Annotated in this window: 51 protein-coding genes and 1 pseudogene (1 of these 52 running past the window's edge); 32 read left to right on the forward strand and 20 right to left on the reverse strand. The window is 65.3% G+C overall.

The window, feature by feature from the left end; genetic code table 11:
• Positions 1-77: 77 nt before the first annotated feature.
• The gene (locus tag QW845_RS16110) at positions 78-1,907 is read right to left on the reverse strand and encodes an HsdR family type I site-specific deoxyribonuclease (protein ID WP_315802557.1); all 1,830 of its coding nucleotides are present in this window, start codon (positions 1,905-1,907) and stop codon (positions 78-80) included.
• Between the two features lie 68 nt (positions 1,908-1,975).
• Here QW845_RS16110 and QW845_RS16115 point away from each other — a divergent pair, with 68 nt between their 5' ends.
• On the forward strand, positions 1,976-2,377 hold the full coding sequence (locus tag QW845_RS16115) for a transposase (RefSeq protein ID WP_315802558.1): 402 nt from the start codon (positions 1,976-1,978) through the stop codon (positions 2,375-2,377).
• Positions 2,374-3,231 carry an IS3 family transposase gene (locus QW845_RS16120; RefSeq protein WP_315802559.1) on the forward strand — a complete coding sequence of 286 codons (858 nt, stop codon included), beginning with the start codon at positions 2,374-2,376 and terminating at the stop codon, positions 3,229-3,231. Before QW845_RS16115 ends, QW845_RS16120 begins: the two co-directional genes overlap by 4 nt.
• A 22-nt stretch (positions 3,232-3,253) precedes the next feature.
• Here the strand turns inward: QW845_RS16120 and QW845_RS16125 are convergent, their stop codons facing one another.
• The 7 genes and pseudogenes from QW845_RS16125 to QW845_RS16155 all read right to left on the reverse strand — a co-directional run bounded on the left by QW845_RS16125 (position 3,254) and on the right by QW845_RS16155 (position 14,357).
• On the reverse strand, positions 3,254-3,391 hold the full coding sequence (locus QW845_RS16125) for a hypothetical protein (protein WP_315802560.1): 138 nt from the start codon (positions 3,389-3,391) through the stop codon (positions 3,254-3,256).
• Between the two features lie 14 nt (positions 3,392-3,405).
• Positions 3,406-4,647, reverse strand: a complete 1,242-nt coding sequence (locus tag QW845_RS16130) for a hypothetical protein (RefSeq protein WP_315802561.1) — start codon at positions 4,645-4,647, stop codon at positions 3,406-3,408.
• Between the two features lie 46 nt (positions 4,648-4,693).
• Positions 4,694-5,872 carry an N-6 DNA methylase gene (locus QW845_RS16135; protein WP_409997928.1) on the reverse strand — a complete coding sequence of 393 codons (1,179 nt, stop codon included), beginning with the start codon at positions 5,870-5,872 and terminating at the stop codon, positions 4,694-4,696.
• Between the two features lie 41 nt (positions 5,873-5,913).
• Positions 5,914-6,849: pseudogene (locus QW845_RS16140) on the reverse strand (N-6 DNA methylase); the annotation flags it as partial.
• Between the two features lie 291 nt (positions 6,850-7,140).
• Complete coding sequence (locus tag QW845_RS16145) at positions 7,141-8,337, reverse strand: cytochrome P450 (RefSeq protein ID WP_315802564.1); 1,197 nt, start codon at positions 8,335-8,337, stop codon at positions 7,141-7,143.
• A gap of 445 nt (positions 8,338-8,782) precedes the next feature.
• The gene (locus QW845_RS16150) at positions 8,783-13,618 is read right to left on the reverse strand and encodes a DUF3320 domain-containing protein (protein WP_315802565.1); all 4,836 of its coding nucleotides are present in this window, start codon (positions 13,616-13,618) and stop codon (positions 8,783-8,785) included.
• Positions 13,619-13,712: 94 nt separating this feature from the next.
• Positions 13,713-14,357, reverse strand: a complete 645-nt coding sequence (locus QW845_RS16155; protein ID WP_315802566.1) for a glutathione binding-like protein — start codon at positions 14,355-14,357, stop codon at positions 13,713-13,715.
• Positions 14,358-14,447: 90 nt separating this feature from the next.
• Between QW845_RS16155 and QW845_RS16160 the strand changes: the two genes are divergently transcribed.
• Positions 14,448-15,110, forward strand: a complete 663-nt coding sequence (locus QW845_RS16160) for a TetR/AcrR family transcriptional regulator (RefSeq protein ID WP_315802567.1) — start codon at positions 14,448-14,450, stop codon at positions 15,108-15,110.
• 4 nt (positions 15,111-15,114) lie between these two features.
• Here the strand turns inward: QW845_RS16160 and QW845_RS16165 are convergent, their stop codons facing one another.
• The gene (locus tag QW845_RS16165; protein WP_315802568.1) at positions 15,115-16,080 is read right to left on the reverse strand and encodes a glyoxylate/hydroxypyruvate reductase A; all 966 of its coding nucleotides are present in this window, start codon (positions 16,078-16,080) and stop codon (positions 15,115-15,117) included.
• 88 nt (positions 16,081-16,168) lie between these two features.
• Between QW845_RS16165 and QW845_RS16170 the strand changes: the two genes are divergently transcribed.
• The 5 genes from QW845_RS16170 to QW845_RS16190 all read left to right on the forward strand — a co-directional run bounded on the left by QW845_RS16170 (position 16,169) and on the right by QW845_RS16190 (position 19,201).
• Positions 16,169-16,504, forward strand: a complete 336-nt coding sequence (locus tag QW845_RS16170; protein WP_315802569.1) for a hypothetical protein — start codon at positions 16,169-16,171, stop codon at positions 16,502-16,504.
• A gap of 99 nt (positions 16,505-16,603) precedes the next feature.
• The gene (locus QW845_RS16175; protein WP_315802570.1) at positions 16,604-16,972 is read left to right on the forward strand and encodes a YciI family protein; all 369 of its coding nucleotides are present in this window, start codon (positions 16,604-16,606) and stop codon (positions 16,970-16,972) included.
• Complete coding sequence (locus QW845_RS16180) at positions 16,969-18,240, forward strand: RNA polymerase sigma factor (RefSeq protein ID WP_315802571.1); 1,272 nt, start codon at positions 16,969-16,971, stop codon at positions 18,238-18,240. Before QW845_RS16175 ends, QW845_RS16180 begins: the two co-directional genes overlap by 4 nt.
• A 97-nt stretch (positions 18,241-18,337) precedes the next feature.
• The gene (locus QW845_RS16185) at positions 18,338-18,751 is read left to right on the forward strand and encodes a DoxX family protein (RefSeq protein WP_315802572.1); all 414 of its coding nucleotides are present in this window, start codon (positions 18,338-18,340) and stop codon (positions 18,749-18,751) included.
• Between the two features lie 30 nt (positions 18,752-18,781).
• Complete coding sequence (locus tag QW845_RS16190; protein WP_315802573.1) at positions 18,782-19,201, forward strand: VOC family protein; 420 nt, start codon at positions 18,782-18,784, stop codon at positions 19,199-19,201.
• Between the two features lie 5 nt (positions 19,202-19,206).
• Here QW845_RS16190 and QW845_RS16195 read toward each other — a convergent pair whose 3' ends face one another.
• Together QW845_RS16195 and QW845_RS16200 are read right to left on the reverse strand one after the other, a co-directional pair.
• On the reverse strand, positions 19,207-19,653 hold the full coding sequence (locus tag QW845_RS16195; RefSeq protein ID WP_315802574.1) for a hypothetical protein: 447 nt from the start codon (positions 19,651-19,653) through the stop codon (positions 19,207-19,209).
• 4 nt (positions 19,654-19,657) lie between these two features.
• Positions 19,658-20,458, reverse strand: a complete 801-nt coding sequence (locus tag QW845_RS16200; RefSeq protein WP_315717595.1) for an SDR family oxidoreductase — start codon at positions 20,456-20,458, stop codon at positions 19,658-19,660.
• 941 nt (positions 20,459-21,399) lie between these two features.
• Here QW845_RS16200 and QW845_RS16205 point away from each other — a divergent pair.
• Positions 21,400-22,596: a hypothetical protein gene (locus tag QW845_RS16205; protein WP_315802575.1), complete on the forward strand. Its 1,197-nt coding sequence runs from the start codon at positions 21,400-21,402 to the stop codon at positions 22,594-22,596.
• A 77-nt stretch (positions 22,597-22,673) separates the two neighbouring features.
• Here QW845_RS16205 and QW845_RS16210 read toward each other — a convergent pair whose 3' ends face one another.
• Positions 22,674-23,192, reverse strand: a complete 519-nt coding sequence (locus QW845_RS16210) for a helix-turn-helix domain-containing protein (RefSeq protein ID WP_315802576.1) — start codon at positions 23,190-23,192, stop codon at positions 22,674-22,676.
• Between the two features lie 105 nt (positions 23,193-23,297).
• On the opposite strand from QW845_RS16210, the gene QW845_RS16215 reads away from it, so the two are divergent.
• From QW845_RS16215 to QW845_RS16235, 5 genes are all read left to right on the forward strand, one after another.
• Positions 23,298-23,849 carry a dihydrofolate reductase family protein gene (locus tag QW845_RS16215; RefSeq protein WP_315802577.1) on the forward strand — a complete coding sequence of 184 codons (552 nt, stop codon included), beginning with the start codon at positions 23,298-23,300 and terminating at the stop codon, positions 23,847-23,849.
• A 180-nt stretch (positions 23,850-24,029) separates the two neighbouring features.
• Positions 24,030-24,680, forward strand: coding sequence for a glutathione S-transferase family protein (locus tag QW845_RS16220; RefSeq protein ID WP_315802578.1), 651 nt, complete (start codon positions 24,030-24,032; stop codon positions 24,678-24,680).
• A 110-nt stretch (positions 24,681-24,790) separates the two neighbouring features.
• Complete coding sequence (locus tag QW845_RS16225) at positions 24,791-25,204, forward strand: YciI family protein (RefSeq protein WP_315802579.1); 414 nt, start codon at positions 24,791-24,793, stop codon at positions 25,202-25,204.
• Between the two features lie 32 nt (positions 25,205-25,236).
• A complete protein-coding gene (locus tag QW845_RS16230; protein ID WP_315802580.1) occupies positions 25,237-25,653 on the forward strand; it encodes a YciI family protein in 417 nt (138 codons plus the stop codon).
• Positions 25,654-25,686: 33 nt separating this feature from the next.
• On the forward strand, positions 25,687-26,058 hold the full coding sequence (locus QW845_RS16235; protein ID WP_315802581.1) for a hypothetical protein: 372 nt from the start codon (positions 25,687-25,689) through the stop codon (positions 26,056-26,058).
• A gap of 43 nt (positions 26,059-26,101) precedes the next feature.
• Here QW845_RS16235 and QW845_RS16240 read toward each other — a convergent pair whose 3' ends face one another.
• Positions 26,102-26,503, reverse strand: a complete 402-nt coding sequence (locus QW845_RS16240; protein ID WP_315802582.1) for a DUF1398 domain-containing protein — start codon at positions 26,501-26,503, stop codon at positions 26,102-26,104.
• A 29-nt stretch (positions 26,504-26,532) separates the two neighbouring features.
• On the reverse strand, positions 26,533-26,985 hold the full coding sequence (locus tag QW845_RS16245) for a MarR family transcriptional regulator (RefSeq protein ID WP_315802583.1): 453 nt from the start codon (positions 26,983-26,985) through the stop codon (positions 26,533-26,535).
• Positions 26,986-27,241: 256 nt separating this feature from the next.
• Between QW845_RS16245 and QW845_RS16250 the strand changes: the two genes are divergently transcribed.
• The 12 genes from QW845_RS16250 (at position 27,242) to ftsH (ending at position 41,599) form a co-directional block, all read left to right on the forward strand.
• Positions 27,242-27,967: a TetR/AcrR family transcriptional regulator gene (locus tag QW845_RS16250; protein ID WP_315802584.1), complete on the forward strand. Its 726-nt coding sequence runs from the start codon at positions 27,242-27,244 to the stop codon at positions 27,965-27,967.
• A 129-nt stretch (positions 27,968-28,096) separates the two neighbouring features.
• Positions 28,097-28,585, forward strand: a complete 489-nt coding sequence (locus QW845_RS16255; RefSeq protein WP_315802585.1) for a DUF2852 domain-containing protein — start codon at positions 28,097-28,099, stop codon at positions 28,583-28,585.
• A 455-nt stretch (positions 28,586-29,040) separates the two neighbouring features.
• Positions 29,041-29,724 (forward strand): protein TolQ, encoded by a 684-nt coding sequence (gene tolQ, locus QW845_RS16260; RefSeq protein WP_315717584.1) that lies wholly within the window; start codon positions 29,041-29,043, stop codon positions 29,722-29,724.
• A 39-nt stretch (positions 29,725-29,763) separates the two neighbouring features.
• Positions 29,764-30,243, forward strand: coding sequence for a biopolymer transporter ExbD (locus QW845_RS16265; protein ID WP_315802586.1), 480 nt, complete (start codon positions 29,764-29,766; stop codon positions 30,241-30,243).
• Positions 30,240-31,274: a cell envelope integrity protein TolA gene (locus QW845_RS16270; RefSeq protein WP_315802587.1), complete on the forward strand. Its 1,035-nt coding sequence runs from the start codon at positions 30,240-30,242 to the stop codon at positions 31,272-31,274. The genes QW845_RS16265 and QW845_RS16270 overlap by 4 nt, the downstream gene beginning before the upstream one ends.
• Before the next feature lie 68 nt (positions 31,275-31,342).
• Positions 31,343-32,617: a Tol-Pal system beta propeller repeat protein TolB gene (gene tolB, locus QW845_RS16275; RefSeq protein ID WP_315802857.1), complete on the forward strand. Its 1,275-nt coding sequence runs from the start codon at positions 31,343-31,345 to the stop codon at positions 32,615-32,617.
• 247 nt (positions 32,618-32,864) lie between these two features.
• Positions 32,865-35,204, forward strand: a complete 2,340-nt coding sequence (locus QW845_RS16280) for a putative bifunctional diguanylate cyclase/phosphodiesterase (protein ID WP_315802588.1) — start codon at positions 32,865-32,867, stop codon at positions 35,202-35,204.
• A gap of 352 nt (positions 35,205-35,556) precedes the next feature.
• Entirely contained in the window at positions 35,557-36,279 is a 723-nt protein-coding gene (locus QW845_RS16285; RefSeq protein WP_315802589.1) for an N-acyl amino acid synthase FeeM domain-containing protein, read from the forward strand.
• A 279-nt stretch (positions 36,280-36,558) separates the two neighbouring features.
• Positions 36,559-37,053 (forward strand): peptidoglycan-associated lipoprotein Pal, encoded by a 495-nt coding sequence (pal, locus tag QW845_RS16290; RefSeq protein WP_172133860.1) that lies wholly within the window; start codon positions 36,559-36,561, stop codon positions 37,051-37,053.
• A 202-nt stretch (positions 37,054-37,255) separates the two neighbouring features.
• Entirely contained in the window at positions 37,256-38,311 is a 1,056-nt protein-coding gene (gene ybgF, locus QW845_RS16295) for a tol-pal system protein YbgF (RefSeq protein ID WP_315802590.1), read from the forward strand.
• 62 nt (positions 38,312-38,373) lie between these two features.
• Positions 38,374-39,447 (forward strand): tRNA lysidine(34) synthetase TilS, encoded by a 1,074-nt coding sequence (tilS, locus tag QW845_RS16300; RefSeq protein WP_315802591.1) that lies wholly within the window; start codon positions 38,374-38,376, stop codon positions 39,445-39,447.
• A 235-nt stretch (positions 39,448-39,682) separates the two neighbouring features.
• Positions 39,683-41,599, forward strand: coding sequence for an ATP-dependent zinc metalloprotease FtsH (gene ftsH, locus QW845_RS16305; protein WP_315802592.1), 1,917 nt, complete (start codon positions 39,683-39,685; stop codon positions 41,597-41,599).
• A gap of 207 nt (positions 41,600-41,806) precedes the next feature.
• Here the strand turns inward: ftsH and QW845_RS16310 are convergent, their stop codons facing one another.
• The gene (locus QW845_RS16310) at positions 41,807-43,012 is read right to left on the reverse strand and encodes an alpha/beta hydrolase family protein (RefSeq protein ID WP_315802593.1); all 1,206 of its coding nucleotides are present in this window, start codon (positions 43,010-43,012) and stop codon (positions 41,807-41,809) included.
• A 179-nt stretch (positions 43,013-43,191) separates the two neighbouring features.
• Between QW845_RS16310 and QW845_RS16315 the strand changes: the two genes are divergently transcribed.
• The 3 genes from QW845_RS16315 (at position 43,192) to QW845_RS16325 (ending at position 46,960) form a co-directional block, all read left to right on the forward strand.
• Positions 43,192-44,418: a glycosyltransferase family 87 protein gene (locus QW845_RS16315; RefSeq protein ID WP_315802594.1), complete on the forward strand. Its 1,227-nt coding sequence runs from the start codon at positions 43,192-43,194 to the stop codon at positions 44,416-44,418.
• Positions 44,419-44,575: 157 nt separating this feature from the next.
• Positions 44,576-45,250 (forward strand): helix-turn-helix domain-containing protein, encoded by a 675-nt coding sequence (locus QW845_RS16320; RefSeq protein ID WP_315802595.1) that lies wholly within the window; start codon positions 44,576-44,578, stop codon positions 45,248-45,250.
• Between the two features lie 96 nt (positions 45,251-45,346).
• Entirely contained in the window at positions 45,347-46,960 is a 1,614-nt protein-coding gene (locus QW845_RS16325) for a glycosyltransferase family 87 protein (protein ID WP_315802596.1), read from the forward strand.
• A 7-nt stretch (positions 46,961-46,967) separates the two neighbouring features.
• Here QW845_RS16325 and pyk read toward each other — a convergent pair whose 3' ends face one another.
• Together pyk and QW845_RS16335 are read right to left on the reverse strand one after the other, a co-directional pair.
• Positions 46,968-48,404: a pyruvate kinase gene (gene pyk, locus QW845_RS16330; RefSeq protein WP_315802597.1), complete on the reverse strand. Its 1,437-nt coding sequence runs from the start codon at positions 48,402-48,404 to the stop codon at positions 46,968-46,970.
• The gene (locus QW845_RS16335; RefSeq protein WP_315802598.1) at positions 48,401-48,997 is read right to left on the reverse strand and encodes a DUF1036 domain-containing protein; all 597 of its coding nucleotides are present in this window, start codon (positions 48,995-48,997) and stop codon (positions 48,401-48,403) included. The genes pyk and QW845_RS16335 overlap by 4 nt, the downstream gene beginning before the upstream one ends.
• 200 nt (positions 48,998-49,197) lie before the next feature.
• On the opposite strand from QW845_RS16335, the gene QW845_RS16340 reads away from it, so the two are divergent.
• Positions 49,198-49,494, forward strand: coding sequence for a DUF1244 domain-containing protein (locus tag QW845_RS16340; protein WP_315802599.1), 297 nt, complete (start codon positions 49,198-49,200; stop codon positions 49,492-49,494).
• A 252-nt stretch (positions 49,495-49,746) separates the two neighbouring features.
• Positions 49,747-50,022, forward strand: coding sequence for a DUF2312 domain-containing protein (locus QW845_RS16345; protein WP_008961835.1), 276 nt, complete (start codon positions 49,747-49,749; stop codon positions 50,020-50,022).
• Between the two features lie 166 nt (positions 50,023-50,188).
• Here QW845_RS16345 and QW845_RS16350 read toward each other — a convergent pair whose 3' ends face one another.
• From QW845_RS16350 to QW845_RS16360, 3 genes are all read right to left on the reverse strand, one after another.
• Positions 50,189-51,829, reverse strand: a complete 1,641-nt coding sequence (locus QW845_RS16350) for a DUF882 domain-containing protein (protein ID WP_315802600.1) — start codon at positions 51,827-51,829, stop codon at positions 50,189-50,191.
• Between the two features lie 269 nt (positions 51,830-52,098).
• Positions 52,099-54,171, reverse strand: a complete 2,073-nt coding sequence (locus QW845_RS16355) for a murein L,D-transpeptidase (protein WP_315802858.1) — start codon at positions 54,169-54,171, stop codon at positions 52,099-52,101.
• Between the two features lie 386 nt (positions 54,172-54,557).
• On the reverse strand, positions 54,558-56,051 hold the full coding sequence (locus tag QW845_RS16360; RefSeq protein WP_315802601.1) for a sigma-54 dependent transcriptional regulator: 1,494 nt from the start codon (positions 56,049-56,051) through the stop codon (positions 54,558-54,560).
• Positions 56,052-56,171: 120 nt separating this feature from the next.
• Between QW845_RS16360 and QW845_RS16365 the strand changes: the two genes are divergently transcribed.
• Positions 56,172-56,606, forward strand: the 5' end (the start) of a protein-coding gene (locus QW845_RS16365) for a M3 family oligoendopeptidase (RefSeq protein ID WP_315802602.1). It continues 1,548 nt past the right edge of the window; the window shows 435 of its 1,983 coding nt (coding positions 1-435); it begins with the start codon at positions 56,172-56,174; the stop codon falls past the right edge of the window.

A 56,606-nucleotide genomic window follows, 5' to 3' on the forward strand; every position in this document is an offset into this window, starting at 1 on the left:
GTTCAAGCAAAACACGATGCGATGACTTTACCCATTGTCACTGAGATTATCGTGTCTCACTTGAGGGGTGCAGTCCACTAATCTTCCCACTGCTTAGGTGTGAGCTTGAAATAGTCAATCAACTCATCCTGCTTTTGCTTGCCATAATGGAAGCGCGCTAGATCGGGGTCGTCGTTCTGACCTTCGGAGATGATAACGTCGCACCAATCTGGCGGAAGGCCGCGTTCCTTAAGCTTAATGTCTAGCGCATCCTTGAATCGCGCGCAGGCTGTGCGATCCACGCCCACCAATTGCGCCTTGAACCCGTCGGGGTCGGGGTAGGCGAGGAAGTGCTCCAACATCTTGCCAACCACCAATTCCACGCGGTCGGGATGGCGGGCTAGCTCCTTCCATTGCGAACGCTGGCGCTGAATCAAGTCCTTGGCCTCTTCGTCCTCGACCTCCATCTCCTCGCACATCTTCTCGAATTCGACATTCAGCGTTTTTTCGTCCACGAGGAAGGGTACGGGGTCGCGCTGGTAATGCACCTCTAGTGTAGCGCCGTCCTTGATGGCGCGCTTAATGCCGTAATAGCTGAGGTAACGCTCCTGCTGGCCGTTCACGATCGGGCCGAAATCGCGGTGCGTGTTGACCATCGCGCGGTCGATGGGTGTTCCCGTCAAGCCGAATCGGAAGGCATTTGGCAGCTTCACCCGCATCGTCATCGCATAGCTTTCGGCGCTAGCCCCCTTCTGCGAGCGGTGGGCCTCGTCCACCAGCATGACGATGTTGTCCTCGTCCAGAGGCTTCAGGTCGCCCATCTTTTGGAACGACTGGACGGTCGTCACCAGCGTGCCGCGCCACAGATTGCGCAGCTTGGTCTTAAGGTCTTCGACGCCCAGTGCCTTTTCCACGTTGGGGTAGTCGCAGGCATCGAAGTCGTCGGAAATCTGCGTTTTCAGGTCGCGCCTGTCCACCACGATCAGGACCGTTGGGTTCTTCAGCGCTGCCTGTCGCCGCAGCTTGTACGCGGCGAATACCATGGTCAGCGATTTGCCTGAGCCTTGCGTGTGCCAGATGAGCCCCGTGCGGTCCTGCGCATTCACTGGCTTGCCAATCAGTCCTATCGCCCGATCGACGATGTCGTTCACCGCCTCGAACTGTTGATAGCGCGCCACCTTCTTAATGGTTTTGCCCTTCTTGGTCTCGAACACGGTGAAGTGCTGCAAAAAGTCCAGCACATGTGCAGGTGCCAGGCGCAGTAGGCCCTTGACCGGTATCTCCAGCGTATCGTCCGGGTTGTCGGCCTCGGGTTCGTTCCACCAGCCTTTGACATCGGGATAGCGCGACAGCCACGGCCCCCAGGTGTCGAGGTGACGCTCGACGTCATCCTTCGTTGCGTCGTGGAACAGCACCGTGCCGAAGCGGAATGCATCCTCATCCGCCGCCACGCAGAACACATTGGGCGTGAGCATCAGCGGGGCCTGACGCTGGTAGCGGTGCAGTTGGTGCACGGCCTCCGTCCAGTCCTTACCGCTGGTGAGGTAGCTCTTGTATTCAGCGATCACCAGCGGAATGCCGTTGACCAACAGTACGGTGTCATCGCGGCATTGCTTGACACCTTGCACGCGGTACTGATTTGTCGCGGTATAGTCGTTAAGATGCTGACGTTCCGGCTCGAAGGCAATGAAGAAGACCGTGCGCGCGTCTTCGCCAGCCTTGAGCTGCACCTTAACGCCGTCGCGCAGGCGATCGAGCGTTTCGCGGTTGGCGGTGAGCTTGTCCGGCGCGTCGATCGTGGTACGCAGTGCCTTGATGGCAAGCTTTGCCTTTTCCGGCGTCTCAACATGAGTATTGATGCGCAGGATCGCTTCAACCAACAGCTTCTCCACCAGCGGGTCTTCGAGCGGGCGGTCGAACGCGGCCATTGCGGCTTTGGACTGCACCCCTCAAGTGAGACACGATAATTTCAGTGACAGGCATTCGAGGATGACCTGTGGCAGTACGAGGAAAGATCCGTCAGTTTCCGACGGCTTACAAATTGAAGGCAATCAAGCGTGTCGAGCGGGGCGAAGGCGTTCTGCCCGTCGCCCGTGATCTCGGCATTGCGCGGAAGCTTCTGCACGAGTGGATCAAGGCCTGGAAGGCGGAGGGGCCGGAGGGGTTGAACCGCAAGCGCGGCCCCAAGCCTGGCCCCCGCAAGCTGAAGCCTGTGGCGACCTATGACGACAAGCGCTCGGCGCTAACGCAGGCGAAGGCGCGGATCGCCGAGCTGGAACGGCTGGTCGGCCGGCAACAGATGGACCTCGATTTTTTTCGGCAAGCCTTGCGCGCTCTGGAGCGGCCGGCCGCGCAAGGCAAACCCGCCCCCGCATCATCGAAGTCATCCAAAGCATGACAGCGGAGACTGCCGAATCGCACGCTCACGTGCAACACCTCTGCGCGCTCGCAGGCCTTCCTCGCGCGACGTACTATCGCTATCTCAACAGGCGCAGCCGCGAAGAGGCCGAGTGTGAGCTGCGTGACCAGCTCCAGCGCATTTGCCTCAAGCATCCTTTCTACGGCTATCGACGGGTAACGGCCATGCTTCGCCGTCGGGGGATGGTCGTCAATGCCAAGAAAGTCCTGCGATTCATGCGTCAGGACAATCTCCTCGCCCAGCGCAAGACGCCGTTCCTGAAGCCGCCGACGGAACGGCCGACGAGCGTGATCGTCGTGCCGAATCTGATCCGCGGCCTGGCGCCGTCCGCACCCGATCAGATCTGGGTCGCGGACATCACTTATGTCCACCTCGCCAGGACATTCGCCTATCTCGCCGTCATTCTCGACGGCTTCTCACGCAAGGCGGTCGGCTGGGCCTTTGAAAACACGCTCGACGCCTCGCTTGCCGTAGCCGCGCTAGACAACGCGCTCAAAGCCCGCAATCCGAAGCCCGGCAGTCTGATCCACCACTCCGACCGCGGCGTGCAATACGCCTCGATCGCCTATCGCCAGCGCCTTGCCGATCGCGAGATCAAGATCAGCATGAGCAGCCCCGGCAATCCCTACGACAACGCCAAGGCCGAAAGCTTCATGAAGACGCTGAAAGCCGAGGAGATCAACGGCAAGACATTCGCCGACCTCAACGACGCTCGGCGGCGGATCAACAGCTTCATCGCCGAGATCTACAACAAAGAGCGGCTACACTCGGCGCTCGGCTATCGATCTCCCCTTGAGTTCGAAGCCGCCTTCACGCAAAACAACACGCGATGAACTTCACCCTCTGTCACTGAAATTATCGTGTATCACTTGAGGGGTGCAGTCCAGCTTCGTCACGGTAACTCCAGCCAAGCCCCTTGTCTCCGGGCGTGACGCTGCCTTGACCGGAAAGCCATTTCAAGATCGGCAGTTCGACATAACCGGCTTCGCTCATGCAACGGCCTCCGTTTACAATGGCGCAGAGTTCACGCGGACGGTGCCAGTGAGGAGGTCGTGCATGAGGGACCGTTTTAGCCCTTCGAGCGCAGCCAACTTTTTTCCAAGTTCGCTGATGTGCGATTTGCTGGCTTCAGAAATAGCAACAATGCGCGCTTGCTCTCGGCAGGACGGCACACCGAGGCGTAAACGCCGTAACATGCGCTGATTAATAGTATTAAGACCAGAACTAGTGGCGCACATCGCATTCCAATATTTCTGTGCGTACCGCGAATTGAGCCACAGGCACCCAAACTCAGGCAGCATACCGTTACGGGAGCGTAGCCGGAAAAGGTGGTTCTGGAAGGTCATTCCGACCGCGTCATCCGTCGCTAACGCGCAGCGACCAATCTGCCTTCTATCTGCGTGCCCTTCTACGACAAGCAAGTCGCCAGCCTGCAAGAGCCGAATTGATATTTCGGGATCGCGCGCCCGTAACATCTGAACGTCATTGAGCAGCAGCGCGTCCCGCTGCACGTTTGCAACGCGCAAATAACGCCACAGACGCTGGTCGGATCGCTGCGCCTCGTTGAGCGTAACGCCCGACTGAATGTCGAACTCGGTACCCACATCGCTGACTCGCCAAGCTTCGGGCAAAAATCCGAGGGCGGTCCGAACGAAACCGGATTGCCTGCTGTCGAGCGCGCGGAGCTTGCCGTCATCACCTACGCCAACACTCAACAAATCTGCCAGCAACGCGGCTCGTAACTTGAGCGCTGATTGGGAGGTCTCCCGCGCCCGATCAATTGCCGCATCCACCGCATCGAGGACATGGGCAATGGCGGTTTGCTCATGCGGGGCAGGTCTCGGCACGAGCAACCGGCGGTCAAAGACATCTTCTGGAACGCGCTGGCGACCTGTAGAACCTTCCATCCGCGCCGCGGCACGGCCTCGCACATCGTGAGCGCATGCAAGGTGATAAAGGAACCGCGGATCGGTGCCATCGCGCGGCGACAGGACAATGAATTCGGTCGAGCCCAATCCTGTCTCGCCCGGCATTCCCGATACAAACGCTACCTTGCCGTTTTCCGGACAGGGCGTGATCTTTGCGAACAAAGTGTCATTGGGCTTGAAGCGGGCAAGGCCAGAACTTTCCAGGCGTCGCCAGTCCCATTTCAGAATTCCACCAAAGTTTTCGGCCACTGCGGCCATTTCCAGGAACGGATACTCGATGCCTCTCTTCACCAAATATCGTGGGTTTTGATTGGCCAGCAAGCTGAGTGGTCCCTTAGGCCAATCCGCCGTCGCTTCGGGGAAGCAATCATGTTGCATAGCCGATGCCCTTAAGGATGTTGCTCAAATCTGTCTCTGCCGCCCCCAGCTTTTTCTGTGCATCGCCTAATGCCTTCAACGCATCTTTGACCGACACTCGCGGCTCCGGCTCGAAGGTGTCGACATAACGCGGAATATTGAGGTTGAATTCATTCTCCTCAATTTCGTCGAGGCCCACTACGCGCGCGTGCTTGAGCAGTTCGTCGGGATCTCCGTAGAGCTCCCCTAGTTCCCTGCTCTCCTTCTCCACGTCGCGGCGATCGTCATCGGCGCGGCGGCGGGCTTCGGCGATCTTCCCGTCGCGCTCGGCAATTTTTGCCGCCGCCTTGTCACGCTGATTTTCGAGCTTAGCCGTCGCGGCAGCGGCCTTGTCGCGCGCGTTTTTGGGGGTGAGCTTCTCCAATCCAGCGCGCTTTTCCGCAACCTCCGTCTCCAGCTTCGCTAACCGCGCGGCGACATCGGCGTACTCGGCCTCCAGCCGTTCCACCTGGTCGTGCTCGCGTGCGTTGATCTGCTCGCGGATGCGTCCGCTGTGCTGCGCTACTAAGTCCGGCACTCTGGCCGCCTCGCCGTAGGCCTGCACATGTACGAGGATGCGCATCACGTCTTGCGGGCGAAGCTCATTCTGGTTGGATAGCTCGCGATAGTGCCGCGCGGCATAGACCAGCAGCACCTTGTCGTGCCGCTCGGGCGGCCGCTGCTTGCGCAAGATGAGCAGACATGCTGGCACGCCCGCGCCATAGAACACGTTGAGCGGCAGCGAGATCACGGCGTCAATCAGGCGCGATTGGAGCAGCGCCTTGCGGATCAGGTGCTCATCGTCGGCCTTGCGGCGTTTCACGATCTGGTTGCCGTCGTCGTCGAACTCGCCGGTTTCCTCCTCCACTTCCGGCTGACCACGAAACAGCACGCCTTGTGGACAGACGATACCCGCGCGGCCCTGGTCATTAAGCGAGGCGAGTACGTGTAAGATGAAGGCGTAGTCGCCGTAACCGGCCGGCGGCGCCTTGAACGGCGTGCCGCGACCAAACCGGCCGAATGGGTCTTTGTAGCCTTCCTTGCCGAAAATTTCTTTCTTGAGCTTGTCTTTCTTCTTCTTGTCGTCCGTCTGCTGCTCCGGCTTAAGCCACCAAAATTCATCGGAGAACGGAAAATTGGCGAGCACCACCGAGAACTTGCGCCCTGGCCAGCGCCATCCTTGAAAGCTGGGTCCGTGATAGTGCTAGCGCCTGCGGCGATTGTCGCCTCCAGCCCATGCAACACGGAGTTTATCTTTGCAATAGCGGCGTTGCCCCAGTTCATTTCCTGGGCAAAATATTGAGCAGAATTGGCGTGCTGGCCGCCTTCGCGCAGGAAGTCTGCCGAATGCACGAGCATGCCACCGCTTCCGCCAGTGGGATCGTAAACCGTGTCGCCGGGGTGAGGCTCCAGGATGCGCACGAGCGTGTCCACCACCTCCGGCGGGGTGAAAAATTCGCCCGCCTTCGCGCCGGCATCATCTGCGAACTGCTTGATCAGATATTCGTAGGCGTGGCCCAGCACGTCGGGAGGCACGCTGGCATTGGAGAGGTCGTGAGTATTGAAGTGCTGGATCAGCGCGTGCACAACTTCGTTCGGGATGAGCGGCTTGCCGCTGCCATCCGGTGCGGGCTGCGCCCAGTCCACGGTGAACACGCCCGTGAGTTCATCATTGGAGTCGGAAACGGCCTTCATCGCCGCCGTGAGAGTTTCCCCGAGCTTGGTCGATACCGCCAGCACATCGCCCCAGCGGCTGCCTTCCGGGATCGAATAGCGGTGTTCGCCACGCGCGCGGAATACTGCCTTTTGGGCGTCCGTAAAGGTCCGTCCCTGTTGGCGCTCTAGTTCGGCGATGGCCTCGTCGGCCTCGTTCTCCCATTGATCGCACAGCCTTTTGTAGAACATCAGCGACAGGATGTAGTTCTTATAGTCCTGCCCTGCGGTCTTGCCGCGCAATATGTTAGCGGCTCCCCAGAGGTGGGCTTCGAGATGTTGTTGCGAGAGCTTGCTACTGGGTCTTTGGCCGCGGCCGTAACCTCGAAGGCGATCAGCCGGAGCGCCGCTAGATTCTTGCCTATCTCTTTGTTCTATGTTGACTGCTTCGGTCGCTCTTGCTTCGATGTTCATCCTAAGGTCGATCCCCGGCCATTTCGTGTTCTCGCGACCATACTCGTCATGCAAATGGATGCATAGCCGAGGCGGATAGCTCAAGATTGTCTTGCGCGGGCACGCCGGCCCTCTGTGCCTCGATCGGCGAATCGCCGGGACAACCAATCACCTTCTATTAATTTGCGATCGATCATTCCACCCTTTGGCTCCGCAATCTCAAGGCGACTGGGCCGCTACGCTACGGTGACCATGGTCGGTCCCGCGATCGGATCAAGTGCTCCGAGGCACATGAAGAGCGCTCAGGCGGTGCTACCCCAACCTCACCGCCAAACCCAGCGGCCCCCGAAACCCGAATCCGTGCCACCGCACGCTGGCCGCATCCACCAGCTCCATCCGCGGAAACCGCTCGAACAGCATCGGCAGCAGGATCGCGCCGACGGTGCGGCGGGAGAGGTGGGCGCCGGCGCAGTGGTGGGGGCCGTTGCCGAAGGCCTGGTGGGGGTTGGGGTCGCGCAGCGCGTTGTAGTGCTCGCCGTCGGCGAACAGCTCCTCGTCGCGGTTGGCGGAGGCCTGGATGGTCATCACGGTGTCGCCCTTCGGGATCAGGCAGCCGCGGATCTCGGTGTCCTCCATCACCAGCCGTGAGCTCGCCTGGATCGGCGCCACCCAGCGCACGCCTTCCTCGAAGGCGGAGCGCCATTTGTCCTGCGCGCGCACGGCCTCTAACTGCTCCGGGTTGGTGAGGAGGCCGTAGAGGATCGTCAGCAGCGCGTCGCGCGGCTCGTTGATGCCGCCGCCGATCGCGATCTTGATGTTGGCGATGATCTGGCTCTCGGGGATCGGGTTCTTCGCGTTGACCATGAAGGACAGCGCAGACGAATCCGGCGCGGCGCGCACGCGCTCCATGTTGGCGCGGATACAGCGGTCCATCTCCGCATTGGCGATATCGGACGCGTCGAATGGCCCCGGCGTCCAGCCGAAATTGCCTGCGCCGTCGATCAGCGCCTGCGACCAGCGCTGCATGTCGGCATCGCCAGCGTCCGGGATGCCCATCACTTCAGCGAGGATGCGCGCGGCCAGGGGGCCGGCGAGCGCGGGGAACAGATCGACGATCTCGCCGCGCGGCAGCCGGTCGAGATACTCGGTTGCGAATCTGGTGTAGAGCGGCTCCCAGACGGCTTCGATCGTCTTCGGCATCAGGGCCGGCATCATCGCCATCCGCTCGGCGCGGTGCTCGTCGTGATCCTTGCGCATCAGGGTATGCGCGAGGAAGGCGCGCTTCATCGGCGTGTTCGGATCGTCGGACGAGAACAGCGCCGCATTGTCCTTCACATACTTGGTGTCGGCCGCCTTGGTGAGGAACGTCCGGCCCACCGACTTGACCCGCAGCACCGGCGCTTCGCGGCGCAGGCGCCGGTAGATCGGATAGGGATCGCGCGTCAGCTCCGCGATGGTGATGGTCTCGTCCAGGGGAGCCGGAGTCTGAGACAAAGTCGCGGTCGGCATGGGGCGCTCCTGTTGCGGTGCGGGCCAGCGCGTGTCGTGCCCGAGGATAGTGGCAGGGACGGAGCCGTGCAATCCCGCTCCGCCGCCCCGGGCAGGGACGAGCGCCTGATCTGAACGAGCTTCGGACCTCGCCAGTTCCGCTGCTGCAGCGATGCCGCCGCGGAATTCACGTCTCCGGCTGGGTCGTGCCGTTCGCGACCGCCGGCGTCGATGGCTGCGATCGAGGACTCGCATGCCCATACAGCCCGATCCAGCAGGAGGTCGCGATCGCGTCGGGGCGGCGGCGGTCGCGCCGCAGCAGCAACGGGGGGCGGTGAGCCCTCGGCGATCGCAAGCGTCTCCTCATGGCTGAAGCCGCGACGGGCCGGTGCCGTGGCCGGATCGCCGATGTCGCCGGTCGTCAGCCGGCGCTCGGGCGGTGAATTCCCGGCACCCATTTGGCGGGTCAGTCCTGCGCAGCCGGCGAGACCTCCTGCGGCTTGGTCAGCAGTTCTCCCTCGCGGCGCAGGTGTCCTGCGGTGAGAAGATCCTGGAGGCTGCCTTGCAGCACCTCGCGCAGCTGGGCGCTGGTCGCACCGAAGCCGAACAGCCGGGCGACCGCCTGGATCAACTGGTCTTCCTCGGCGCCGTAGTTCTGCGCCACGACCTGCATGATGGCCGCCTTGATCTCGTCCGGCGGCAGCATCTCGGGCTTGCGCAAGGACTGCGATTGCACGTCCTCGCGCGTTCGGACGATGATCGCCTGGCCGGGCACGGCGTAGAACGGACCTCCGGCGATCTGTCCCTTCGCAACCGCCGATGTCAGCGCCGCTCGCACGGCATCGCGGATGCGATTGCCGGCGCGGGCAAGGCCCCAGGCCGATCTGATCCGGACGATGATCTCCGATTCATGCACCGGCCCTTCGACGGCGACGATCTCGACGACATGCCGCGTCATGTCGGCGAGCGGCGTCTCGTGCGGCTCGATCTCCCGACGCACGCGCAGCTTGGCCTCTTCATAGGGGGCCACCGTCGGCGCCTGCGCGAGCATCTCCAGAGGGCGCGCCTCGGCCTGCTCCGGCGCCGGCACGGCGGGGTTTGGCGGAGGCTCGGGGTGAGCTCGCGCGGCCCCCTGGTCGACGTCCTGCCAATGCGCCTTCGCCGCCTCGATCGCGCGAACAACCTTGTCTGTCTCTTCCTTGGGACGGAGAAACCAGTCGGTCGACCAGATGCGATGCAGCACCCAGCCATGCGCTTCCAGCACGTTCTGCCGCAGGCGGTCGCGGTCTCGCGCCGAACGGGACGCATGGTACTGGGCGCCGTCGCATTCGATGCCGAGCAGGAAGCGGCCGGGCTTGTCGGGATCGACGACGGCGAGATCGACGAAGAATCCGGCGGTGCCGATCTGGGTCTTCACGTCGTGGCCGAGCGCCCGCAGCCGTGCGGCGACCTGCTCCTCGAACACCGAGTCGGGATCGCGCCCGGTCTCCTGCGCGATGCCGAGCTGCCCGGTCTGCGCGAAGGTCAGGAACGTCTTCAGCGCCGCGATGCCGCCGCCCTTGGCGCGCGACAGGTCGATGTCGTCGCCGGTGATCGAGGAGAACACCTCGCATCGGAGCTTGGCGCGCGAGATCAGCACGTTCAGCCGGCGCTCGCCACCGTCCGAGTTGAGGGGACCGAAGCTCATCGAGACGAAACCTTCCTTGGTTCGCCCATAGCCGATGGAGATGAAGATGACGTCGCGCTCGTCGCCCTGGATGTTCTCGAGGTTCTTCACGAAGAACGGCTCGCTGGCCCCGCGGACGAAGAAGCTCTCCGTTGCCGGGTTTTCCTTGCGCAGGATTTCGAGCTGATCCTGGATCGCCTGGCGCTGTGCCACCGAGAAGGTCGCGACGCCAAGGCTGCGGTCCGGCGTCTCGCGCGCATGGCGCATGACGGCCTCGGCGACGAGCCGCGCTTCCCCGGGGTTGGTCCGGCTGCTGCCGCGTTCGTAGTGTGCATCGGGGGTGTAGTTGAACTTCAACCCCATTCCCGCGACCGCATCGTACGGGCTCGGCACGATGAACAGCCGGTTGTCGTAGAACTGCTTGTTGGACACGGCGATCAGCGACTGGTGCTTGCTGCGGTAGTGCCAGTTCAGCATCCGATGCGACAGGCCCTTGGCAAGGCAGAGGTCGAGGATGCTCTCGGCGTCCTTGACCTGGAAGGTCGGCTGATCCTCGTCGTCATTGTCCTCGTCATCATTGCCCGTCAGCTTCGCGAAGAAGCGCGTCGGCGGCAACTGCCGCTCGTCACCGACGACCACCATCTGTCGGCAGCGCGCGACCGCGCCGAGCGCATCGACCGGCTCGATCTGCGAGGCCTCGTCGACCACCAGCAGATCGAAGGCGATCGCGCCGGGCTTGAGGAACTGCGCCACCGACAGCGGGCTCATCAGGAAGATCGGCTTGATCTGCTGAATGACCGGACCGGCCCGTTCCAGGAGCTGGCGGATCGGCAGATGATTGCGCTTCTTGGCAAGCTCGCCGTTCAGCACACCGAGCGGCCCGATGCCGCCGGCGTTGCGCGGCAGGGCCGCCGCATGCTCGTGAGCGATCTGATCACGGGCCAGTTGCATGCGTGCGACGTCGAGCTTGCGGAAGCCGTCGACCAGCCGGTCGTGCGATTCGCCGTCGAACCGTTTCAGCTCGGGATGGTCGGCGAAGATCACGCCGCGCATGGCGTCGTAATAGGACCGGTCGAAGGCGGCTTCGAGCGCGTCGCCCGGCAAGGAGCCATGGAGCGCGCGGTCGGCCAGCGCGGCGAGGCCTTGCGCGCGCGCAAGGCGGACCCGGCCCATGAACGCGATCCAGCGGGTGAGGCGCTCGGTCGCATTCTGCCACTCCGACAATGTCTGCGACAGCTCGGCCAGCCGGATCTGGTCGCCGGCGTCGAGCGGGATGCGGGCAGGCTCCAGCTGGAGAAAATCGATCAGCCTGCCGAGCCCGGACCTCAGACTTGCGAGGCTGTCGTCGAGCTGTTCGATCGATCGCCGATCATCGGCCGACAGCGTGAGCTGCGCCAGCCGCTGGCGCGTGTCGTCGTTTGCGAACGGCTTGGGGAATGCAGTCCACCAGGTTGCCAATCTGGACAGCGCATCCCAGTCCGACTGTTCCTTCTGCCACGCCGTTCCGAATGCGGTGCTGCCGGCGGCTTCGACCTCCGCGAAGGACCGGCGTGCGGCTTGCGCCGCGATGAGGCCGTCGAGCAGCAGAAGCCGCTGCTCGAGCGTTTTCGGCATCGGCACCTTCAGGTACGAGGCCAGCAGCGCCACCTGCTCGCGATAGCGCGGGCTGAGCAGGCGCAGCCAGGAGCGGCCTTTCTCGGCGATGACCTTGCGGCACTCGGCGATCGGTGCATCCCAGGCGGCCTCGACGAAGGCGCTCTCGACGGCCGTCCTCAGTTTCGCGTAGCGCAGCCCCTTGTCGATGATGTCCGTGATGAGTCCGGCCTGGCTCCAGATGGCGTCGCGGAAGGCCGTCCGGTCGCACTCCGGCATCGCGGCCGCGGCCTGCGCAAAGGCCAGTATCGCCGCGGCGTCGGCCAAGGTGGCCGGCGGCGGGAGATCGAGCAGCGTGCCGAGGCGGGCCGCGCCCGTGGAGACGCTGCCGACAACATTCGAGATGTCGTCCAGCGATCTCCGCAGCTCGGTCATTTCGGCGGGATCGAGCGCGTCGCGGCCGACACCGCGCCACGGATGCAGGTGAGGCGCGCCGTCGGCCGCAATTCGTTCGGCGATCTCGGCGATCAGCTCGCGCCGCCGCTCCAGATCCAGGGGAGACCAGGACGGCGCCCCCTGCAACGGATAGGGAGGCTGCGCGGAGTTGTCTCCGCAGCGCACGAGATGACCGAGCAGCCTGAACGGTGTCAGCCCGCTCGGCTGATGCGGCTGGTGCATCATGTCAGCATGCCGGTTGAGGCCATCACGGCTGTCGGTCAGGCGCTGCACCAGCGTGGCTTCGCCGCGCGGGACCGCGACCTCGGCCGACCTGCAGCGCTTGAGCTCCTCGAGCAGAACGCGCTTGTTGGCCTTGTTGGAGTGCAGCTCCAGCGCGAGCGCGCCGAGACCGACATGCTTCAGCCGCCGGTGCACGACCTCGAGCGCCGCCATCTTCTCGGCGACGAACAGCACCGTCTTCCCCTCGGCGGCAGCCGACGCGATGATGTTGGTGATGGTCTGCGACTTGCCGGTGCCTGGCGGTCCCTTGACGACGAGGTCGCGTCCACGGACCACTTCCTCGATCACCACGGCCTGCGATGAATCCGCATCGACGACGTGGTTCATCGCCACGGGCTGGATGACGGAATCGATCTTGCCGTCGTCGGCCACGATCGGCTCCGCGCCCTCGAAGCCGTCCTGAAGCAGCGCTGCGATCAGGGGATGACGATCAAGGCCGCCATCTGCGGGCCAGTTGTCAGGGTCCAGATCGCGATACATCAGGAACTTGGAGAACGAGAAGAAGCCGAGGACGATCGCGTCCGTCCTGACCTCCCACCGCTGCTTGTTGGCGACCGTCTCTGCGACGCCGGCGAGATAGGTCGCGATGTCGACATCGTCCTCGTCGCCAAAATCCTCGATCTTGAGTCCGAACTCGGCGTCGAGCTTGGCCTGGAGCGAGAGGTTCGGCGACGGCGGCTCCGCGCGCGAGACCAGGTGAAACCGATCGGCGGCACTGCTGCGCTCGAGACGGACCGGCAGCAGGACGAGCGGCGCGAAGCGCTCGACGTCGGATTTGTCGTCCTCGAACCATTTCAGCAGCCCGAAGGCGAGATAGAGGATATTGACGCCCTGTTCTTCCTCGAGCGTTCGTGCGTCGTACCAGATATCCAGCAGGCGCTTCTGCAGCGCCTCCGATGACAGCCGGGTCCTGAGCCGGGTGTCGGGCTGCCGGGGCTCTGACTCCGAAGCAGCTGACTCCGAATCATTCTTTTGCTGGTCCAGCTTGACGCTCGGCGCGTCGGACCGAGGGGCCGGCAGGCTCAAGGGCAGGGTGCCGTCCGCTACCGCAGCCTCCGCCTTCGCCGGCAGGAACGTGAAGCGCTTGCCTTCGCCGAGAAGCTCGAACAGCGCAGCGGAGCGCGCGCCGACGATGTCGATGGTGCGGATGGTCTTGGTCTTGAGCGGGATGTGCACGAGCCGGTTGCGCGTGCCCAGATCGAGCAGCGCGCGCCGGTCGGCCAGCAATCGGTCTCGTACGGATGTGGTTGCCACGTGCAATCCTCCTGCGATTCGAGGATTGCAACCCGGCGTGATCGCGGTCAAGCATCCGGCGCGGTGGAGATGTGCTCGTGGAACAATGTTCAATCTCCCCGCAGAATTCATCTCCCCATAAAGGGGAGATGAATTCGTATGCGGTTCACGCCGCAGCCTTGTGCCGCGCCAGTTCCGCCTTGTAGAGCTCGAACTCCTCGGCGATGGCGCGCGCGACCGACGGCCGTGCGCGCAGGCGCTCGTAGTAGGCCTTCACGGCGGGCCATTTCGCGAGCTGGACCGGCGGCGTCGCCATGGTCCAGTTGATCACGGTGACGAGATACGCGTCGGCGACCGTGAAATGATCGAGCAGATAGTCGCGATCCCGCAGGTGGTTGTCGAGATGATCGAGCCGCGACAGGTTCTTGTTCAGGACATGGGCCTTCATTTCCTCGGGCGCGGTCTTGTCGAGGATCGGAATGAACAGGCCCTTGTGCAGCTCGGTGCCGATGAAGCAGAGCCATTGATGCAGGCGGCTGCGGTCCATGCCGGGGCCGGTGCCGAGCTTCGCCTCGGGGAAGCGATCGGCGACATATTGCAGGATCGCGGCATTCTCGGTCAGCAGGTCGCCGTCATCGGTGCGGAGCGTCGGGACGAGCCCGAGCGGATTGACGGCGCGGAAATCGGAGCCGTCGTTGAGGACGATCTTGGTCTTGGGGTCGACCTCGAGATAGTTCGCCGCGGCGCCGGCTTCGTAGAGCGCGATGCGGGTGGCGAGCGAGCAGGCGAGCGGCGAGAAATACAGGTCCATGGACGTCTCCCTCGGGCTCCGGACCGGAGCGTTGATTGATTTTTATACTGTCCCGCATAATATAAGGCCGGTCAAGGAATTTAGTGCGAAATGGTACAAAAAAAGAAGGGGCCGCCGCAGGGCGACCCGCGCACCGATAAAGCGATCGAGCCGAAGCGGCGCGGCAGGCCGCGGGCGTATGAGCCGGAGGTCGCGCTCGGCAAGGCGCTCGACCTGTTCCGGTCGACCGGTTTTGCGGCGACCTCGCTCGACGATCTCAGCGCCGCCACCGGCATGAACCGGCCAAGCCTCTACGGCGCGTTCGGCGACAAGCGCGAGCTCTACATCAAGAGCTATCAGCGCTATCGCGACAACGCGCGCGCCCTCATGGGCGACGTCTTCAGCAATGATTGGCCGGTGCGACGGCAGCTCGAGCAGATCTTCGCCACGGCGCTCGACATCTATCTCTCGGGCGAGGAGGGACCGCGCGGCTGCTTCACGGTGATGACGGCCGGCTCGGAGGCGGTTGCCGATCCCGACATCCGCGCCATGGTGCAGAACGCGTTGACCGAGCTCGACAAGGCCTTCGCGCACTGCTTCCGCCGCGCCAAGGAGAAGGGCGAGCTGCCGGCGGACGCCGACCCCGCCGTGCTGGCACGGCTGGCGTCGGCGACGATCCACTCGATCGCGGTCCGCGCGCGCGCGCGGGTGCCGCGTCAGGAGCTGGAGGCGATCGTCGCCGGCGCAATCGATATGATGATTGACAAAAAATAGCGTTTCAATATCCCCTGACGCGATCGACCAGGTTGCGCAGCGCTCCGCCGGCCTCGAAGGTCGCGATCTGCTCGGCGACGTAGCGCGAGATTGCGTCGGCGTCGGTGTCGGCTGCGTTGTGCGGCGTCAGCACCACCTTCGGGTGGGTCCAGAACGGGCTGTCGGCCGGCAGCGGCTCCTGGCCGAACACATCGAGCGACACTGAACCGAGTGTATCGTCGTCGAGGCAGGCGAGGATGTCGGCCTCGTTCTGCAGCCCGCCGCGTCCGGCATTGATCATGACGGGGGCGCCGAGCGGTGAGCTGCGCCGAAGCCGCGCGAACATCCTGCGATCCAGAATGCCGCGCGTATCCGGCGTCAGCGGCAGCAGCGACACCAGGATGTCGGTCCGCGCCAGGAACGCATCGAGCTGCGCCGCGCCGTGGAAGCATTCGATGCCGTCGGCCTGCTTGGCGCTGCGGCTCCAGCCGGCAACCTGGAAGCCCAGCCGCTTGAGCACCTCGGCCGCGTCGATCCCCAGCGTGCCCAGTCCGAGAATGCCGACGCCGATCGCGGCCGCCGGCCACTGGTACTTCGGCGCCCAGCGCTTCAACCGCTGCGACTCGCGCAGATACAGCTCCTGGCGATGATGCATCAGCACGTGCATCACGACATATTCTGTCATCCGCGCGGTGAGATCGTCGACCGCGACGCGCGCCAGCGGCACGCTCGGCAGCGTCTTGTCGGCCATCAGCGCGTCGACGCCGGCGCCGAGGTTGAAGATCGCGCGCAGGTTCGGGAAGCCGGCGAGCTCGCCGGGCACCGGTTTCCAGACCGCCGCGTAATGCACGTCGGCCGGATCGAGGCCGGCATCGGGCAGCAGCACCACCGGGCGGTCGCCGCAGACATCGTCGAAACGCGCCTTCCAGCGCTGCGGCGACCAGTTGTCGGTGCCGCCATGGATCAGGAGCGCCAGCGCGCCTTTGGTCATCGGAGGGTCCTCGAGCTTATGTGACGCGTTCCACATACCAGATCGTGCGGGCAGGCCAATCTCCGGCCATCAACACGGAGACATCGCCATGCGCAAATTGCTTCTCGCCACTGCTCTCGTCATCTCATCCGCCTCGGCCCAAGTCCCGGCTCAGGCCCAGACCATCGACGTCGGCTCGATCCTGTCGGCCAACGGCATTTCCATTGGCAAGGGCGGCAGTCAGCCGCAGGCCGGCAGTCAGCAGGGCGCCGCGGCCGGCATGGCGCAAGGTGCGGGTGGTCAAAGTGCCGCAGGGCAAGGTCAGGGGCAAGGTCAGGCCCAAGGTCAGTCGCAGCGCCAGGCCGGCCGGGCCAAGCAGCCGCGCGAGAGCGCGCAGGAGACGCGGGCGCGCAACATCGCGGCCAAGTACGGTATCTCCTGGTAGGCCGGTCGTTCCGGCCCACGGAACCGGCGAAAATTCTTCGCCGGTCTGTCGGCTCCGGGCATACTCCGCCGTCTTGAAGACGAATGGAGATGCCTTCCGATGTTGTATGCGCTGCTCTGCTATCATGACGAGGACGTCGTCTGCACCTGGAGCAAGGACCAGGACGCCGCCGTCATGGCCAAGCTTGCCGTTGTGCAGGAGAAGCTCGCCAAGCAGGGGCGGCTCGGGCCGGTGGCGCGGCTGCTGCCGACCACGGCCGCGACGACCTTCCGGAAGGAGGATCCGCCGCTCGTCATCGACGGTCCCTACGCCGAGACCAAGGAGCAATTGCTCGGCTTCTATCTCGTCGACTGCGCGAATCTCGACGAGGCGCTCGAGGTCGCGCGCGAGCTCGGCGAGGCCAATCCCGGCGGCTCCTACGAGATCCGTCCCGTCGGCACGTTCAGGCCGGGCGGAGCGCTGGCATGAGCGACGCGGCCTGGATCGATGCAGCCCTGACATCAGCACGTCCCCAGGCCGTCGGCGCGCTGCTGCGCTATTTCCGCGACCTCGACACGGCGGAGGAGGCGTTCCAGAACGCCTGCCTGCGCGCTCTGAAGAGCTGGCCGCAGAACGGGCCGCCGCGCGATCCCGCGGCCTGGCTGATCATGGTCGGACGTAACGCTGCCATCGACGATGTCCGCCGCGTCCGCCGCGAGCAGCCGCTGCCGGAGGACGAGGCGATCTCCGATCTCGACGATGCCGAGAGCGCGCTGGCCGACCGGCTCGACGGCTCGCATTATCGCGACGACATCCTCCGTCTGCTGTTCATCTGCTGCCACAAGGACCTGCCGGCGACCCAGCAGATCGCGCTGGCGCTGCGCGTGGTGTCCGGGCTGACGGTGAAGCAGATCGCCCGCGCCTTTCTGGTCGGCGAGACCGCGATGGAGCAGCGCATCACCCGGGCCAAGGCGCGCGTCGCCCAGGCGAACGTGCCGTTCGAGACGCCGGGCGCGGTGGAGCGCTCGGAGCGCCTGACCGCGGTCGCCGCCATGATCTACCTGATCTTCAACGAGGGCTATTCGGCCAGCGGCGAGACCGCTGCGCTGCGCCAGCCGCTGTCGGAGGAGGCCATCCGGCTGGCGCGGCTGCTGCTGCGCCTTTTTCCGAGCGAGCCGGAGATCATGGGGCTGACGGCGTTGCTGCTGCTGCAACACGCGCGCAGCGCCGCCCGCTTCGATGCGGAGGGGATGCCGATCCTTCTCGACGACCAGGATCGTTCGCTGTGGAACCAGCCGATGATCGCGGAAGGCGTAGCCCTGATCGACAAGGCGATGCGCCATCGCCGCAGCGGACCGTATTTGATCCAGGCCGCGATCGCGGCGCTGCATTCGCGCGCCGCGCGCCCGGAGGACACCGACTGGACCCAGATCGACCTGCTCTATGGCGCGCTGGAAGTGGTGCAGCCCTCGCCGGTGGTGACGCTCAATCGCGCCGTTGCGGTGTCCAAGGTCCGCGGCGCTGAGGCGGCGCTCGACCTGATCGCGCCGCTCGAAGGGCGGCTCGCCAACTATTTCTATTTCTTCGGTGTGCGCGGCGCGCTGCTGATGCAGCTCGGGCGCACCGACGAGGCACGGACCGCCTTCGACCGCGCCATCGCGCTGGCGCACAGCTCGGCGGAGGCCGCGCATATCCGCATGCAGCTCGACCGGCTGATGCGCGACGGTGCGACGGCTCGGGCTCGGGTCGGCCAGTGAAATTCTGCCGAGATTCGATCTAAAATTCTGCACCGGGCTGTCGGTGGCACGCTCCTTCATTCGTCCTTGGAGCAGCATCACGGGGGAGGAGCTGCAGATGACGACGATCACCTTGGAAGAACCGGTCTCGCGCGCCGAATTGTGGAGCGGGCGCATCCTGAGCGGGCTGGTGACGCTGTTCCTGCTGTTCGACGGCGCGATCAAGCTCGTTCCTCTGCCGGTCGTCACAGAAACGCTGGACCAGATGGGCTATGGTGCAAGCGACGCCATGGCGCGTGCCCTCGGCCTCATCACGCTTCTCTGCACCGTGCTCTATATCCTGCCGCCGACATCGTTCGTTGGCGCGATCCTGCTGACAGGCTATCTCGGCGGCGCCATCGCCTCGCATGTCCGGATCGGCAGTCCGCTGTTCAGCCACGTCCTGTTCGGCCTCTATCTCGGGCTGATGCTGTGGGGCGGCTTGTGGCTTCGCGACCGCCGGCTGCGCGGACTGCTGCCGCTCTCGCGCTGACGAATGATCTTTCAACCAAGGAGGATGACGATGATCTGTCCCTATCTGACGTTCAACGGCGATTGCGAACAGGCGTTGAAACACTACGGCGAGGTGCTCGGCGCCAAGGTCGACATGATGATGCGCTATGGCGAGGCGCCGCCGGAGATGCCGTCCGCGCCGGAGCACAAGGACAGGATCATGCATGTCCGCTTCTCGATCGGCGACGGCGTCCTGATGGCCTCGGATTCGCCGCCCGAATATTATCAAGGCAAGCCGCACGGAATCTCGGTCTCGCTCCAGATCGCAGACCCGGCCGAGGCCGAGCGCAAGTTCAACGCGCTGCTCGCAGGCGGTGCCGTCACCATGCCGTTCGGCAAGACCTTCTGGTCCAAGGGCTTCGGCATGGGCGTCGACCGCTTCGGCATTCCGTGGATGATCAATTCCCCGGCGGACGGCTACGCGGCGTGACGCCGCTAGCGGCACGAGGCGTACATCGCCTTGAGCTCGCGCCCGCGCAATAGCAGAAGCCGCGACGTCAGGCCGCCGCGGCGCTCGATCCAGCCGCGCACCGGCCTGGGATAGGTCTGCAGCACCAGCTTGGAAGCCTCGGGTTCCGCATAGACGCGGCCGCGCCGGTCGACCGAGCGTGCGGCGTGGAAGCCGAGGGTGGCCCGCCGCGTCACGCAGATGCGGTCCTCGGGCACCACGCTGAGCACCAGCGTGCAGGCCGACAGGCAGGGCCCGTCGATGATGACCCGCTCGCCGGAGGCGCGCACCTTCTCGAACAGATCGAGGAACGGACCCACCTCGCCGCCGGGCGAGGAGATGATGCGGACGTCGGCGCGCGCCAGCATCGTCGCGATCCCCCACAGGACGGCCGCGAGCAGCAGGGTCAGGATGATGCGCATCCGGCTCGGCATCGTTTCATGTGTTCCTGCGTTGGCCGCGCAAGGTCGGCAATCCGATTCCCGCGGCATCGAAGCCGCCATCGACGGCCAGGATCTGTCCGGTGATATAGCTGGAGCGTTCGGAGCTGAGAAACAAGATGGCCTCGGCGAGCTCGTCCTCAAGGCCGTAACGATTGAGCGGAATGGCGTCGTGATAGTCGGCGCGGATCTCCGGCGTGTGCACGTCCTTGGCCATCGCGGTCTCCACCGGGCCCGGCGCCACCGCGTTGACGCGGATGCCGGCGGACGCGAGCTCGACCGCGAGCTGCTTGGTCAGATGCGCCAGCGCCGCCTTGCTGGTGCCGTAGGCGGAGCGCAGCGTGGAGGCGCGGACGGCCGAAATCGAGGTGATGTTGACGATGGTGCCGCCGTGCTCGCGCATCAGTGGCACCGCGGCGCGCGTGCACAGAAACGGCCCGGTCAGGTTGACGTCGAGGATGCGTTGCCAGTCGGCTTCGCTGGTTTCCATGATCGGGGCGAAGCGCGCCACGCCGGCATTGTTGACCAGCGCATCGAGACGACCGAACCGGCCGGCAATGCGCGCCAACGCATCGGCGACCATCGCCGCGTCCGCGACGTCGCAATGCAGCGCGAGCGTTCGATCGGGGGATTTGAGTGCCGATGTGGCGTCGTCGAGCAGCGTCTTCTCGATGTCGAGAAGCGCCACGCGCCAGCCCTCATGCAGAAATCTCTTTGCTGTCGCCAGCCCGATGCCGCGTGCCGCCCCGGTGATCAGGGCGACCTTGTCAGTCAACGTCGTCGTCGATGTTTCCGTCACAGGGGTCGACTCCTCGGGCCGGCAGTCCGGCTCTTCTCGTCGTTGAGTCCTAACATGCGCTGCGCGGATCGGCTGTGAAGGCCGTCACATCTGTCAGTGTACGTTCAATCCAGCTCCACGCGACGCGTATAGCCAGCGAAGTTCGTGGGCGTTGTCAAACAGCCAGGGGTAGCAGCGGGCACATCGGTTCGCGTTTTCGCGGTGTCAAAGCATCCGAGTCGTGCTCGCCTTGGTCTCCCTCCCGATCGGAGGGAGCAGGGAAGACCGGGAGCTCGCCGCCCCATGGCTCCCGGCGGGAAAAATGCACGGGGCAGGAACCACAAGGTTCTGCTGAGACATCACGGCCTCCCTGCGCGATGGTCTGACGGCTTCTACGCGCTCTCCCCGGGGACCGGCTGTCTTGCCCCCGTTTCCGCCACAATGCGTTCATGCATCGGACACGGCATCAGCATCGGGATGACAGGACCACACGATTTCGCCGTACGCGCCGCGTTGTTCGTCTGCGTGTCCTCATATGAGCATGATCTTGTCGGAAAGCTGTGGCGCAATGCGTGTCAACGGCCTCCGGTTCCGAATCATGCTCCACGCTGCAACATCGACGCGTCCACCGCATCCTGCTCCCCACGTTCGTGACGATCGCGAAACGTCCCTCTCGATCGGGAACAGGACGTGGCTAAAAGAGCGTGAATTCTGGAAAGGCGAAATAGAACTATCTTTACGGGTAGGACTGGACAAGGGTAATCGACTTGAAAGTCTTCACGAAAAGAGCCCCGTGGCACGGGCGGTGTCGCGGCCGCGCCACAGCCTGCCAAGGCGCATTCCCCCGTGGAATTGGACAGTCCCGCCGTCGGCTGATTTGCCCGTCGTCGGGTCGCTCTCGGACGTGTCCGGGACGAATCTGAACCGGTAGCGTAGAGTTTTAGAGTCTCGGTAGAATCGACATGGGCGATCTATTCATCAGCCGGCGAATCACTCTCGTCAGAACCACGGAGCTGCACGCTTCGTCGCACGGGTCGAATGGTCTTAGGCGCGGGTGCGGCGCGTTGCTGTTGTCGTGCATTGTCCTCGGGCTCGCGGCGTCCGGCGCCGCGGGAGCGGATGGCAGCGTTGCTGCGAAACCGGCAGAGACCGAGCAGGCCGCGCACGATGTCGCGCCGCCGCAGCAGCCGCAGACCGCGGAGCCCGAGACGGTGGGGCGGCCGTCGGACGTGCAGACGCCGGCTCCGAAGGTGGTCGTGCCATCGACCGAGCCTGCGAAGCCGGTCGCGGCCGAGCGCAAGGGCGACGCCAAGACCACGAAGAATCTGTCGGTGCCTCAGCGCGCGCTGCCGGCCGACGTCGCGCAGATGATCGGCCGCAAGATCTGGCTCAACGAGGCCGGGGGACGGCGCGACGCGATCACGTCGTGGAATGCGGGTGAAGAATTCGCCTCGCTGGGAATCGGGCATTTCATCTGGTACCCGGCCACCGCGAAGCCGCCGTATGAGGAGGGCTTTCCGGGGCTGATCGCATTTCTGCGCAAGGGCAAGACGCCGTTGCCTGCATGGCTCGACAAGACGCCGACTCCGGCATGCCCCTGGACCAGCCGGGCCGACTTCAAGCGGAATTTCAACTCGCCGCAAATGCGGCAATTGCGGCAGTTCCTGCTCGACACGATTGCGGAGCAGACGCAGTTCCTGGTGGCGCGTGCGCAAGGCGCAATGGACAAGATCCTCGCCAACACGCCCGACAGCGCCGAACGCGAGCACATCGTCGCGCAGTATTCGCGAGTCGTCCGCGCCTCGAACGATCTCTATCCGCTGATCGACTACATCAACTTCAAGGGCGAGGGCACCAACCCATCCGAGACCGCCGTGGACAAGGAGACGGGCCAGCGCCAGGGCTGGGGTCTCAAGCAGGTGCTGCTCAAGATGAACGGAACCACGACCGAGTCCAAGGCCGTGCTCGCCGAATATTCCGACGCGGTGCAGGTCGTGCTGCAGCAGCGGGTGCGCAATCTACCCTCGAACCGCGTGTGGGAGGCGGGCTGGCTGCGTCGCGCCGAGACCTATCGCCGTCCGATCGCGCAACTCGAGCAGACCCCCGAGCGCGCGCCGCGCAGGTCGTCGCGTTACAGGGCCGACAACACGCGGTTCTGATGGGAGCATCGTTCCGGACGATCGAGGGGCGTGCGATCCGCGCGTCCCATGCGCGTGTCCGGCAAGTGAGCGTCTGATCACGACTTGCCCGAAGCGGCCTTCTTGTCGGCAACCACCTTCTCGTAAGCCGCCCTCAGCCGCTGACCGACGCTTGGCCCGGCCTTCCTGCGCCGTTTCGTGCCGAGATGAATCTCGCGCAGCTCATCCATGAACTCGGCCCACATCTTCGGCCCGCCTTCCATCAGCAGCCTGGCGCGGATGCCGAGCTCCTCTGAAACCGGCAGATATTTGTAACCCCAGCCCGCCATCTGCGCGAGGATCGGCAGCAGCTCGATGCCCTGCTCGGTCAGGGAATAGATGCCCTTCTGCTTGTGGCTCGGATCGTCCTCGCGGCTGATGATGCCGGCGGCGAGCAGCGTCTTCAGCCGGTCGGCGAGAATGTTCGAGGAGATGCCTTCCTCCGAGCCGCCGAGCAGCTCGCGATAATGCCGGCGATTTCCGAACATCATGTCACGGATGATCAAGAGGCTCCATTTGTCGCCCACCACTTCGAGCGAAAGGTTGATCGGGCAGCCGGAACGCTGAAGGTCGGACATCGACGTCTCATTGGGAGGGATCGCATATAAACCGCTTGCAATATTGCATCGGTCTGGGCATTCTCCAACTGCTTGCAAAATGAAAGCAGTCAGGGAGAGGCGTCGATGGCGAGACTGGTGATGTGGAACATGATGACGCTGGACGGCATGGTTGCGGGCCCCAACGGCGACATCTCCTGGCACGAGGATGTGTGGGGCCCGGAGCTAGAGCAGATCTCCGAGACGCAGCTGCAGGAGGCGGGCGGATTGCTGTTCGGCCGGGTGACCTACGATCTGATGGCCGGCTATTGGCCGACGGAGAAGGGCGTGACCGCCGACTTCATGAACAGCATCCCCAAATATGTTGCCTCCCGCACGCTGTCTCGCCTGCCATGGTCGAACGCGCATCTGCTGGGTCCGCAGCTCGCGGCTGAGGTCGACAAGCTCAAGCAGGAGAATGCCAAGGACCTGTTCCTGTTCGGCAGCGCGGACCTCGCCTCGACGCTTGTGGCGTCCGACCTGATCGATGAGTTTCGAATCGCGATCAATCCGCGCGTGCTCGGTGCCGGACGCCCGCTGTTCAAGCCGGGTCAGGCCTTGAAGCTCCGCCTGATCGACAGCCGGGCGCTGTCCAACGGCGTCGTCATCGCGCGCTACGCCCCCGTTCGGGACGTGTGAGCCCTATCTTGCGCCGCGTTCCGTGTCCCGGGCGAGCGCAGGTCTTTCAACTCACGCACCCGCCCGTCCAGCCCCTCACCTCAGCCCCCTCGAACAACGGGGCGCGGGAGCGCGCCGTCCTGCGGCCGCGCGTTCGGGACCAAACAACTTGTTCTCACCCCAACCTATCAGGAGCTTAAGATGTCCCTGACCCTTTACTATCATCCGCTGTCGTCGTTCTGCTGGAAGGTGCTGATCGCGCTGTATGAGAACGACGTTTCGTTCACGCCGAAGCTGATCAATCTCGGTGACGCGGATGAGCGCGCGGCGTTCTTGAAGCTGTGGCCGGTCGGCAAATTTCCCGTGCTGCGCGACGAGCAGCGCACGATTCCGGAATCGAGCATCATCATCGAATATCTCGACCAGCACTATGCGGGCGGGACGCGCTTCATTCCCGATGATCCCGATCTCGCCTTGCGGACACGTCTGCGCGATCGCTTTCTCGACCTTTATCTGCACATGCCGACGCAGACCGTCGTGTTCGACCGGCTGCGGCCGGCCGATGCCCGCGATCCGCTCGGCGTCGCCGACGCGCGAAGCCGGCTGCGCACGTCCTACGCGATGCTCGAGGCCGAGCTGCCGCCGCGTGGCTGGGCGATGGGCGACCCGTTCACCCTGGCGGATTGCGCGGCCCTGCCGGCGCTGTTCTACGCCGACAGAGTCGAGCCGCTGGGTGACGGGCTGCCTGGGGTCACAGCCTATCTCGACCGGCTCAAGGCGCGGCCATCCGTGGCGCGGGTGCTCGCAGAGGCCCAGCCTTATTTCCACATGTTCCCGCAAGAGGCGGGCTGAACCGGGAACCCGGTCAAAATAATCGCGAGGGCGTGTCGGCGGCGCCGGGACCGGATCGTCTTACTGATGCGGGCAGGGCAGTCCTGCCGCACAGCATCAGGAGAGAAGCCATGCGGTTCATGGTGATCGTGAAGGCGACCCGGGACACGGAAGCCGGAATCCTGCCGACCACCGAGGAGTTCGCGGCGATGGGCCGATTCAATGAGGAATTGGTCAAGGCCGGCATGATGGAGGCGGGCGAGGGCCTGCATCCGACCGCGAAGGGCGCGCGGATCGACTTCTCGAACGGGACGCCGAGCGTCGCGCGCGGTCCATTCGACCTCTCCGGCGATCTCGCCGCCGGTTTCTGGATGATCAAGGCCGGCTCGCTCGACCAGGTGATCGCGCACATGACGCGCGCGCCGTTCCCGAGCGGCCAGATCGAGATCCGGCAGGTCTATGCACCGGAGGATTTCGGCGAGACGTTCACATCCGAATTGCGCGAGCGGGTCGAACGGCTGCGTGCGCAGGTCGCCAAGGGCTGAGCCGCGAGCCTGATCAGGAGAGGAGAAGCGCAATGCGATTCATGATGCTGATGATCCCGCTCGGCTATGAGAGCGCGCCGCCCGACGTGCAGCTCGATCCCGAGCGGGTCGCGGCGATGATGCGCTACAACGAGGCGCTGAAGGAGGCGGGCGTGCTGATCACGCTGGAGGGCCTGCATCCGCCGTCGATGGGTGCGCGGGTCTCGTTCGCGGGCGGCAAGCCCGCGGTGACCGACGGCCCGTTCGCGGAGGCCAAGGAGGTGCTCGGCGGCTATTGGATGATCGAGGTCGCGTCGCGCGACGAGGCGATCGCCTGGGCCAGGCAGTGCCCGGCCTCGGACAACGAGATCATCGAGATTCGCCAGGTCCAGGAGATGGCGGACTTTTCCGAGGAGGTGCAGCAGGCCGCGGCCGGCTTCGCCGAGCTGCCGCATGCCGGCCGTGTCTGATCGATCCGTTTCACAGCAGGAGAGGGAAGTGCAATGAGCGACAACAGCAACACCTATCTCGCCGTCTTTCTCGGCAGCAAGACCAGTCCGGCCTCGAAAGCCTGGGAGGCGCTGTCCGAGACGGAGCGCAATGCCAGGGGACAGCAGGGCATGGCGGCCTGGCATGCCTGGGTCGACCAGTACAAGGACGCGATCCTCGCGATGGGCGGGCCGCTCGGCAAGACCAAGCGGGTCGACAAGGGCGGCGTCAACGACATCGCCAACGAAATGGGCGCGTTCACCGTGGTCCGCGCCGCCTCGCATGAGGATGCGGCGAAGATGTTCGTGAACCATCCGCATTTTGCGATCTTCCCGGGCGAGCGGGTCGAGATCATGCCGGTGCTGCCGATCCCGGGCGGCGGATAGTTTCCAGTGGCGAGGACGCGCGGCCTTTGCCGCGCGTACGTTCTCAAGCGGGAAAATGCTCGACATGCGTCTCGGCGGTGCGGCCGAAATAGACCACGCGGCGGCCGGCAAACGACACCAGGTAGCCGGCGCAGCCGGCGGCTTTCGCCTTCTCGCAGAAGGCCACGTAGTTGTAGTCGGCGGGATTTGCCTGCGCCCATCGCACCAGATGCGCGATCTCCCGGGCATCGAAGGCGGGCGCGACGCGTCCGGCTGACGGCTGCATCGCGAGCGTCGCATGGTCGCCGTCGGGCAAATAGCAGGTCTGGGTGTTGCAGCGATAGTCGACGGTGTAGCTCTCGAATCCGGCAGCCATCAGCCGGCCGACGATTTCCGGAAAGCTGAGGCTGCCATCGTGGGCAGCATCGAGGCATGTCTTGGCAATGGAAATCCGGTCCGTGTCCATATCGGCGTCCTTCGATGAATTGAGTGCGTTCAGTCCAACGGGATCGTCTTGAGGCCGCGTCGTTCGGCGAGCGCCTTCAGCAGGCGGTTGAGCGTGTGGTGCTCGCTTTTGCTGAGCACGCCGAAATAGGCTGCGTCGTTCGCATCGGCCAGCGCGGCAAGCACGGGCACCTTGAACCGTCCCTCGGCCGTCAAAGCGAGGCGGTGCCCGCGCTTGTCTTCCGGGTTCTCCGTTCGCGCGATCAGGCCTTTGCCCAGAAGCCGATCCGCAAGCTTGCTGACGGCCCCCCGGGTCAGGCCCATCCGCTGCGCCAGAACGGAGGGGGGCATCGGGCCTTGGTCGTAGAGCGCCCGCATGAACGACCATTCCGCAACCGTGACTCCCTCGGCCGCGACCTTCCGCGCGAATTCCTGCGACACCGCGTTCGACACCATCCGCATCCAGAAGCCGGTATGGTCAGTCAGGTCCGAGACGGGGGTCATGTGATCGCCATGTGGTTGACAAGGAAACTAAATGGATTTGGTGTCCTAGTCAACTATATTTGGGCAGGCTTGCGCGCTGCCGGAACGCCGGGGGCCGGCCGCAGGACTGCGGACAGCCGCAGGCGCCTGAGCAAGTTCATCGACGCCGCGGACCGGGACGGAAGCGCTCCGTCACTCTCGGCGGTGGTCGGCGACTGTTGGCACGTTCGAAAAGTCTCTGGCGTCTTTTCGTCCGGCTCATGTAAAAGCCCTTCACATGAGCTGGCGCAAGGAGCAGCGCCGCGCCGAGCGCGGCTATCATCACGGTAACCTCAAGGAGGCGCTGCTGCAGGCGGCGCTCGACCTGATCGCGCAGAAGGGGGCTGCCGGCTTCACCTTCGCCGACGCCGCCCGCATGGCCGGCGTCAGCCCGGCCGCGCCCTATCGTCACTTCCGCGACCGCGACGAGTTGCTGTCGAGCATCGCCCAGCGCGGCTTCGAGCAGTTCGAATCCCAGCTCTCTGCGGCGTGGGACGATGGCCGCCCCGATACCGTTACGGCGTTCGAGCGCGTCGGCAAGGCCTATCTCGCTTTCGCCCGCGCGGAGCCAGCGTTCTATTCGGCGATGTTCGAATCCGGTGTGCCGGCCGACTCCACGGCGGGCCTGCTGGCGGCCGGCGAGCGGGCGTTCGGCGTGATCCGCGCCGCGGCCGAGCGGCTGGCGGCGCTGGCGCCGCCTGGCGTGCCGCGGCCACCGGCGATGATGATGGCGCTGCACATCTGGTCGATGGCGCACGGCATCGCCTCGCTGTTCGCCCGTGGCGACGCCGCCCGGCGCAAGCTGCCGATGTCGCCCGAGGAGCTGCTGGAAGCCGAGGTGCTGATCTATCTGCGTGGGCTCGGCTTCCCCACCGATCGCCGGCCTGCCGGGTCCTCCGCCGCCGAGCCGCCGCCGCTGCCGGACGACGACAAGCCGGCCGGGCCCTGGGGCCGCCCGAAATAAGGTTCAAAGACGAGCGAGAAATAATTCGGGCGGCGCGTCAGGCGGTCGCCTTGACAAAATCCCGGGTTGGTCTAGCTATGTAAATGTTATTTACATTCACACGGCATGGCGCCGCGAATGGAGAGGGAGATGGCCTACACCGCAGATGTCAATCGTTGGCGCGGTTCGGAGGAGGAGCAGAGGTACCGGCCCCATATGATGGAGTCGCCCTGGCATCCCGGCTGGATCGCCGTGACCGTGCTCGGCTTCATCATCTGGTGGCCGATCGGACTTGCCCTTCTCTTTTTCACACTCGGGAGCAGAAAGATGGCGTGCTGGAACGGCGGTGATCGCTGGTCGAACAAGATGGAGCGGATGCAGTGGAAGATGGACCGCATGCGCGACAAGATGGAGCGCCGCGGCTTCGGCTTCGGGTTCTCGGCGCCGTCGTCGAGCGGCAACCGCGCCTTCGATGAATACCGCATGGAGACCCTGCGCCGGCTCGAGGAGGAGCAGCAGGAGTTCCGCGACTTCCTGACCCGGTTGCGCCACGCCAAGGACAAGGAAGAGTTCGACGCGTTCATGGCCCAGCACAAGCCGCGTCCGGCGACCCCGCCGAACGACCAGCCCTCGAGCTGATCGCCCCTCACCCTGACGCCGCAGGGCTTTCAGCCCCCGCCCTGACGGCACAAGACGCCCGCCTGCGGTTCCCGCCGGCGGGCGTTTTGCGTTTCCCGTTACCGTCCGGCTGCGGCGGCTGGCCGCTGCCGACGCCGGCCAAAATGGTCAAGCGGCTGATCACAAAGGCTCTATCTGGCTGGTCCGGCTGGACCTTTGACCTCCGCAATACTCCGCGGTAACCCCGCCTTAACCCCGGACGGGGTTTGGTTAAGGGGCGCTTACGCGCGCCAAGAGCCCTTGTTTTGACACGTTGGCAGAGGAAGCAGGCCGCTTATGGCTTCGGCGGGCCTCTTAAAGCGATCAGTTCAGGGTTTTCTCGCGCAGGCGCTTTCCGCCGCGACAGCATCCGGCATGGAACGGCGGCTGCATGGTCCCGGGCGTCCCGGGATGATTGGTTGAGAGGATACTTGCAGATGTCTGTCGATAGCGGCGGCCTGTCCCTGATCGATCTGTTCGGCAATGCCGGCTGGGTGGTCCGGATCATCATGCTCGGCCTGATCTCCTGCTCGATCTGGGTCTGGGCGATCGCGATCGACAAGATGTTCCTGTTTTCACGCACCCGCCGCTCGATGGACCGGTTCGAGCAAGCCTTCTGGTCCGGGGAATCGATCGAGGAGCTGTACCGGGTGCTGTCGGCGAAGCCGACGCAATCCATGGCGGCGTGCTTCGTGGCGGCGATGCGGGAGTGGAAGCGCTCGTTCGAGGGCCATGCGCGCTCCTTCGCCGGCCTGCAGATGCGCATCGAGAAGGTGATGAACGTCTCGATCGCGCGCGAGGTCGAGCGGCTGGAACGCCGTCTCCTGGTGCTCGCCACGGTCGGCTCCGCCGGCCCGTTCGTCGGCCTGTTCGGCACGGTCTGGGGCATCATGACCAGCTTCCAGGCGATCGCGGCCTCCAAGAACACCTCGCTGGCGGTGGTCGCCCCGGGCATCGCGGAGGCGCTGTTCGCCACCGCCATCGGCCTGATCGCGGCCATCCCGGCGACGATTTTCTACAACAAGTTCTCTTCGGAGGTGAACCGGCAGGCGCAGCGGCTGGAAGGCTTCGCAGATGAATTTTCCGCCATCTTGTCCCGTCAGATCGACGAGCGGGGATGAGGGCAGGTATAGTGGCATCCGGATCGTGAGTACCACAGCATGGGCATGAGCATGGGCAGCGCGTCCGGCGGCAGTGGTCGCCGCGGTCGGCGCAAGGCGGCCGTGATGGCGGAGATCAACGTCACGCCGATGGTCGACGTCATGCTGGTGCTGCTGATCATCTTCATGGTCGCAGCGCCGCTGCTCACCGTCAACATCCAGGTCGACCTGCCCCAGGCCCAAGGCGGCTCGGCCTCGACGGCCGACGCCAAGCCGCCGCTCGAGGTGACCGTGAAGAAGACCGGCGGCGGCTGCGCGTCCAAGGTCGACGTGTATCTCGGCGACTCGCCGATCGCGATCAACGAGCTCGGGCCGAAGATCAAGGCGATGAAGGATGCGGGCGCCGGCGGCGCCGACAACGTCGTCAAGATCCGCGGCGACCGTGACGCCTGCTACTCCGACATGATGAAGGTGCTGGGCCTGGCGCGCGACGCCGGCTATCGCGCCAGCATCGTCGTGCTGCCGGATCAGGGCTCATGACGTCGAAAGACCTCATCCGGTTCGTGCGCACGCGCAAGGGGACGGTGCTGTCCGTCGCCCTGCACGTGCTCGTGCTGTGCTGGGGTCTGTTCAGCTTCTCCGCGCGCTCGATGGTGGCGCCGCCGGAGGACCTGGTGCCGGTCGACGTGATCTCGGAGGACAACAGCTCGAAGGCCAAGGCCGGCGCCCTGACCGGCAAGAAGGAAGCCCAGAAGCTGCTGGCCGACAAGATCGGCGAGAAGAAGCCGACCGAGGACATCGTCGGCAAGGTCGATACCAAGCAGGTCACCGAGACCGATGCTGCGCCCGAGCCGCTGCCCAAGCCGGAGAAGCCGGTCGAGAAGAAGCCCGACCCGCCGAAGCCGGTCGAGAAGCAGCCTGATACGCCTAAGCCCGTCGCCGAGAAGAAGCCGGAGCCGCCGAAGCCCGCGCCGGCCGAGAAGCCGAAGCCGGAAGAGAAGAAGCCGGATCCGTTCAATCCGGACCAGATCGCCAGCATGCTCAACAAGGACAAGACGAAGCATCCGCCGAAGCCGCAGCAGGCCGCCGCCGCGCCGCCGGAGCCGCCCAAGCACAAGAGCGAGCGCAAGTTCGACGCCGAGAAGATGGCGAGCCTGATCAATCAGAAGGACCCGACGCGCCAGGCCGTGACGGGTTCGGAGCTGAATGCCAACGCCGCGCTCGGCGCTGTTCATGGCACGGCGGAGAGCAATGTCGCGAGCTGGCAGGCCGCCTTCCAGGAGGCGGTCACGCGCTGCTTCACGACGCCTTATAACGGCGTCGATGAAGACAAGATCGAAGTCGATATCGACATCCAACTCCGTCCCGACGGCTCGCTGGCCGCCGTCCCCTCGGTCGCGGGAACGCGAGGGCCGCCGCGGGTGAGCGCGGCGATGGCGGATAGCGCGAAGCGTGCGGTCGAGAACTGCGCGCCCTACGCGTTTCTGCCGAAGAACCGGTACAATGAGTGGAAGTTGATCCCGACGACATTCAATCTCAAAATGATGAATTCGATGCGAGGCCGAACTTGACGACACCTCCAACGCGCAAGACTGGATTCACCACGCGGCGCCAGGTTCTGCTGGCCGGAGGAGCCGCGATGGCGGCGTGGGGCGCGGGACCCGCCTTCGCTCAGCAGCGTCTGCAGATCAATCCCGGCGAGTTCAAGCCGATCCCGATCGCGATTCCGCCCTTCGTTCCCGGCGGTGCGGGCGATGCCGATGTCGGCAACGGCATCGCGCAGGTGATCACGAACAATCTGAAGCGCAGCGGCCTGTTCGCGCCGGTCGACCCGGCTGCGTTTCCCGAGCGCATCAGCAATTTCGAGGCGCCGCCGCAGTTCGCCAGCTGGAAGCCGCTCAACCTCACCGGGCTCGTGACCGGCCGCGCGACGCGGCAGCCGGACGGGCGCCTGAAGGCCGAGTTTCGGCTGTGGGACCCGAACTCAGGCCAGCAGCTCACCGGGCAGCAATATGTGACGGCGCCGGAGTATTGGCGGCGCATCGCCCATATCATCTCCGATCAGATCTACACGCAGATGACCGGCGAGAAGGGCTATTTCGACAGCCGCGTGGTGTTCGTCGACGAGAGCGGGCCGTCGGAGCGGCGCGTCAAGCGGCTGGCGCTGATGGATCAGGACGGCGCCAACGTCCGCTATCTGACCCGCGGCGCCGACCTCGTGCTGACGCCGCGATTCTCGCCGTCGAGCCAGGAAATCACCTACATGGAGTTCGGGCAGGGCGACCCGCGGGTCTATCTGTTCAACATCGAGACCGGCCAGCGCGAGATCGTCGGCAACTTCCCGGGCATGTCGTTCTCGCCGCGGTTCTCGCCGGACGGCCAGCGCATCATCCTCAGCCTGCAGCAGGGCGGCAACTCCAACCTGTTCGTGATGGACCTGCGCTCGCGCACGACGACGCGTCTCACCGACACGCCGGCGATCGACACCTCGCCGTGCTACTCGCCGGACGGCAGCCAGATCTGCTTCGAGAGCGATCGCGGCGGCAAGCCGCAGATCTATGTGATGGCCTCCAGTGGCGGCGCCGCGCAGCGCATCTCGTTCGGCGAGGGCAGCTACTCGACGCCGGTGTGGTCGCCGCGCGGCGACTACATCGCGTTCACCAAGCAGGGTGGCGGCCAGTTCGCGATCGGCATCATGAAGACGGATGGCTCGGGCGAGCGCATCCTCACCGCCGGCTTCCACAACGAAGGGCCGACCTTCTCGCCCAACGGCCGCGTGCTGATGTTCTTCCGTGACCCCGGCGGCACCGCCGGCCCGTCGCTGTATTCGATCGACGTCTCCGGCCGCTTCGAGCAGAAGGTGCCGACGCCGGGCTTCGCCTCGGATCCGGCCTGGTCGCCGCTGCTGTCGTGACGGCGAGCGAGCCTCTGGGCCCGCTCACGTCGTGGTGGACGCGATTTTTCGAGTCGCGCGATGCGTGTTCCCGTAAAATATGGAACCATTCGTTGCAGCAACCGGGTAGTGTTTGCCTAGTTGGCTGAATTTTCGAGCGAATCCGAGCACTTCGCGAGTGCGGAAACGCTCTGCTAACGATGTTCCCTCAGAAAGACTTCACCTGCGAACGGTAATGTTGCGCACCGAACAGGACGCGTGCGCACGAATGCAGCTTGCCACTCAGAACGGAGAAGACGATCGAAAGTTGTCGCCTGCGATCCAGGCGGCTCTCGTCGACTCCCTCTTCCAGGATCCCGGCCCGATGTTCGCCGGCGCACTCTGCGCCGCCGTCGCCGCCGTCATGACCGCGATCAAGAGCGGCGACGTCAATCTGTGGCCGTGTGCCGCGATGCTGATCATCGCAGGAGCGTTCCGCTCGCTCGACATGCGCTACTATCGGAGCCTGTGCGACGCCGGCCGCCTCACGCAGACGGCGGTCGAGCGCTGGGAGGTTCGCTATCAGATCGGCGCCATGATCTATGCGCTGGTGCTCGGCATTTGGTGCGTGGTCGCCCTGGTCGACAACAGCGACCCGGTGGTGCACCTGATCGCGATCACGGTGACGCTCTGCTACATGTCGGCGGGCGCAGGCCGGACCTACGGGCGGCCCTGGATCTTCCACGTCCAGATCCTGCTCGCCTGCGGACCGCTCGCAGTGGCTCTCGCGATCCACGGCAGCCCTTATTACCTGGGCATGGCGGCGTTCTGCGTCCTGTTCTTCGTATCGCTGAAGCACATCTCGACCAACCTGCAACGGATCTTCGTCCAGGCCTTTGTGGCGCGCGAAAGCGAGGCTGCACTGGCCAAGCAGTTCGATACGGCCCTGAACAACATGCCGCACGGCCTGTGCATGTTCCGCTCCGACGGGCGTCTGGCCGTGATGAACCATCGCTTCGGCCAGATGATGAACCTGCCGGATGACATCCTGCAGCGTGGCGGCAAGGCGGCCGACATCATCAACGCCTGCGTGATCGCAGGCTCGATCTCCGCTTCGAGCGGCCGGCTGATCCTGGCCGAGATCGAGCACACCAAGACCCATAATGTCATCACGAGCGATCCCGACGTCGCGCGCGACCGGTCGCTGTCCTGGACCTTCCAGCCGATGGCCGACGGCGGCGCCGTGGTCCTGCTCGAGGACATCACCGAGCGGCGGCATGCCGAGGCGCGCATCTCGCATCTGGCGCGCTACGACGAGCTCACGACCTTGCCGAACCGCGTCAGCTTCCGCGACGAGATCGAACGGCTGCTCAGGATTCCGCAGCGGCACGGCGAACTGTCCGCGCTGCTGTTCGTCGATCTCGACCGCTTCAAGCAGGTCAACGACACGCTCGGCCACCCCTGCGGCGATCAACTGCTCTGCGCGGTCTCCGAGCGGCTGCGCGACATGCTGCGTCCGGAAGATTTCGTTGCGCGCTTCGGCGGCGACGAGTTCGTGGTGTTCCAGCGCAACATCCGCTCCAACGACGACGCCGCGATGCTGGCGCGCCGGATCGTCGACCAGCTCAGCGAGCGCTACAAGATCGACAATCACCTGGTCGAGATCGGCGCCAGCGTCGGCATCGCGATGACCGCGCCGGGGATCAGCGCCGACACCCTGCTGAAGAATGCCGACATGGCGCTGTACCGCGCCAAGGCGGAGGGACGTGGCACCTTCTGCTTCTTCCGCGACGAGCTCGCCCAGACGGTGGAAGCACGCCGCATCCTCGAGCTCGACCTGCGCAAGGCGCTGGCGAACGAGGAGTTCGAGCTGTTCTACCAGCCGCTGGTCAACCTGAAGTCCGGCAAGATCTCCACCTGCGAGGCGCTGCTGCGCTGGAACCACCCGGTGCGCGGCACGGTCTCGCCGGTCGACATCATTCCCGTCGCCGAGGACATGGGCCTGATCGTCGATCTCGGCCGCTGGATCCTGCGCAAGGCCTGCCTGGAATGCATGAAATGGCCGGATGCGGTCAGCGTCGCCGTCAACTTCTCGCCGCAGCAGTTCCATCAGCGCGATGTGCTCAGTGAGGTCCGCTACGCGCTGGAAGTGTCCGGGCTGCCGCCGCATCGGCTCGAGATCGAGATCACCGAATCCTCGCTGTTGCGCAACACCCAGCTCACCCACGATGTGCTGTCGCAGCTGCACATGCTCGGGGTCCGCATTTCGCTCGACGATTTCGGCACCGGCTATTCCAGCCTCAGCTATTTGCACAACTTCCCGTTGGAGAAGGTCAAGATCGATCGCTCTTTCCTCGAAGGCATCGACAGCGATCGGCCGCTGACTCTGTTGCGCGGTGTCGCAAGATTGTCCGCCGATCTCGGCATGTCGGTGGTGGTGGAGGGCATCGAGACCAACGAGCAGCTCGAACTGGTCAGCGCCGACGGCACGGTCACCGAAGCGCAGGGCTATCTGTTCAGCCGGCCCGTCCCCGCAATCCGCATCCGGCAGCTCCTGAATGCATCGCATGGGCGCCGTTCGAGCGACGGGGCGATCGCGGCCGCCGGCGGGACACGTTCGATCGCTTGATCGCTCGACCTCCGCCTTGATGCGGAGGTGCCGCGAAGATCGACCAGGGGAGGCGAGCCCTGTGCGCTGCATCCCGCCGGTCCGAGCATGGCTCGTATGTGAATGGCGATGTGACAACCCCACGTCGCATCATTCGGAAACATTGCACGTGTATGCCAAGCGAATCCGTTTCGATTTGACACGCAAGTGATCCGAAGCAATCCGTCCAGCACTGCATCCAATCCCGTAAGTCACGGTTAAGTCTCCGGGATTCTACGTGCCGTTAACTTTGTACCGCCGAAAGCTTTGCGTCGGCATTAACCCGCTGTTAAGCTCATACTGCTCGTAGGAGTTGTGTGAAAAGGGGTTGCGGATGAAGTCGGCGGCTAGAGTGAGTGCCGTTGCTGAACAGAAGTCGGATGTGCTGGAGAACGTGGATTATCGACTGGCGCTGACTGCTGAGGACAAGGACGAGATCTATCGGCTGCGCTACCGCGCCTATCTGCGTGAAGGCGCCATCCTGCCGTCGCCCAGCGAACGCGTCAGCGACGAATATGATGATCTTCCCAACAGCTTCATCTTCGGCGTCTACGTCAATGGCGAGCTCTACAGCTCGATCCGCATCAGCGTGCTGAACTCGCAATGGCGCCGATCGCTGTCCTCGGACATGTTCGCCGACCTGCTGCATCCCGAGCTCGATCGCGGCAAGGTCATCATCGACCCGACACGGTTCGTCGCCGACCATGAGAAGGCGCGGCTGTTTCCGGCGCTTCCCTATGTGACCGTCCGGCTCGGCTACGTCGCCTGTGCCCATTTCAACGCGGATATCGGTCTCGCCAACGTGCGCCCGGAACATCGCGCCTTCTACAAGAAAGTGTTCCTGCAGGAACCATGGGGCGAGCCGCGGCTCTACTCCGGCCTCACCAAGCCGGTCGGCCTGGTGGCGGCGCACTATCCGTCGATCCGCGATCGCGTGTTCCAGCGCTTTCCGTTCATGCGATCCAGCGCGTTCGAACGGCGGATGCTGTTCGATCGTCCCGCGCCGGACGCCTTCACTGATTCGTTCAGGATTCAGGCGGTCGCGAAGGCCGGCTGATCATCGGCCGATATCGGGGCCGGTTCGGCCGTCCGGCCGGTTCACACCGTGGCGCTGATGCAAAAATCAGCGAAAAAGCGCCCTGCTGCAGGCGCTGAGCGGCTTGCCTTCACCCTGGCGCCACATTTACAACCCATTAACCATCGCGGTCGCTTTTCGGGTTTCGTTAGCATTTGACGGGGTTCGGCAAGACCCCATCAAGGTTGACGGAACGTTCGCTTAACCATCGCCCTGTAGACCGGATGGCAGTCTAAGAACGTGAGCGTGGAGGCTCCGGGAATGAAATATCAGATGCGTATCCTCCAGGGATTGAAGTTGGCCGCCGTGCTGGCCGTGGCGCTGTCGATGGGCGCCTGCGCCAACAAGAATCTCACCGGGGCCGACGGGGCGATGGCCAGCGCTGCGACTCCAGGCAGCCAGCAGGACTTCGTCGTGAATGTCGGCGATCGCGTCTTCTTCGAGAGCGATCAGACCGATCTCACGCCGCAGGCGATCGCGACCCTGGAGAAGCAGGCTCAGTGGCTGCAGAGCTATCCGCGCTACTCCTTCACGATCGAGGGCCATGCCGACGAGCGCGGCACCCGCGAGTACAACATCGCGCTGGGCGCGCGGCGCGCGCAGTCGGTCCGCAACTTCCTGGCGTCGCGCGGCATCGACCAGGGCCGCATGCGCACCATCTCCTACGGCAAGGAGCGGCCGGTGGCGGTCTGTAACGACATCTCGTGCTGGTCGCAGAACCGCCGTGCGGTGACGGTCCTGAACGCCAGTTCATAAAGCTGAACGAATCCGTTGCTGATGAAGCCGGCGTCGCCCATCGACGCCGGCTTCGTCGTTTCTGGTCGGCGGGTCTCGTCCGGACTTGGTCTTGTCTTCGCTTGAACGTCATTTGTATCTATCGCATTTCTGCTTTACAGCCTCGCTCACAGGCCTGTTTTCAATGTCTCGCCGATCCGGTCGTCAGGGCAGCATGTCATTCATGTTTCTTCCACGGAGCGCCGCCGCGATCCTCGCCGCGCTCGTCATTTTCTCGTGCCAGGCAGTTTCGTCGCGGGCGCTCGCCCAGACCGATGACGATGATCCCGAGATCCGGATTCAGCGGCTCGAAAATCAGCTCCGGCAACTGACCGGTCAGAACGAGGAGCTGCAATATCGCAATCGCCAGCTCGAGGAGCGGCTGCGGCAGTTGCAGAGCGCTGCACCCGGCGGTGCGCCCGCGGCGCAGACCAACGCGGCTGCTCCCGCGCCGGCCAATCCCGCTTACGGCCAGCCCCCTCAGGCGGCCAACGGCCAGCAGCCCTATGGCCAGCAGCCGTACGGCCAGCCGCAACAGGCCTATCCGCAGCAGCAGCCGATCTACGCGCAGCCGCCCGCCGTCGGTGCGCCGGTGCAAATCGTCCAGGAGCCCGCGGCCCCCGGTCGGGGCCGCCGCGGCGATGCGTTCGACCCGATCCAGAATCCGACCGCTCCAGGCGCCCCGCAGGCGCTCGGCGGCGGCCAGTTGCCGATCCAGCCGGGTGGCGGCCAGCCCGCTGGCCGTCCCGTCGGCGATCCCGCGGCTCTCGCCAACACCGCGGGCGGGCGCTATCCCCAGGGCGCGCCGCCGGCCGCCGCGCCGGGGGCGGGCGGACTGGAGACCGCGCCGCCGCGGCAGACGCCGCGCGACGAATACGACCTCGGCATCGGCTACATGCAGCGCCGCGACTACGCGCTGGCCGAGCAGACGATGCGCAACTTCACCCAGAAATATCCGAACGATCCGATGGTCGGCGACGCGCAATACTGGCTCGGCGAGAGCTTCTACCAGCGTCAGCAATATCGCGATGCGGCCGAGGTCTTCCTCGCCGTGACGACGAAATACGAGAAGTCGGGCAAGGCGGCGGATGCGCTGCTCCGGCTCGGCCAGTCGCTGGCCGCGCTGAAAGAGAAGGAGGCGGCCTGCGCCGCGTTCGGCGAAGTGACGCGCAAATATCCGCGCGCCTCGGCGGGCGTGAAGGCGACCGTCGATCGCGAGCAGAAGCGGGTGAAGTGCTGAGCGCCTGCGGGCGAGGGGAGGCCTCTCGCCTATAACCGGCGGGGCGGATAGGCTGCGGCGCCATGTCGAAGGCCTGTTCCGAAGCCGATCTTGCGATCTCCGCCGCCGAAGCCGAGCGCCTGTTCGCGCCGCTTTCGGCCGCGCCCGCACTGGTGCTCGCCGTATCGGGCGGTCCCGATTCGATGGCTCTGATGTGGCTCGCGGCGCGGTGGCGTGCGGGGCTCGCACAGGGACCGCACCTTGTGGCCGTGACGGTCGACCATGCGCTGCGGCGCGACTCCGCCCGTGAAGCCCGCATGGTGAAGGAGATCGCGCGCCGGCTCGCAATTCCGCACCGGACCCTTCGCTGGACCGACGCGAAGCCGGACACCGGGATTCCCGAAGCGGCGCGGCTGGCAAGATACCGCCTGCTGGCGCGCGCGGCGCGGCAGGCGCGTGCCGGACACGTCGTCACCGCCCACACCCGTGACGATCAGGCCGAGACGGTGCTCATGCGGCTGTTGCGCGGCAGCGGCATCGCGGGGCTCGCGGCGATGGCACCGCTCAGCGAGCGTGACGGGCTGTTGCTGGCGCGGCCCCTGCTGAACGTTGCCAAAGTCCGGCTGGTAGCGACGCTGCGCTCGGCCGGAATCCCGTTCGCAGATGACCCGACCAATCAAGATCCCGCCTTCACCCGGCCGCGGCTGCGCGCTCTGATGCCGGCCCTGGCCGCGGAGGGCGGCGATGCCCGGACGCTGGCGACGCTGGCCGACCGGCTCGGACGGGCCAACGCCGCGATCGAATTGATGGTGGATGGCGCCGAACGCTATCTCGCACTGCGCGCGGCCGGGAGCAGGCCGGTCGGCGGGGGTCACGGCGAGAGCTTCGAGGCGCGCGCCTTTGTCGCGCTTCCAGCCGAAATCAGGCTGAGGCTGCTGATCCGCGCGATCAATCGCATTGGAACCGAAGGTCCCGTGGAACTCGGCAAGGCTGAGTCGCTGCTGGCGCGGCTGGACCGGACTCTTGCGGGGATCGCAGATGGTGGTACGTCTGCTCCGGGCAGGCTAAAACAGACCCTGGCTGGTGCACTGGTAAGCATGACGAGAGAGACGATCCGCATCACGCCCGCGCCGCCGCGGCGCTCGCGCGGGATTTGAAGCGGTTCACCGCCTTCGCGGACGCTTAACCACCTGCCTTGGCGACGCTTTCCCGCGCCATTTTTTGAGCGGGAATCGGGCTAGGATGCGATAAATAGTCCTTTCTAGTTCCCTTGGCATTGCCGTGAGTGGTACCTAGATTACGAGACGGTCGACCGGGGGATTCCCTCGTGGCTACCCAGGGATGAGTCCGAGGACTAACGGCCGCGATCCGCGCGACCACGAAGGAAAATCGATGAACGCCAATCTGCGCAATTTCGCCCTTTGGGTCATTATTGTCCTGTTGCTGTTGGCGCTGTTCACACTCTTCCAGAACCCGGGGCAACGCGCGTCGTCGACCGACATCAACTTCTCGCAGTTGTTGACCGAGGTCGATCAGGGCAATGTGCGCGACGTCGTGATCCAGGGGCCGGAGATTCACGGCACCTTCAAGAACGGCTCGTCGTTCCAGACCTACGCGCCGAGCGATCCGAACCTCGTGAAGCGGCTGTACGACGCCAAGGTCAACATCCAGGCCAAGCCGCCCGGCGACAACGTGCCGTGGTTCGTGTCGCTGCTGGTCTCCTGGCTGCCCTTCATTGCGCTGATCGGCGTCTGGATCTTCCTCTCCAGGCAGATGCAGGGCGGCGCCGGCAAGGCGATGGGCTTCGGCAAGTCGCGCGCCAAGATGCTGACCGAGGCGCATGGCCGGGTGACGTTCGAGGACGTCGCCGGCGTCGACGAGGCCAAGCAGGACCTGCAGGAGATCGTCGAATTCCTGCGCGATCCCGGCAAATTCCAGCGGCTCGGCGGCCGCATCCCGCGCGGCGTGCTGCTGGTCGGCCCTCCGGGCACCGGCAAGACGCTGATCGCGCGCGCCGTGGCCGGCGAAGCCAACGTGCCGTTCTTCACCATTTCGGGTTCTGACTTCGTCGAGATGTTCGTCGGCGTCGGCGCCAGCCGCGTCCGCGACATGTTCGAGCAGGCCAAGAAGAACGCGCCCTGCATCATCTTCATCGACGAGATCGACGCCGTCGGCCGCCATCGTGGCGCCGGTCTCGGCGGCGGCAATGACGAGCGCGAGCAGACCCTCAACCAGCTGCTGGTCGAGATGGACGGCTTCGAGGCCAATGAGGGCGTGATCCTGATCGCCGCCACCAACCGTCCCGACGTGCTCGATCCGGCGCTGATGCGTCCCGGCCGCTTCGACCGCCAGGTCGTGGTCTCGAACCCCGACATCATCGGCCGCGAGCAGATCCTGAAGGTTCATGTCCGCAAGGTGCCGCTGGCGCCGGACGTCAACCTCAAGACCATCGCCCGCGGCACGCCCGGCTTCTCCGGCGCCGACCTGATGAACCTCGTCAACGAGGCCGCCCTGACCGCCGCCCGCCGCAACAAGCGGATGGTCACGCAGTCCGAGTTCGAGGAAGCCAAGGACAAGGTGCTGATGGGCGCCGAGCGCCGCTCGATGGTCATGACCGAGGAAGAGAAGATGCTGACCGCCTATCACGAGGCGGGCCATGCGATCGTTGGCCTCAACGTCCCGAGCCACGACCCGATCCACAAGGCGACCATCATTCCGCGCGGCCGCGCGCTCGGCATGGTGCAGTCGCTGCCCGAGGCCGACCGCCACTCGCACACCCGCGAATGGTGCGTCTCCAAGCTCGCGATGATGTTCGGCGGCCGCGAGGCCGAGGTGCAGAAGTTCGGTCCGGAGAAGGTGACCAACGGCGCCACCGGCGACATCCAGCAGGCCACCAACCTCGCGCGAGCGATGGTGATGGAATGGGGCATGTCCGACAAGCTCGGCCGCGTCCGCTACCAGAGCAATGAGCAGGAGGTGTTCCTGGGCCATTCGGTGGCGCGCTCGACCAACATCTCCGACGATACCGCCCGCCTGATCGACTCGGAAATTCGCGGCCTGATCGAGGCCGGCGAGCAGGAGGCGCGCCGTATCATCACCGAGAAGCGTGACGATTGGGAAGCGATCGCCCAGGCCCTGCTGGAATACGAGACGCTGACCGGCGAGGAGATTCTCGACCTGCTCAAGGGCAAGAAGCCGAACCGCGAATCGGCGATCGAGCCGTCGACGCCGCGCGCGTCGGCCGTACCGCCGGCCGGCAAGCCGCGGCCGCGACCCGATCCGGGCCTGGAGCCGCAACCCCAGGCGTGAGCTGATAGACGCGACAGGCTTCCGGCGGTCAGCCCGTCTGATCCGGAAGGTTAAGAGAAACGAAAGGCCCGGCTCGCAGCCGGGCCTTTTGTTTGTTTGGAGATCTGTGCCGGCGGTGGTCCGAACCGCGGGTGATGAGCGTGTCAGCTCTTGCCAAGTCCGTGGTCGACGGGGTGCCGCGGACCGCATCCAGCGGCGCCGCGCGCCTTACGGCTTGTCGAACCAGGCCTTCCACTGCGGGACGGCGGTGGCGAACGTGCCGCGATGGCTTGTCGGTCCCGTCGACACCGCCTCGACCTTGCTGTTGCCGGCCCCGATCGCCTGCTGGTAGGTCATCGCCAGCCGGCCCAGACCGGTCGAGATCGCCTCGTCGGTCTCGCCGTAATAGTTGCGCACCGGCGTCCTGATGATCCAGCGATAGGCCTGCGTCTGCGCGACCAGGCGGCCGTAGGCCGACGCCGCGAAATACTCCGCATCGAAATAGTCGGGCTTGAGCAGCTTGTGCAGATCGGTCGGGACGTCGGCGACGTTGAAGGGCTCGCGCTCATAGGCCTTGCGCGCGACATCGTAGTAGCTGTCGCTGATCACCGAGCGCGCCAGCCCCGGCACCGCATAGTAGTTCTCGAACGCGAACGCCGACAGGATGAACAGCGAATTGACCCAGGCGGCGTCGTTCTTGCGCGGGAAGCTGAGGAAGCCGTTGAGCGCCACGGACACGTCGACAGGAGCGCTCGCGGTCGCCGCCGCCGTCACCGGCACGCCGGCGCTTTCGAGCTTCTCGAGAAAGGCCATGGTCACGAAGCCGCCTTGCGACCAGCCGGCGATGTCGAGCCTGGCGCTCGTCAACTTCATCTGTTCGAGCACGGCGCGGCTTGCCCGCAGCATGTCGTAAGTGGCCTGCTGATGGCTGGCCTTCACCATGTAGCCTTCTGGCTCGGTCGAGATGCCCATTCCGAAATAGTCGGCGCCGATCAGCAGATAACCTTGTCCTGCGAACTGCGCGATCATCAGCTGGGTCTCGGGCGACTGCTCCGGAAACGACGGCACCTCCTGCTTCCCGTACACCGTGCCGTGCTGATAGGACACCATCGGCAGGCTGGTCTCGCCGGTCTCGGGCACCGCGAGCAGGCCGCTCGCCGTGATCGGCTTGTTGCCGCGCTCGGGGACGACAGACGCATAGGTGACGCGATAGAGCCTGACGGCGTTGCGGGCCGGGGTGTAGGTCACGGAAACGCCCGCGAATTTCGGCGTGTCGGCGGCAAGGATGGTGTTCAGCCGGCCGACGTCCCAGCGGGCCAGATATTCGTAGCTGACGTCGGAGGAGACGCGGACGGGAGCCTTGTCCTGGGCACGGCTTGCGGTCGGCCAGATGGCGCAGACGAGCACCGCGATGAGAGCGCGATAAACCAACATGGGATCTCCCCGGCCTGCCGCCGTCGGTTGCATTCGGACCCCTGCGATACAGATCGCGAGTAAACAATCGGTGCGGCGCCGGCAGCCGCGCTGCCGTCGTCCGCGCTTAAGCCTTCTTCAAGCGTCCCCGCCTATGTCTCGATGAGGAGCGCCCATGCAGGCGCGGGGGCGAGGTCCAGATGGCTGACAATCCTGATGCCGCCGCGATCCCATCGCAGCGTCGTGACGTTCCGCTTGGCCTGTTCGCAGTCTGCTTTGCGCTCGCCTGCATCAACGCCTCGTTCTTCCCGGCCGGACTGTGGTCCGGCACCTGGATCTGGGACCAGGCGGGTCTCGGCATTCCCACCGACTTCGTCAACGTGTGGGCGGCCGGCAAGCTCGCGCTGCAGGGACATCCGGCGCTGGCCTGGGACTGGGACGTGCAGCGCCAGGTCGAGCTCGATCTGCTGCGGCAGGATTTCCCGGGCTACTTTGCCTGGCACTATCCGCCGCCGTTCCTGTTCGTCGCGGCGTTCCTGGCGCAGTTTCCCTACACGCTCGCCTTCGTCGGCTGGGTCTATGCCAGCTTCGTTCCCTATGCGCTCGCGATGCGCGCGATCGTCGGCCGCGGCTTCGGCCTGCTGCTGGCAGCCGGCTTTCCGGCCCTGTTCTCCAACGCGCTGGTCGGGCAGAACGGATGCCTCACCGCCGCGCTGGTCGGCGGCACGCTCTATCTGCTGCCGGTGCGGCCGGTGCTGGCGGGGATCTGTCTCGGGCTGCTGACCTACAAGCCGCAATATGGCCTGCTCTTCCCGATCGTGCTGATCGCCACCCAGCGCTGGGCCGCGTTCATGTCGGCGAGCGTCACCGCCGTTGTGCTGGCGCTGCTGTCATTGCTCGCCTTCGGACTGGAGAGCTGGCAGGCCTTCTTCCATTGGCTGCCGATGTTCTCGCAGGCGTTCCTGACCGAGGGCAAGGCGACCTGGTGGAAGCTGCAGAGCCTGTTTTCGCTGGTCCGCTATTTCGGCGGCTCGGAAGCGCTCGGCTGGACCTTCCAATGGGTCCTGACCGCAACCGTCGCAGTCGTGCTGGTGACGCTGTGGCGCAGCCCGGTACGTTACGCGCTGAAGGCGGCGGCGCTTGCCGTCGGGCTGCTGCTGACGACGCCGTATCTGTTCATGTACGACATGATGGTTCAGGCCGTCGCCGTGGCCTGGCTGGTGCGGATCGGCCTCGCCGAGGGCTTTCGCCGCTACGAGCTGCCCGCGCTCGGCGGCATCGCGGCGCTTCAGATCACGTTCATGCTGTCCGGGATTCCGCTCGGGCTCGCCGCTAACCTGATCATGGCCGGCCTGGTGCTGGCGCGCGCCGGCTCGTGGTGGCGTCGGCAGCCGGCGCCCGCCGACATGGCGCTCGCGAGCACCTGACTCGCTGATCGGGGCCGGGTAGGGTCATGATTTCCCTTGTCTTCCTTCGTGAACAGGTGTTCAGTTCTTACTACCTTTTGTGAGGTCGATCCTCCAAAAACACTGAACCAGCGTTCGCCGGGTGCCCTGGACGAGCGCGTCCGGGACGAGAAACGCCATGGTCTATCGGCGAACCCATCAGGTCGTGAAGCGGCTGGCGGCCCGCCGCAGCGCGATTTTGGCTGCCGCACGTGAGACCGCCGCCGAAGGCGGCATGTCGGCCGTCCAGATCGCCCCGGTGGCGGTCCGGGCCAATGTCGCAGCCGGCACCGTCTATCGCTACTTTCCCTCGAAGGCCGATCTGATCTCGGAGCTGATCGCGGAAGTCTCGCGTGACGAGCTCGCCGCCGTCCGGCGCGCCGCCGACGCCGCGCCCGGTCCATCCTCGGCCCTGGCTGCCGCGGTATCCACGGTCGCAGTGCACGTCCTGTCGCAGCGCAAGCTCGCCTGGGGCATCCTGGCCGAGCCCGTCGACGTCGACGTGACGGCGTCACGGATCGCGAGCCGCCGCGAGATCGTCGGCGAGATCGCCTCGCGGATCGACGCGGCCGTCCGTGCCGGCCACCTTCCGGCGCAGGACACCCAGTTGGCCGCGACCGCGCTGCTCGGCGCGCTGCATGAGGCGCTGGTGGGGCCGCTGGCGACGGAGAATCCCGACGACCCCGCCAAACTGCGCGACACCGTTCAGGCGGTCACCCTGCTGGCGCTGCGCGCGGTCGGCGTCATGGATGCGCGTGCGCGCGGTCTCGTCGTGCAGGCCGTGCTGCCGGTCAGGAGCCTGGTCGGCGCGTAGTCCGCGCTTAAGCAAGGATTCACCCGGCGCGGCGATGGTGAGGCTGGCGTGCCGCGAGAGGCCGCCGTTGCCTCACTCCAGGTGCCTCCTCGGACGATGTCGATTGCACGCAACCCTCTGGCGACGCGCCTCGTCATCGCCGGATCGGCCGCCGCCGGCGCCGTCTATGCGTATCTGGCCGGCGAGGATATCAACTGGGACTGGCAGAACTATCACGACTATGCCGGTTTCGCGCTGCTGCATGGCCGCTTCGATGTCGATGTGGCGCCCGGCGGCTTTCAGAGCTTCCTCAATCCGCTGATCTATGTGTTGCCCTATGCCGTCCGCCACGGGCTCGACGCGCCGTGGTGGGGCGTCGCGCTGGGCGCGCTGCACGGCCTCAATCTCGCGCTGGTCTACTGGGTCGCGCGCGTGTTGCTCGGGCGCCTGGCGGACGCGTTCACGCTCAGCGCGGCGATCCTCATCGCGGCCCTCAGTCCGATGGCGCTGTCCGAGGTCGGTACCAGCTTCGCCGACATTCTCACGACCCTTCCGATCCTTGCCGGCATCGCGCTGATCTTCGGGGAGCACGATGAGCGTGGCCGCCGTTTCGTCGCCGCTGGCCTGCTGATCGGCGCGGCCACGGGATTGAAGCTCACCAATGCGACGTTTCTGGTCGGAGCCGGCGTGTCACTGCTGTTGGTGGCGCGGCCGTGGCGCGCGATCGCCGCGTTCGGAGCGGGCAGTGCGGCCGGCGTGATCGTGACTGCGGGGCCGTGGGCGCTGAAGATGACGCGCGACTACGGCAGCCCGCTGTTTCCGTTCTACAACACGATCTTCCGGTCGCCCGAAGCGCCGCTCGCCTCGATCGTCGATACGCGCTTCATGCCGCAGAGCCTGCTCGATGCGCTCGCCTATCCGTTCTACTGGGTGATCGGCAAGCATCCCTCGTCGGAATGGCCGTTTCGCGATCCGCGCTTCGCCGTCGTCATCGTGCTGCTCGTCGCGCTGATCGTCACCGGCCTGTGGCAGCGGCGCGAGGTGCTGCCGCTGCGCGAGCGGCGGCTCCTGATCTTCTTCTGGCTCAGCTACGTCCTGTGGATGCTGGCCTTCTCGATCCAGCGCTATCTGATGCCGCTCGAGCTGTTGTCGGCGCCGCTGATCGTCCTGCTGCTCATCCGCCTGATTGAGTCCTGGCAGGCGGGCTCTGGCTTGGACGTGTCACCGCCGCGGCGGATGACGCAGGCCGTCGCGGTGATGGCCGCGCTCGGCATCGCGCTGGCATCGCAGCCGACCGACTGGATGCGGCGGCCGTGGTCGGATCCCTACCGGCCGCAGCTCGCGGCCAGCCTGCAGCGTCCGGCGACGTTCCTGCTGCTGCAGAAGCCGCTCGGCTACGTCACGTCGTTCCTGCCCCAGGGCTCGCGCGTCTATCAGTTGTCGGAGCTCGTCGTGCCGATCGTGCCCGGCGGCGTGCTCGATCGCCGCGTTCGCAACGGCCTGGCCGATCCGTTGCCGGGCGGCGTCTGGGCGCTGTATTTCTCCAACAGCCCGGAGGACAACCCGCCGCGGCTCGCGGCGCTCGCGGACTACAACCTTGAGATCGATTCATCGCGCGGCTGTGAGCGCATTCCCGGCGCCGCCGGCATTGCGATCGAGGCGTGTCCGGTGATTGCGCGGGTCAAGGCGCCGTCAACGGCCGGACTGGGATCGATCGAAACGACCCAATAGGCTCGTCTCAGATATGGGCGTCGCTCGACGGCCCGACATAGGCGATCCGCACCATGTTCGTGGTGCCGGGTGTGCCGAGCGGCACGCCGGCGACGATGATGACGCGCTGCCCGGCGCGGACGAAGCCGTCGCGGAAGGCGATCGAGCCGGCGCGCTCGACCATGTCGTCCTGGTCGCGCGCGTCCTCGGCCACCACGCAGTGCACGCCCCACACGACCGACAAGCGGCGCCCGGTCGCCAGGTTGGGGGTGATCGCGACCACCGGCGGCTTCGGCCGCTCGCGCGCGACGCGGATGGCGGTGGAACCTGACGAGGTCCAGCAGATGATGGTGGGCAGATCGAGATTCTCCGCAATCTGCCGCGCGGCTTCGGCGATGGCGTCGCCTGCGGTCGATTCGGGCTCGGGCCGCTGCGCCGCGATCACGGAGCGGTAGACCACGTCGCGCTCGACCTCCTCGCCGATGCGGTTCATGGTCGACACCGCCTCGACCGGATATTTGCCGGCGGCCGACTCGGCCGACAACATGATGGCGTCGGCGCCTTCATAGACCGCGGTGGCGACGTCGGAGACCTCGGCGCGGGTCGGCACCGGCGACTGGATCATCGATTCCAGCATCTGCGTCGCCACCACCACCGGCTTGCCGGCGCGGCGCGCCAGCCGCGTCATCTGCTTCTGCAGTCCGGGCACACGCTCCAGCGGCAGCTCGACGCCGAGATCGCCGCGCGCCACCATCAAGGCATCGGAGACGTCGACGATGTCGTTGAGCCGGTCGATCGCCTGCGGCTTCTCGATCTTGGACATCACCGCGGCGCGGCCGCGGATGATCTTCTTGGCTTCCAGCACGTCGTCGGCGCGCTGCACGAAGGACAGCGCGATCCAGTCGATGCCGATGTTCAAGGCGGCATCGAGGTCGGCGCGGTCCTTCGGCGTCATCGCCGAGACCGGCAGGTCGGTGTCCGGCAGGCTCACGCCCTTGCGGTCGGACATCCTGCCGCCGATCACGACCCGGGTGACGGCGCGGGTCGGCGAGGTCTCCTCGGCGATCAGCCGCACCTTGCCGTCATCCAGCAGCAGCGCATGTCCGGGCTGCAGGGCGGCCAGGATTTCCGGATGCGGCAGGTGGACCCGCGTCGCATCGCCCGGCGTCTTGTCGGAATCGAGCACGAAGCTCTGGCCATTGTTGAGCTGAACCGGGCCCTCGGCGAAGGTGCCGAGCCTGAGCTTCGGGCCCTGGAGATCGACCAGAATGCCGATCGGGCGGCCGTAGCTCGCCTCGACGCTGCGGATCGTGGCCACCAGCTCCCGCAACTTGTCGTGCGGGGTGTGGCTCATGTTGATCCGGAAAATGTCCGCCCCGGCCTCGAACAGCTTGCGAATCATCGCGCTGTCCGAGGAGGCGGGACCGAGCGTGGCGAGGATCTTGATGCGTCGCAGCCGCCTCATGGCTTGGGTGCTTGCCCTGGCGGCAGGGCCGGCGCGGCCGCCGGCGGCGTGCCCTGCGGCCCATTCGGCAGACCGGGGACGTTGCCTCCGGGTCCAAGCGTGCCGGGAATTCCAGGCACGCGCTGCTGCGCCGGCTGCTCGTTGGCCTCGGTGAGCTGTACCGTCCAGGCGCGCTGGTCGCCGGTGTCGACTTCGAAGAAGCCGGTGCGGTCGAAGCCGCGGGCCAGGCAATTGTCGGTGCCCTTGATCGTGAATTCCTTGTCACGCGAGCACATGAAGGCCTGTCCCGACCATTCGCCGCCGCGGTCATAGTCCAGCGCATAGATGTAATAATAGCGCGCCACCAGCGTGCCCTTGAGCAGCGTCTCGCAGCTGCGTGACGACACGTTCCACCAGCCTTCGGTGGTCCAGCCTTCGGAGTCCTTGTAGCCGAGGGCGATCCCGACCCGGCTTGAGGTGTTGTTGCAGAGCCGAAAATCGGCGGCCGCAGGGGAGGACCACAGACAGAGCGCGGCCAGCCCAAGCAGCGAAAGCAGTCCGTAACCGGGGCGGAAGGGATTGCGATGCAGGAGAGAGGAGATTTTCGGGATCATTGCGCGACGCTATATCAACCGTTGAACGATGTCGCTGGGCTTGGCTGCGGCTGTCAACGCCATGACGATCTCGTGCGAAGCCGCTGCGATCGAGCGCCTCGCTCCTCCTGACGGTGCTGCGATATGGCCAAATCCGCGACGAAGCCTCATTATATAGCAGACATCCGTCACGGCGCGGAACAGGGAACAAAGAGATGACGATGGACAGCACCACCCGGACCGAGCTCGAAGCCGCCGCCTTTCGCCGGCTTGTCGAGCATCTGCGGACGAGAACCGACGTTCAGAACATCGATCTGATGAATCTGGCAGGCTTCTGCCGCAACTGTCTCTCCAACTGGCTGAAGGACGCCGCCGACGCCGAGGGAGCGCCAATGACCAGGGACGAGAGCCGCGAGGCGGTCTATGGCATGCCCTACGAGGAATGGAAGGCGAAACACCAGCGTGAGGCCAGCGCCGAGCAGCGCGAAGCCTTCAAGAAGTCGCATCCGGGCCACTGATCAGACGCGCAGGAGCCGCACTGTCCGGCGCGGCAATGTGCGAATCGGGTGCTGCGCGGGATGGCGACGAAACACAAGTGGCGCGAGCTGCTTGCGCAGGCTTGACGCTGCGCAGGCCAACAAGGTGTGGGCGCTCTGTGGATGAGGTCGATGCCGCCTTGACGCAGGGCACGCCAGATTTGAGGGTCGCGGCGAACACGTAGCGCCCTTTGGCGCCTTCCTTGGACACAGAGTTCCACTCAGGAGTATCAGATGGCCACCTCCGCCGCCGCGAAGGACGACGACTCGCCCGCGACCCGCTTTGCCGTAGACCAGCTCAAGTCGATCATCGAGCGGATCGAGCGTCTCGAGGAGGAGAAGAAGGCGATCTCCGAAGACATCAAGGACGTCTACGCCGAGAGCAAGGGCAATGGCTTCGACGTCAAGGCGCTGCGCACGATCATCCGGCTGCGCAAGCAGGACCCGAACGAGCGCCAGGAAGAGGAAAGCATCCTCGAGACCTATATGCAGGCGCTCGGAATGATCTGAGCAGCAGGCCTCGCTCACCTGCAGGAGATCTCCGCTGCCCCTGACGGGGCATTCGCTTTCTCCCGATCCGGCTCGGCTTGCCGGCGGCATGCGCATGTTGCGGCGATCGACGCCGCACTCCAAACCCGCCGATGCTGAGGAGAACGACTAGCAGGCCGCCGCGGCGTCAGCGCAAGGCTGCCGCGCGCATGGCGAAGGATTTGGTTTCGAGCTTGATGATCGCCGGCCCCGTGAACTGGTCGTAGCTCAGTCCCGGCGTCGGCTCGGCGGCGAAGCTCATCGCCAGCGCGACCTGCGGCTTGACGAAATAGCTGCGCATCACGGTGAGGTCCACGTCGCCCATTTTCGTCACGGACATCGAGGATGAAGCGCTCGGCGTCAGCATGATGGCCCGCATCCAGGTCGAATCGGGACCCTTGGCCGCCGAGATCCGCGTCGCCATCGTGATGGCGCCGTCCTGACCTTGCCCATTCTTCGCGGCCTCCGGCACCGGCGCGACGCTGCGGGTCGCCGGGCGGGCATTTCGCACCGGGATGACGGTCGTGGAGGCGGCATTGGCGCGATCGAGCGGAGAGGAGGCCGGGGGCGCGAAGGCCATGGCCTGCATCAGGCTCGCGGTCTGCTGCTGATCGATCGACGACAGCGCACGGCGCGCCGTGATCGCGGCAACCTGCTCGGGGGTGGCCTGCTTCGGCGTGCCGGGATTGTCACCCCAGAAGCCGCGCGAATTGATGATGTCGGCGACGCTCTGCGGCGCGCCGTCCCTGGATCTGCTGCCGACGGCGCCCGTCGTTTCGGACTTCGTCTCCGGCTTGGTCGCCACGGGCTGAGCTGCAGATTGCGCATCCGCGGAGGCCAACTGCAGGGCGTTGACGATCTTGCCACGCGCGGTGGCGGCTTTGCTGTCCACCGATCGCTCGGCGGTCCGGCTGTCCTTGTCGGAGTTCTTGTCAGCCGGCTTGGCGGCGAGTGCCGCGGTTTGAACCGGCTTGGCGTCGGCCTTGCTCTCGCTCTCGCCCGACTCCTCGTCATCCTCGCTCGGACGACCGCGGAACAGCCGTGCAAACAGGTTGGGGCTGGACGACGTGTCATCGCCATTGCCGCGCTTCTCGATCTCGGCCTTGGCCAGCTCATAGCCCTTGAGCGGAACGCCGTTGCTCGGCACGTGAACGGTCTTGCCGTCGGGGAACACGCGGGCGAGCTGCTCGGCGGTCATGCGCGGCCAGTGGCGGATGTTGCCGGTGTCGAGATGGACGAAGGGCGAGCCGGAGGTCGGGTAGAAGCCGACGCCGCCGCGCTGCAGGCGCAGGCCGGCAAAGCGGATCTGCTCCAGCGGCACGCCAGGGATGTAGAAGTCCATCGCATGGCCGAGCATGTGCTGGCTGTGGCGGGCCACCCCGGAATGCGCCGAGCGCCGGCGCAGCATCGAGTTGGTGGCGGGCGACCGGTACGACGAGATGATCTGGATCGGCTGCTTGGCGTCGACGTCGCGATAGACTTCCCAGAGGATGTCGAACAGGCGGCGGTCCATGACCGTCTCGTCCTGGGTACGCCAGTCGCGCAGGAAATGGTTGAGCTTCTTCAGCGCGTCTTCGTCGTAGCGGCCTTCGCGCTTGAAGGTGACCGTGAGATCTTCGCCGGAATGGGTATGGTGGAAGGAGAGAGTCTTGGTCTCGTTCAGTGCAGCGGCGTCATGCACCGAGCCGGCGCCCAGCACCAGGAGCAGTGCCGCCAGTCCGTATTGGCATCCAGCCTTCCAGCCCGCTCTCGTGAGCGAAACAGATTGGCGCGCGAAAACAGACAGCAAGATGCAGCCCACCCCGTCGACGAGCGTTTACTCGAATACCCTCTTGCGGCCCGTCCGGCGGAAGAGAGAGGAAACGCTTACCTAAGGCGGGATGGTTAAGGGATACTCACCGACCCGCCCCCCAATTACCCTTAACATATACTCTTGAGTGTGGCGAAAAAGAGCCATCGAATCTTGGTTGATCATTGTGGTTAACCTAAAGCAAAGGCCCCGCCGATCGGCGAGGCCTTTGATCTCAAAATGGAATTTGACCGTGATCGGCGGCCTGATCAGCGGGTGAAGACCCGCCGGGCAGGGCGGCCGACCGGCGCCGGCGGCGTCGGCGCGCCGCCGCCGCCAAACAGCCGCTCGAAGAAGTTCGGGCCGGAGGAGAAGCTGTTGTCGCTGAGGCTGACCGAGTTCGGCAGCGGCCCCTTCGGACGCGCGTAGCTCGGCTGGGCATGGGCGACGACGTTCTCGAGATCCTTGCCGCGGCTGTTCTTCAGGATCGCGATCATGGTGGCGTCGCGGCCATAGATGTCCTTGCGGAATTGCAGCTTGCCGGCATCGTCGACGAAGGCGGTCTGGTAGGTGATGTTGACCGGGATCGGCGTCGGAAATTTCAGGTCGATCTCGCTCCGGCCGTACATGCTGCGGATGCGCTCGGGCGTGTAGCGCTCGCCGGGCATGGTGATGTTGAGCAGGACCGACGCGTACTGATCCGGATACTGTACGCGCATGCAGCCATGGCTGAAGGCGCGCTCGTCACGGGCGAACAGGTTCTTGTCCGGCGTGTCGTGCTGATAGACCAGGAACTTGTTCGGGAAGTTGAAGCGGATGCGGCCGAGCGCGTTGGCCTCGCCCGGCGGCTGCGAGATGTGGATCGAGCCGTCGCGCGCGCGCTCCAGCCGGAGCCCCATGCGGTCGAGCACCGTCGGATCCTGCTGCAGGGCCGGCAGATACTCGTTGTAGATGATCGACGGCGGCACGTTCCAGGTCGGATTGACCGTGATGAACTTCATCGTCTCGCTGAGCAGCGGCGTCGCATGCTGTCCGGGCTTGCCGGTCACCACGCGGGTGCTCCACACCTGCGCGCCGTGCTGCATCACCTTCAGCGTGTAGTCGGGGATGTTGAGGATCACATAGGCGTCGCCGATGCCGGGGGCGCCGAGGTCGCGCGGCAGCCAGCGCCAGCGCTCCATGTTGACGAGGACCGTATCGATCTGCTTGTCGCGCTTGGGCGTGTTCAGCGCCTTCACGGTGCGGTCGTCGAGCACCCCGGTCGGCTTGAGGTCGACGCTCTCCTGGAACTTGCGGACGGCGGCGGCGACCTTGGCGTCGTAGCGGATGTCGTCGGCATTCTCGGTGAGACCGAGCTTGGCGCGCAGCTTCGGCACGCGCGGGTCAGACATCTGCGCCTCGGCCTCCGGCGCATTCTTGCCGCGGGCAGGCGTGTATTTCAGCGGCTGGCCTTCGTCGATGATCACGGGCGCGCCGTCGGTGACGCCGCGCAGCTCGGCGAGCTTGGCCTTCAAGAGCTTGTAGAGCTTGTGCGGCGGGTTGTAGCTCTCCAGCGCCGCCGAGGCGTCCTTGGCGCCGGTGACGTTGGCAAGCACCTCGTTGGCGTCGACCGGATGGTCGGGATACTGGATGTCCGCCGAGACCTGCGACCAGTGCATGCGGCCGCTCTGCGCCTGGCGCGCGTAGTCCATCATGCTCTCGGTGAGTCTGAGATCGGCCTCCGCAAGTGCATCCGGTGCGGAGGCTGCGGCTGCGAAGTCCGGCACCGGATAGTCGCCGGGATTGAGGCCGTCGGCTGCTGCATCCTTGAGACGGGCGATGACGCCCTTCGCGGCGGCGGTCAGGCTGCCGCCCTGGGTCCAGACCGGCGCATAGTCGCGGCCGGTGTAGAACTTCTCGACGGCGGCGCGCTCGGCCTTGCGGTCGAAATACTTCGTCGCCTTGGTCGCCATCAGGTCGCGCAGACGGTCGGCAACGGGCTGGTCGGCGGCGGGAACGGTGCTGGCGGCCTTGACCGGCTCCGGGGCTGTCGCGGTGGCAGGAGCCGCTGCGGGCGGCGTGGCGACGGTCTTGGTGGGATCGGCCGCAGGCGCCGCCGCAGAGTCGACCGGCTTGACCGTGGTCTCGGGCGCCTTGACCTGCTCGGGCGACACGGTTGCGGTGGTGTCGGATTTGGTTGTGTCGAGTTTGAAGTCACTGGCGGTCGGCGGCGGCACATTGGCCGGCTCGGGGAACGGGATCGCCGCATCGATGGCCAGCTCGGCCGCGCTGTTGCGGGGCGGATCGCTCTGGGCGAAAGCAGAGGTCGAGGACACCGCGAGGAAGGTCGCCGCGACAGCCATGAGCACGCGGTCATATCCGCCACGGGTGGTCACACAATCTCGCATCGTCAATCCCTCGGATGATCTGTCCCGGCTGGAACAGGTGTAACAAGGTCGATCCGCCAGCTTCGGCGTAGGTACCGCCGGTGAGGATGGCTCACGTCTGCACGCAATGATTCACGCCCAAACGATACTCAAGCCCCACTTCTGCGGCCAGCGCCACACGGGACAACTCACGACAAACTGACTCTTGGGAAACCCCGGCCAAACCGATCGTGCGTTTGTGCCACGCGTTATTTCCTTTGTCTGTCACCGCAAGGCAACGGTTCAGATGTTCCATTGTTGCCAAGACTTGCGGCCTTTTTCGGACGACAGCCGAGCGCGACCATGGTGAGCATCCGCGCGGCTCAGCCGAGCGGCGGGCTTTCCGTTGCGGGCGTCTCGCCATTGGCTTCGTCGAGTTTGCGGTAGAGCGTTGAGCGTCCGATTTTGAGGCGGCGCGCCACCTCCGACATCTGGCCGCGGTAATGGGCGATGGCGAAGCGGATGATCTCATGCTCCATCTCCTCGAGCGGCCGCACCTCGCCGCTCGCGGTGAGCAGCGGCAGGAACCCATGCGAGGGCAGAGGGGCAATGGGTACTTCACTACCCGGCACCATCGCAGGCAGGGGAGGAACAGGCCGCTCAACGGTGAGGGCCGGCGCAGGCTCCACCGGCGGCGCGTGGGTGGGAATCAGCGGAAAATCGGCCACGCCGAGCTGGTCGCTCTCGCCCATGACGACGGCGCGGTAGACCGCGTTTTCCAACTGGCGGATGTTACCGGGCCAGTCGAGCTTGGTCAGATAGGCGACGGCCTCGCCGGTGATGCCCGAAATGGCGCGGTTCTCCTCGGCCGCAAACCGCGCGAGGAAATGCCGCAACAGATGCGGGATGTCCTCGCGGCGGGTCCGCAGCGGCGGAATGGTCAGCGGCAGCACATGCAGCCGGTAGAACAGATCCTCGCGAAAATGTCCTTCCTTGACGCGGTCGAGCAGCCTGCGATTGGTCGCCGAGATGATGCGCACGTCGACCTTGACCGGCTTGCGGCCGCCGACGGCCTCGACGGCGCCCTCCTGGAGGGCGCGCAGCAGCTTGACCTGGGCGGTGAGCGGCAGCTCCGAGACCTCGTCGAGGAACAGCGTGCCGCCATGGGCTTCGACGAACTTGCCCATGTGACGCTCGGTCGCGCCGGTGAATGCGCCCTTCTCGTGACCGAACAGGATCGATTCCACCAGATTGTCCGGAATCGCGCCGCAATTGACGGCGACGAACGGCTTCGTCTTGCGCTCGCTGGTGCCGTGGATGGCGCGGGCGAACAGCTCCTTGCCGACGCCCGATTCGCCTTCGATCAGCACGGGAATCGACGAGGCCGCGGCCTTCTCCGCGATGCGCAGGATCGGCGCCATCGCCTCGGCGCGGGTGATGATGTCGGCGAAGGTCAGGCGACCTTCGCGGCTGTGCCGGATGCGCTGCAATTCGCCCTTCAGGGCCGAGGTATTGAGCGCATTGCGCAAGGAGACCTGGAGCCGCTCGATGCCGACCGGCTTGACGACGAAATCCTGCGCGCCGGCGCGCATCGCGGAGACCACGTTGTCGATGCCGCCATGCGCGGTCTGCACGATGACAGGTATCGAAATCCCGATCTCGCGCATCTTCGAGAGCACGCCCATGCCGTCGAGGCCGGGCATCACAAGGTCGAGCACGATGGCGTCGATGGGGCCGGCGTCGGGATTGGTCAGCTTCTCGATGACGGCGTCGCCGGTCTCGACGACGACCGCCTCGTAGCCGCATTTCTGCACCATGTTCTCCACCAGCCGGCGCTGGACCGGATCATCATCGGCAATCAAAATGCTGGCAGCCATGGCTTTCCTTGCACGCTACGACTATCTGTCTCGAATCGGGGCACTCTCGCCGACGCCGATTAACGCAACCTTAAACCTCGCTGATCGGGATAAACGTTCGAACAACAGGTTACCCATCCGATGACCTCGCGCGCCTCTTCTGCCCTTCGCAAGCCGACCAAAGCTGCTCCTCCGCCCAAAACCGCGTCAAAGACTGCCAAGGCCAAACCGGCCAAGACGTCCGTCGTCAAGACGCCGTCGAAGCCGGCGGCCGCCAAGGCCAAGCGTGGCGCGACGGCCAAATCATCTGCAAAGCCGGCGAAGAAGGTGGTCGCGGCCAAGACCGGAATCGGAACGCTGCCCGAATGGAATCTCGGCGATCTCTATATGGGCATCGACGCGCCTGAGATCGCTCACGATCTCGCGAAGATGGATGCCGAATGCGTCGCGTTTGAGACCGACTACAAGGGCAAGCTCGCCGAGCACGTGGCGCGCGAGGATGGCGGCGAATGGCTCGCAGAAGCCGTGCGGCGCTACGAGGCGATTGACGATCTTGCCGGACGGCTCGGCTCGTTC

The organism is Bradyrhizobium sp. SZCCHNS3002, from assembly GCF_032377435.1.
In the GTDB taxonomy this organism is placed as follows: Bacteria; Pseudomonadota; Alphaproteobacteria; order Rhizobiales; family Xanthobacteraceae; genus Bradyrhizobium.

Bases quoted from the DNA above. Each gene is read 5' to 3' on its own strand.
- QW845_RS16110 (WP_315802557.1), bottom strand. From the start codon at position 1,907: ATGGCCGCGTTCGACCGCCCGCTCGAAGACCCGCTGGTGGAGAAGCTG.
- QW845_RS16120 (WP_315802559.1), top strand. From the start codon at position 2,374: ATGACAGCGGAGACTGCCGAATCGCACGCTCACGTGCAACACCTCTGC.
- QW845_RS16125 (WP_315802560.1), bottom strand. From the start codon at position 3,391: ATGAGCGAAGCCGGTTATGTCGAACTGCCGATCTTGAAATGGCTTTCC.
- QW845_RS16145 (WP_315802564.1), bottom strand. From the start codon at position 8,337: ATGCCGACCGCGACTTTGTCTCAGACTCCGGCTCCCCTGGACGAGACC.
- QW845_RS16155 (WP_315802566.1), bottom strand. From the start codon at position 14,357: ATGGACCTGTATTTCTCGCCGCTCGCCTGCTCGCTCGCCACCCGCATC.
- QW845_RS16160 (WP_315802567.1), top strand. From the start codon at position 14,448: ATGGTACAAAAAAAGAAGGGGCCGCCGCAGGGCGACCCGCGCACCGAT.
- QW845_RS16165 (WP_315802568.1), bottom strand. From the start codon at position 16,080: ATGACCAAAGGCGCGCTGGCGCTCCTGATCCATGGCGGCACCGACAAC.
- QW845_RS16170 (WP_315802569.1), top strand. From the start codon at position 16,169: ATGCGCAAATTGCTTCTCGCCACTGCTCTCGTCATCTCATCCGCCTCG.
- QW845_RS16175 (WP_315802570.1), top strand. From the start codon at position 16,604: ATGTTGTATGCGCTGCTCTGCTATCATGACGAGGACGTCGTCTGCACC.
- QW845_RS16180 (WP_315802571.1), top strand. From the start codon at position 16,969: ATGAGCGACGCGGCCTGGATCGATGCAGCCCTGACATCAGCACGTCCC.
- QW845_RS16185 (WP_315802572.1), top strand. From the start codon at position 18,338: ATGACGACGATCACCTTGGAAGAACCGGTCTCGCGCGCCGAATTGTGG.
- QW845_RS16190 (WP_315802573.1), top strand. From the start codon at position 18,782: ATGATCTGTCCCTATCTGACGTTCAACGGCGATTGCGAACAGGCGTTG.
- QW845_RS16195 (WP_315802574.1), bottom strand. From the start codon at position 19,653: ATGCCGAGCCGGATGCGCATCATCCTGACCCTGCTGCTCGCGGCCGTC.
- QW845_RS16205 (WP_315802575.1), top strand. From the start codon at position 21,400: ATGGGCGATCTATTCATCAGCCGGCGAATCACTCTCGTCAGAACCACG.
- QW845_RS16210 (WP_315802576.1), bottom strand. From the start codon at position 23,192: ATGTCCGACCTTCAGCGTTCCGGCTGCCCGATCAACCTTTCGCTCGAA.
- QW845_RS16215 (WP_315802577.1), top strand. From the start codon at position 23,298: ATGGCGAGACTGGTGATGTGGAACATGATGACGCTGGACGGCATGGTT.
- QW845_RS16220 (WP_315802578.1), top strand. From the start codon at position 24,030: ATGTCCCTGACCCTTTACTATCATCCGCTGTCGTCGTTCTGCTGGAAG.
- QW845_RS16225 (WP_315802579.1), top strand. From the start codon at position 24,791: ATGCGGTTCATGGTGATCGTGAAGGCGACCCGGGACACGGAAGCCGGA.
- QW845_RS16230 (WP_315802580.1), top strand. From the start codon at position 25,237: ATGCGATTCATGATGCTGATGATCCCGCTCGGCTATGAGAGCGCGCCG.
- QW845_RS16235 (WP_315802581.1), top strand. From the start codon at position 25,687: ATGAGCGACAACAGCAACACCTATCTCGCCGTCTTTCTCGGCAGCAAG.
- QW845_RS16240 (WP_315802582.1), bottom strand. From the start codon at position 26,503: ATGGACACGGACCGGATTTCCATTGCCAAGACATGCCTCGATGCTGCC.
- QW845_RS16245 (WP_315802583.1), bottom strand. From the start codon at position 26,985: ATGACCCCCGTCTCGGACCTGACTGACCATACCGGCTTCTGGATGCGG.
- QW845_RS16250 (WP_315802584.1), top strand. From the start codon at position 27,242: ATGAGCTGGCGCAAGGAGCAGCGCCGCGCCGAGCGCGGCTATCATCAC.
- QW845_RS16255 (WP_315802585.1), top strand. From the start codon at position 28,097: ATGGCCTACACCGCAGATGTCAATCGTTGGCGCGGTTCGGAGGAGGAG.
- tolQ (WP_315717584.1), top strand. From the start codon at position 29,041: ATGTCTGTCGATAGCGGCGGCCTGTCCCTGATCGATCTGTTCGGCAAT.
- QW845_RS16265 (WP_315802586.1), top strand. From the start codon at position 29,764: ATGGGCATGAGCATGGGCAGCGCGTCCGGCGGCAGTGGTCGCCGCGGT.
- QW845_RS16270 (WP_315802587.1), top strand. From the start codon at position 30,240: ATGACGTCGAAAGACCTCATCCGGTTCGTGCGCACGCGCAAGGGGACG.
- tolB (WP_315802857.1), top strand. From the start codon at position 31,343: ATGGCGGCGTGGGGCGCGGGACCCGCCTTCGCTCAGCAGCGTCTGCAG.
- QW845_RS16280 (WP_315802588.1), top strand. From the start codon at position 32,865: ATGCAGCTTGCCACTCAGAACGGAGAAGACGATCGAAAGTTGTCGCCT.
- QW845_RS16285 (WP_315802589.1), top strand. From the start codon at position 35,557: ATGAAGTCGGCGGCTAGAGTGAGTGCCGTTGCTGAACAGAAGTCGGAT.
- pal (WP_172133860.1), top strand. From the start codon at position 36,559: ATGAAATATCAGATGCGTATCCTCCAGGGATTGAAGTTGGCCGCCGTG.
- ybgF (WP_315802590.1), top strand. From the start codon at position 37,256: ATGTTTCTTCCACGGAGCGCCGCCGCGATCCTCGCCGCGCTCGTCATT.
- tilS (WP_315802591.1), top strand. From the start codon at position 38,374: ATGTCGAAGGCCTGTTCCGAAGCCGATCTTGCGATCTCCGCCGCCGAA.
- ftsH (WP_315802592.1), top strand. From the start codon at position 39,683: ATGAACGCCAATCTGCGCAATTTCGCCCTTTGGGTCATTATTGTCCTG.
- QW845_RS16310 (WP_315802593.1), bottom strand. From the start codon at position 43,012: ATGTTGGTTTATCGCGCTCTCATCGCGGTGCTCGTCTGCGCCATCTGG.
- QW845_RS16315 (WP_315802594.1), top strand. From the start codon at position 43,192: ATGGCTGACAATCCTGATGCCGCCGCGATCCCATCGCAGCGTCGTGAC.
- QW845_RS16320 (WP_315802595.1), top strand. From the start codon at position 44,576: ATGGTCTATCGGCGAACCCATCAGGTCGTGAAGCGGCTGGCGGCCCGC.
- QW845_RS16325 (WP_315802596.1), top strand. From the start codon at position 45,347: ATGTCGATTGCACGCAACCCTCTGGCGACGCGCCTCGTCATCGCCGGA.
- pyk (WP_315802597.1), bottom strand. From the start codon at position 48,404: ATGAGGCGGCTGCGACGCATCAAGATCCTCGCCACGCTCGGTCCCGCC.
- QW845_RS16335 (WP_315802598.1), bottom strand. From the start codon at position 48,997: ATGATCCCGAAAATCTCCTCTCTCCTGCATCGCAATCCCTTCCGCCCC.
- QW845_RS16340 (WP_315802599.1), top strand. From the start codon at position 49,198: ATGGACAGCACCACCCGGACCGAGCTCGAAGCCGCCGCCTTTCGCCGG.
- QW845_RS16345 (WP_008961835.1), top strand. From the start codon at position 49,747: ATGGCCACCTCCGCCGCCGCGAAGGACGACGACTCGCCCGCGACCCGC.
- QW845_RS16355 (WP_315802858.1), bottom strand. From the start codon at position 54,171: ATGGCTGTCGCGGCGACCTTCCTCGCGGTGTCCTCGACCTCTGCTTTC.
- QW845_RS16360 (WP_315802601.1), bottom strand. From the start codon at position 56,051: ATGGCTGCCAGCATTTTGATTGCCGATGATGATCCGGTCCAGCGCCGG.